Annotated in this window: 66 protein-coding genes (2 of these 66 running past the window's edge); 43 read left to right on the forward strand and 23 right to left on the reverse strand. The window is 65.4% G+C overall.

The features are described 5' to 3' along the window. The 30 genes from rplC to C566_RS0107365 all read left to right on the forward strand — a co-directional run. Positions 1-414, forward strand: the 3' portion of a protein-coding gene (rplC, locus tag C566_RS0107220) for a 50S ribosomal protein L3 (RefSeq protein ID WP_003803812.1). The gene continues 237 nt to the left of window position 1, outside the view; only the last 414 of its 651 coding nucleotides appear in the window; its start codon lies beyond the left edge, outside the window; the stop codon is at positions 412-414. A 4-nt stretch (positions 415-418) separates the two neighbouring features. Then, positions 419-1,039, forward strand: coding sequence for a 50S ribosomal protein L4 (gene rplD, locus C566_RS0107225; RefSeq protein WP_018773663.1), 621 nt, complete (start codon positions 419-421; stop codon positions 1,037-1,039). Then, the gene (gene rplW / locus C566_RS0107230; RefSeq protein WP_018773664.1) at positions 1,036-1,341 is read left to right on the forward strand and encodes a 50S ribosomal protein L23; all 306 of its coding nucleotides are present in this window, start codon (positions 1,036-1,038) and stop codon (positions 1,339-1,341) included. The genes rplD and rplW overlap by 4 nt, the downstream gene beginning before the upstream one ends. Positions 1,342-1,370: 29 nt before the next feature. Continuing rightward, positions 1,371-2,210: a 50S ribosomal protein L2 gene (gene rplB, locus C566_RS0107235; protein WP_026266473.1), complete on the forward strand. Its 840-nt coding sequence runs from the start codon at positions 1,371-1,373 to the stop codon at positions 2,208-2,210. 12 nt (positions 2,211-2,222) lie between these two features. Next, entirely contained in the window at positions 2,223-2,504 is a 282-nt protein-coding gene (gene rpsS, locus C566_RS0107240; protein WP_018773666.1) for a 30S ribosomal protein S19, read from the forward strand. Between the two features lie 38 nt (positions 2,505-2,542). Beyond that, positions 2,543-2,908: a 50S ribosomal protein L22 gene (gene rplV, locus C566_RS0107245; protein WP_003803798.1), complete on the forward strand. Its 366-nt coding sequence runs from the start codon at positions 2,543-2,545 to the stop codon at positions 2,906-2,908. Further along, positions 2,909-3,742: a 30S ribosomal protein S3 gene (rpsC, locus tag C566_RS0107250; protein ID WP_018773667.1), complete on the forward strand. Its 834-nt coding sequence runs from the start codon at positions 2,909-2,911 to the stop codon at positions 3,740-3,742. Then, the gene (gene rplP / locus C566_RS0107255) at positions 3,743-4,159 is read left to right on the forward strand and encodes a 50S ribosomal protein L16 (RefSeq protein ID WP_018773668.1); all 417 of its coding nucleotides are present in this window, start codon (positions 3,743-3,745) and stop codon (positions 4,157-4,159) included. Between the two features lie 2 nt (positions 4,160-4,161). After that, positions 4,162-4,491 carry a 50S ribosomal protein L29 gene (gene rpmC / locus C566_RS23315; RefSeq protein ID WP_018773669.1) on the forward strand — a complete coding sequence of 110 codons (330 nt, stop codon included), beginning with the start codon at positions 4,162-4,164 and terminating at the stop codon, positions 4,489-4,491. Further along, a complete protein-coding gene (gene rpsQ, locus C566_RS0107265; RefSeq protein ID WP_018773670.1) occupies positions 4,488-4,796 on the forward strand; it encodes a 30S ribosomal protein S17 in 309 nt (102 codons plus the stop codon). The genes rpmC and rpsQ overlap by 4 nt, the downstream gene beginning before the upstream one ends. A gap of 489 nt (positions 4,797-5,285) precedes the next feature. Continuing rightward, positions 5,286-5,654 (forward strand): 50S ribosomal protein L14, encoded by a 369-nt coding sequence (gene rplN, locus C566_RS0107270; RefSeq protein WP_003803789.1) that lies wholly within the window; start codon positions 5,286-5,288, stop codon positions 5,652-5,654. Between the two features lie 3 nt (positions 5,655-5,657). Further along, a complete protein-coding gene (rplX, locus tag C566_RS0107275; protein WP_018773671.1) occupies positions 5,658-6,017 on the forward strand; it encodes a 50S ribosomal protein L24 in 360 nt (119 codons plus the stop codon). Next, positions 6,017-6,598 carry a 50S ribosomal protein L5 gene (gene rplE, locus C566_RS0107280; RefSeq protein WP_018773672.1) on the forward strand — a complete coding sequence of 194 codons (582 nt, stop codon included), beginning with the start codon at positions 6,017-6,019 and terminating at the stop codon, positions 6,596-6,598. The genes rplX and rplE overlap by 1 nt, the downstream gene beginning before the upstream one ends. 96 nt (positions 6,599-6,694) lie before the next feature. Continuing rightward, the gene (rpsH, locus tag C566_RS0107285; protein WP_018773673.1) at positions 6,695-7,093 is read left to right on the forward strand and encodes a 30S ribosomal protein S8; all 399 of its coding nucleotides are present in this window, start codon (positions 6,695-6,697) and stop codon (positions 7,091-7,093) included. Positions 7,094-7,111: 18 nt separating this feature from the next. Next, entirely contained in the window at positions 7,112-7,648 is a 537-nt protein-coding gene (gene rplF / locus C566_RS0107290; protein ID WP_011692797.1) for a 50S ribosomal protein L6, read from the forward strand. A gap of 2 nt (positions 7,649-7,650) precedes the next feature. Beyond that, the gene (gene rplR / locus C566_RS0107295; protein WP_018773674.1) at positions 7,651-8,034 is read left to right on the forward strand and encodes a 50S ribosomal protein L18; all 384 of its coding nucleotides are present in this window, start codon (positions 7,651-7,653) and stop codon (positions 8,032-8,034) included. A gap of 26 nt (positions 8,035-8,060) precedes the next feature. Then, positions 8,061-8,741 carry a 30S ribosomal protein S5 gene (gene rpsE / locus C566_RS0107300; protein ID WP_173403037.1) on the forward strand — a complete coding sequence of 227 codons (681 nt, stop codon included), beginning with the start codon at positions 8,061-8,063 and terminating at the stop codon, positions 8,739-8,741. Positions 8,742-8,744: 3 nt separating this feature from the next. Continuing rightward, positions 8,745-8,951 (forward strand): 50S ribosomal protein L30, encoded by a 207-nt coding sequence (rpmD, locus tag C566_RS0107305; RefSeq protein ID WP_018773676.1) that lies wholly within the window; start codon positions 8,745-8,747, stop codon positions 8,949-8,951. Next, positions 8,952-9,443, forward strand: coding sequence for a 50S ribosomal protein L15 (gene rplO, locus C566_RS0107310; protein ID WP_018773677.1), 492 nt, complete (start codon positions 8,952-8,954; stop codon positions 9,441-9,443). 187 nt (positions 9,444-9,630) lie between these two features. After that, complete coding sequence (gene secY, locus C566_RS0107315) at positions 9,631-10,941, forward strand: preprotein translocase subunit SecY (protein ID WP_026266474.1); 1,311 nt, start codon at positions 9,631-9,633, stop codon at positions 10,939-10,941. Positions 10,942-10,946: 5 nt separating this feature from the next. Next, positions 10,947-11,516, forward strand: coding sequence for an adenylate kinase (locus tag C566_RS0107320; protein ID WP_018773679.1), 570 nt, complete (start codon positions 10,947-10,949; stop codon positions 11,514-11,516). Between the two features lie 230 nt (positions 11,517-11,746). Beyond that, a complete protein-coding gene (map, locus tag C566_RS0107325) occupies positions 11,747-12,574 on the forward strand; it encodes a type I methionyl aminopeptidase (protein ID WP_018773680.1) in 828 nt (275 codons plus the stop codon). Positions 12,575-12,696: 122 nt separating this feature from the next. Continuing rightward, positions 12,697-13,650, forward strand: coding sequence for a P1 family peptidase (locus tag C566_RS0107330; protein WP_018773681.1), 954 nt, complete (start codon positions 12,697-12,699; stop codon positions 13,648-13,650). A 188-nt stretch (positions 13,651-13,838) separates the two neighbouring features. After that, positions 13,839-14,060, forward strand: a complete 222-nt coding sequence (gene infA, locus C566_RS0107335; protein ID WP_009358723.1) for a translation initiation factor IF-1 — start codon at positions 13,839-13,841, stop codon at positions 14,058-14,060. A gap of 69 nt (positions 14,061-14,129) precedes the next feature. Further along, a complete protein-coding gene (rpmJ, locus tag C566_RS0107340; protein ID WP_009358722.1) occupies positions 14,130-14,243 on the forward strand; it encodes a 50S ribosomal protein L36 in 114 nt (37 codons plus the stop codon). 174 nt (positions 14,244-14,417) lie between these two features. Continuing rightward, positions 14,418-14,792 carry a 30S ribosomal protein S13 gene (gene rpsM / locus C566_RS0107345; RefSeq protein WP_003803743.1) on the forward strand — a complete coding sequence of 125 codons (375 nt, stop codon included), beginning with the start codon at positions 14,418-14,420 and terminating at the stop codon, positions 14,790-14,792. 98 nt (positions 14,793-14,890) lie between these two features. Further along, positions 14,891-15,292, forward strand: a complete 402-nt coding sequence (gene rpsK, locus C566_RS0107350) for a 30S ribosomal protein S11 (RefSeq protein WP_018773682.1) — start codon at positions 14,891-14,893, stop codon at positions 15,290-15,292. Between the two features lie 133 nt (positions 15,293-15,425). After that, a complete protein-coding gene (locus tag C566_RS0107355; RefSeq protein ID WP_018773683.1) occupies positions 15,426-16,436 on the forward strand; it encodes a DNA-directed RNA polymerase subunit alpha in 1,011 nt (336 codons plus the stop codon). A gap of 77 nt (positions 16,437-16,513) precedes the next feature. Next, positions 16,514-17,101 (forward strand): 50S ribosomal protein L17, encoded by a 588-nt coding sequence (gene rplQ / locus C566_RS0107360; RefSeq protein WP_026266476.1) that lies wholly within the window; start codon positions 16,514-16,516, stop codon positions 17,099-17,101. 31 nt (positions 17,102-17,132) lie between these two features. Beyond that, on the forward strand, positions 17,133-18,023 hold the full coding sequence (locus C566_RS0107365; RefSeq protein ID WP_018773685.1) for a tRNA pseudouridine synthase A: 891 nt from the start codon (positions 17,133-17,135) through the stop codon (positions 18,021-18,023). A gap of 1 nt (position 18,024) precedes the next feature. On the opposite strand, the gene C566_RS0107370 is transcribed toward C566_RS0107365, so the two are convergent. Next, positions 18,025-19,701 carry a sensor histidine kinase gene (locus tag C566_RS0107370; RefSeq protein ID WP_051082266.1) on the reverse strand — a complete coding sequence of 559 codons (1,677 nt, stop codon included), beginning with the start codon at positions 19,699-19,701 and terminating at the stop codon, positions 18,025-18,027. 208 nt (positions 19,702-19,909) lie between these two features. Here C566_RS0107370 and C566_RS0107375 point away from each other — a divergent pair, with 208 nt between their 5' ends. Next, entirely contained in the window at positions 19,910-20,677 is a 768-nt protein-coding gene (locus tag C566_RS0107375; protein WP_018773687.1) for a response regulator transcription factor, read from the forward strand. Between the two features lie 65 nt (positions 20,678-20,742). Here C566_RS0107375 and C566_RS0107380 read toward each other — a convergent pair whose 3' ends face one another. From C566_RS0107380 to C566_RS0107470, 19 genes are all read right to left on the reverse strand, one after another. After that, entirely contained in the window at positions 20,743-21,159 is a 417-nt protein-coding gene (locus C566_RS0107380) for an Hpt domain-containing protein (protein WP_018773688.1), read from the reverse strand. A 205-nt stretch (positions 21,160-21,364) separates the two neighbouring features. After that, complete coding sequence (locus C566_RS0107385) at positions 21,365-22,246, reverse strand: glycosyltransferase family 87 protein (RefSeq protein WP_081627274.1); 882 nt, start codon at positions 22,244-22,246, stop codon at positions 21,365-21,367. A gap of 91 nt (positions 22,247-22,337) precedes the next feature. Continuing rightward, complete coding sequence (locus tag C566_RS0107390) at positions 22,338-23,222, reverse strand: type II secretion system F family protein (protein WP_026266478.1); 885 nt, start codon at positions 23,220-23,222, stop codon at positions 22,338-22,340. A gap of 7 nt (positions 23,223-23,229) precedes the next feature. Further along, positions 23,230-24,165, reverse strand: coding sequence for a type II secretion system F family protein (locus C566_RS0107395; RefSeq protein ID WP_018773691.1), 936 nt, complete (start codon positions 24,163-24,165; stop codon positions 23,230-23,232). Positions 24,166-24,172: 7 nt separating this feature from the next. Beyond that, positions 24,173-25,681: a CpaF family protein gene (locus tag C566_RS0107400; RefSeq protein ID WP_018773692.1), complete on the reverse strand. Its 1,509-nt coding sequence runs from the start codon at positions 25,679-25,681 to the stop codon at positions 24,173-24,175. Beyond that, positions 25,682-26,872: an AAA family ATPase gene (locus C566_RS0107405; protein WP_018773693.1), complete on the reverse strand. Its 1,191-nt coding sequence runs from the start codon at positions 26,870-26,872 to the stop codon at positions 25,682-25,684. Beyond that, positions 26,869-27,600, reverse strand: coding sequence for a Flp pilus assembly protein CpaB (cpaB, locus tag C566_RS0107410; RefSeq protein WP_018773694.1), 732 nt, complete (start codon positions 27,598-27,600; stop codon positions 26,869-26,871). The genes C566_RS0107405 and cpaB (C566_RS0107410) overlap by 4 nt, the downstream gene beginning before the upstream one ends. 81 nt (positions 27,601-27,681) lie before the next feature. Further along, positions 27,682-28,707, reverse strand: coding sequence for a Tad domain-containing protein (locus C566_RS0107415; protein WP_018773695.1), 1,026 nt, complete (start codon positions 28,705-28,707; stop codon positions 27,682-27,684). Next, the gene (locus tag C566_RS0107420; RefSeq protein ID WP_018773696.1) at positions 28,695-29,069 is read right to left on the reverse strand and encodes a TadE/TadG family type IV pilus assembly protein; all 375 of its coding nucleotides are present in this window, start codon (positions 29,067-29,069) and stop codon (positions 28,695-28,697) included. Before C566_RS0107420 ends, C566_RS0107415 begins: the two co-directional genes overlap by 13 nt. 104 nt (positions 29,070-29,173) lie before the next feature. After that, the gene (locus C566_RS0107425; RefSeq protein ID WP_018773697.1) at positions 29,174-29,407 is read right to left on the reverse strand and encodes a Flp family type IVb pilin; all 234 of its coding nucleotides are present in this window, start codon (positions 29,405-29,407) and stop codon (positions 29,174-29,176) included. A 246-nt stretch (positions 29,408-29,653) separates the two neighbouring features. Continuing rightward, positions 29,654-30,535 carry a type II secretion system F family protein gene (locus C566_RS0107430; RefSeq protein ID WP_018773698.1) on the reverse strand — a complete coding sequence of 294 codons (882 nt, stop codon included), beginning with the start codon at positions 30,533-30,535 and terminating at the stop codon, positions 29,654-29,656. An 18-nt stretch (positions 30,536-30,553) separates the two neighbouring features. Then, a complete protein-coding gene (locus C566_RS0107435) occupies positions 30,554-31,504 on the reverse strand; it encodes a type II secretion system F family protein (RefSeq protein WP_018773699.1) in 951 nt (316 codons plus the stop codon). Between the two features lie 2 nt (positions 31,505-31,506). Then, positions 31,507-32,976: a CpaF family protein gene (locus C566_RS0107440; RefSeq protein ID WP_026266480.1), complete on the reverse strand. Its 1,470-nt coding sequence runs from the start codon at positions 32,974-32,976 to the stop codon at positions 31,507-31,509. Next, positions 32,973-34,178 carry an AAA family ATPase gene (locus C566_RS0107445; RefSeq protein WP_018773701.1) on the reverse strand — a complete coding sequence of 402 codons (1,206 nt, stop codon included), beginning with the start codon at positions 34,176-34,178 and terminating at the stop codon, positions 32,973-32,975. The genes C566_RS0107440 and C566_RS0107445 overlap by 4 nt, the downstream gene beginning before the upstream one ends. Then, on the reverse strand, positions 34,175-34,954 hold the full coding sequence (gene cpaB / locus C566_RS0107450) for a Flp pilus assembly protein CpaB (protein WP_026266481.1): 780 nt from the start codon (positions 34,952-34,954) through the stop codon (positions 34,175-34,177). Before cpaB (C566_RS0107450) ends, C566_RS0107445 begins: the two co-directional genes overlap by 4 nt. Before the next feature lie 20 nt (positions 34,955-34,974). Continuing rightward, positions 34,975-35,991 (reverse strand): pilus assembly protein TadG-related protein, encoded by a 1,017-nt coding sequence (locus C566_RS0107455; RefSeq protein ID WP_018773703.1) that lies wholly within the window; start codon positions 35,989-35,991, stop codon positions 34,975-34,977. Beyond that, on the reverse strand, positions 35,979-36,380 hold the full coding sequence (locus tag C566_RS0107460; RefSeq protein WP_018773704.1) for a TadE/TadG family type IV pilus assembly protein: 402 nt from the start codon (positions 36,378-36,380) through the stop codon (positions 35,979-35,981). The genes C566_RS0107455 and C566_RS0107460 overlap by 13 nt, the downstream gene beginning before the upstream one ends. Before the next feature lie 118 nt (positions 36,381-36,498). Further along, on the reverse strand, positions 36,499-36,705 hold the full coding sequence (locus C566_RS0107465) for a Flp family type IVb pilin (protein WP_043466379.1): 207 nt from the start codon (positions 36,703-36,705) through the stop codon (positions 36,499-36,501). A gap of 269 nt (positions 36,706-36,974) precedes the next feature. After that, a complete protein-coding gene (locus tag C566_RS0107470) occupies positions 36,975-37,700 on the reverse strand; it encodes a prepilin peptidase (RefSeq protein ID WP_018773706.1) in 726 nt (241 codons plus the stop codon). Positions 37,701-38,017: 317 nt separating this feature from the next. Between C566_RS0107470 and rplM the strand changes: the two genes are divergently transcribed. The 3 genes from rplM (at position 38,018) to glmM (ending at position 40,491) form a co-directional block, all read left to right on the forward strand. Further along, a complete protein-coding gene (gene rplM, locus C566_RS0107475) occupies positions 38,018-38,461 on the forward strand; it encodes a 50S ribosomal protein L13 (protein ID WP_015937805.1) in 444 nt (147 codons plus the stop codon). Positions 38,462-38,497: 36 nt separating this feature from the next. Then, positions 38,498-39,007, forward strand: coding sequence for a 30S ribosomal protein S9 (gene rpsI, locus C566_RS0107480; protein WP_018773707.1), 510 nt, complete (start codon positions 38,498-38,500; stop codon positions 39,005-39,007). Between the two features lie 113 nt (positions 39,008-39,120). Continuing rightward, positions 39,121-40,491, forward strand: coding sequence for a phosphoglucosamine mutase (gene glmM, locus C566_RS0107485; protein ID WP_026266483.1), 1,371 nt, complete (start codon positions 39,121-39,123; stop codon positions 40,489-40,491). Positions 40,492-40,659: 168 nt separating this feature from the next. Here the strand turns inward: glmM and C566_RS23435 are convergent, their stop codons facing one another. Then, positions 40,660-41,229 (reverse strand): M15 family metallopeptidase, encoded by a 570-nt coding sequence (locus C566_RS23435; RefSeq protein WP_018773709.1) that lies wholly within the window; start codon positions 41,227-41,229, stop codon positions 40,660-40,662. Between C566_RS23435 and C566_RS23440 the strand changes: the two genes are divergently transcribed. Beyond that, positions 41,219-41,623 carry a hypothetical protein gene (locus C566_RS23440; RefSeq protein WP_442852617.1) on the forward strand — a complete coding sequence of 135 codons (405 nt, stop codon included), beginning with the start codon at positions 41,219-41,221 and terminating at the stop codon, positions 41,621-41,623. The genes C566_RS23435 and C566_RS23440 overlap by 11 nt on opposite strands. A gap of 10 nt (positions 41,624-41,633) precedes the next feature. Here C566_RS23440 and coaA read toward each other — a convergent pair whose 3' ends face one another. After that, positions 41,634-42,599, reverse strand: coding sequence for a type I pantothenate kinase (gene coaA / locus C566_RS0107500; RefSeq protein WP_026266484.1), 966 nt, complete (start codon positions 42,597-42,599; stop codon positions 41,634-41,636). A 145-nt stretch (positions 42,600-42,744) separates the two neighbouring features. Here coaA and glmS point away from each other — a divergent pair, with 145 nt between their 5' ends. The 8 genes from glmS to C566_RS0107540 all read left to right on the forward strand — a co-directional run bounded on the left by glmS (position 42,745) and on the right by C566_RS0107540 (position 55,556). Beyond that, positions 42,745-44,637: a glutamine--fructose-6-phosphate transaminase (isomerizing) gene (gene glmS, locus C566_RS0107505; protein WP_026266485.1), complete on the forward strand. Its 1,893-nt coding sequence runs from the start codon at positions 42,745-42,747 to the stop codon at positions 44,635-44,637. A 4-nt stretch (positions 44,638-44,641) separates the two neighbouring features. Then, complete coding sequence (locus C566_RS0107510; RefSeq protein ID WP_018773713.1) at positions 44,642-44,989, forward strand: holo-ACP synthase; 348 nt, start codon at positions 44,642-44,644, stop codon at positions 44,987-44,989. 68 nt (positions 44,990-45,057) lie between these two features. Further along, positions 45,058-46,596 (forward strand): NAD(P)H-hydrate epimerase, encoded by a 1,539-nt coding sequence (locus tag C566_RS0107515; protein WP_018773714.1) that lies wholly within the window; start codon positions 45,058-45,060, stop codon positions 46,594-46,596. A gap of 91 nt (positions 46,597-46,687) precedes the next feature. Next, on the forward strand, positions 46,688-49,063 hold the full coding sequence (gene glgX, locus C566_RS0107520) for a glycogen debranching protein GlgX (protein WP_018773715.1): 2,376 nt from the start codon (positions 46,688-46,690) through the stop codon (positions 49,061-49,063). Then, positions 49,060-51,372 (forward strand): malto-oligosyltrehalose synthase, encoded by a 2,313-nt coding sequence (gene treY / locus C566_RS0107525; protein ID WP_018773716.1) that lies wholly within the window; start codon positions 49,060-49,062, stop codon positions 51,370-51,372. The genes glgX and treY overlap by 4 nt, the downstream gene beginning before the upstream one ends. Before the next feature lie 50 nt (positions 51,373-51,422). Beyond that, positions 51,423-53,240 carry a malto-oligosyltrehalose trehalohydrolase gene (gene treZ / locus C566_RS0107530; RefSeq protein ID WP_018773717.1) on the forward strand — a complete coding sequence of 606 codons (1,818 nt, stop codon included), beginning with the start codon at positions 51,423-51,425 and terminating at the stop codon, positions 53,238-53,240. A 15-nt stretch (positions 53,241-53,255) separates the two neighbouring features. Further along, positions 53,256-54,293 carry an L-glyceraldehyde 3-phosphate reductase gene (mgrA, locus tag C566_RS0107535; protein WP_018773718.1) on the forward strand — a complete coding sequence of 346 codons (1,038 nt, stop codon included), beginning with the start codon at positions 53,256-53,258 and terminating at the stop codon, positions 54,291-54,293. A 177-nt stretch (positions 54,294-54,470) separates the two neighbouring features. Next, entirely contained in the window at positions 54,471-55,556 is a 1,086-nt protein-coding gene (locus tag C566_RS0107540; RefSeq protein ID WP_018773719.1) for an inositol-3-phosphate synthase, read from the forward strand. Between the two features lie 85 nt (positions 55,557-55,641). Here the strand turns inward: C566_RS0107540 and C566_RS0107545 are convergent, their stop codons facing one another. Further along, a protein-coding gene (locus tag C566_RS0107545; protein ID WP_018773720.1) for a DUF559 domain-containing protein crosses the window boundary here: on the reverse strand, positions 55,642-55,902 show its end. The gene runs 657 nt beyond the window's last position; 261 of the gene's 918 nt are visible here — the last part of the coding sequence; its start codon lies off the right edge, out of view; the stop codon is at positions 55,642-55,644.

Genomic DNA, 55,902 nt, shown 5'->3' on the forward strand with positions numbered 1-55,902 from the left:
ACGCCTCGCCGCCACGTCGTAGAACTGCGCACTGCAGATGCTGACTCTTACGAGCTGGGCCAGGAGCTCTCCGTAGAGCTCTTCGAAGCCGGCCAGAAGATCGACGTCGTTGGCACCACCAAGGGTAAGGGCTTCGCCGGTGTTATGAAGCGTCACGGCTTCCACGGCGTTGGAGCTTCCCACGGTGCCCACAAGAACCACCGTAAGCCCGGTTCAATCGGTGGCGCATCCACCCCGAGCCGCGTCTTCAAGGGCATGAAAATGGCCGGCCGCATGGGCGCCGTTCGTCACACCACGCTGAACCTCACGGTCCACGCGGTTGACGTCGAGAAGTCGCTGCTCCTGATCAAGGGCGCCGTCCCCGGCGCCCGCGGCCAGGTCGTACTCGTACGCACCGCCGTGAAGGGAGCCTAGTTCAATGACTAGCACTGTCAAGGTTGACCTGCCTGCAGAGATCTTCGACGTACAGACCAACGTGCCGCTGCTGCACCAGGTCGTCGTTGCCCAGCTCGCTGCTGCTCGCCAGGGTACCCACAAGACCAAGACCCGCGCCGAGGTTTCCGGTGCAGGTCGCAAGCCGTTCAAGCAGAAGGGCACCGGCCGCGCCCGTCAGGGTTCCATCCGTGCTCCTCACATGACCGGTGGTGGCGTTGTCCACGGCCCCACGCCGCGTGACTACAGCCAGCGCACCCCCAAGAAGATGATTGCTGCTGCACTGCGCGGCGCACTCTCGGACCGCGCCCGCAACGGCCGCGTCCACGTCGTTGCTGACCTGGTTGCCGGCTCCAAGCCGTCCTCCAAGGAAGCACTGGCAACCCTGCGCGGAGTTTCCGAGCGCAAGAACCTGCTCGTTGTCATTGAGCGCGCCAACGATGTTGCTGCACTGTCCGTGCGCAACCTCGAGGAAGTTCACGTTCTGTACGCAGACCAGTTGAACACCTACGACGTTCTCGTTTCCGACGACGTAGTCTTCACCAAGGCTGCCTACGAAGCATTCGTTGCTGACAAGGCTGCAAAGAACGAGGAGGATGCCAAGTGAGTGCAGCCACCATCAAAGACCCGCGCGACGTCGTGCTTGCACCCGTCGTCTCGGAAAAGAGCTACGGCCTGATCGATGAGGGCAAGTACACCTTCCTGGTGGACCCCCGCTCGAACAAGACCGAGATCAAGCTGGCCGTGGAGAAGATTTTCTCCGTCAAGGTCGAATCGATCAACACCATCAACCGTGCCGGTAAGCGCAAGCGCACCAAATTCGGCTGGGGTACCCGCAAGAACACCAAGCGTGCCATTGTGAGCCTCAAAGAAGGCACTATCGACATCTTCGGCGGTCCGCTTTCATAGCGGAGACCACTTTAACGAGGAAATAAATTATGGGAATCCGTAAATACAAGCCGACTACCCCGGGCCGTCGTGGCTCGAGCGTAGCGGACTTCACTGAAATCACGCGGTCGACGCCGGAAAAGTCGTTGGTACGTCCCCTCCCGAAAAAGGGTGGCCGTAACAACTCCGGTAAGATCACGACCCGTCACAAGGGTGGTGGACACAAGCGCCAGTACCGTCTGATCGACTTCCGTCGCCACGACAAGGACGGCGTCAACGCCCGCGTTGCCGAAATCGAGTACGACCCGAACCGCACGGCTCGGATCGCCCTCCTGCACTACGTTGATGGCACCAAGCGTTACATCATCGCCCCGAACAAGCTGTCCCAGGGCGACTTCGTAGAGGCCGGCGCCGACGCTGACATCAAGCCCGGCAACAACCTTCCGCTGCGCAACATCCCGGTCGGTACCGTAATCCACGCAGTCGAACTGCGTCCGGGTGGCGGCGCCAAGATGGGCCGCTCCGCCGGCGCATCGATCCAGCTCGTTGCTAAGGAAGGCCGTTTCGCCCAGCTGCGTCTGCCTTCCGGCGAAATCCGCAACGTTGACGTGCGCTGCCGCGCAACCGTCGGCGAGGTCGGCAACGCCGAGCAGTCGAACATCAACTGGGGCAAGGCCGGCCGTATGCGGTGGAAGGGCGTTCGCCCGACCGTCCGTGGTGTCGCCATGAACCCGGTTGACCACCCCCACGGTGGTGGCGAGGGTAAGACGTCCGGTGGACGTCACCCCGTCAACCCGAACGGTAAGCGCGAAGGCCGCACCCGCCGTCCCAACAAAGAGAGCGACAAGCTTATTGTTCGTCGCCGTCGTACTGGCAAGAACAAGCGATAGGAGCCTGGACACATGCCACGCAGCCTGAAAAAAGGTCCTTTCGTTGACCAGCACCTCTTTGTAAAGGTAGCCAGGGAAAACGAAAAGGGCACCAAGAACGTCATCAAGACCTGGTCCCGCCGTTCGATGATCGTCCCCGACATGCTCGGCCACACGATCGCCGTACACGACGGACGCAAGCACATCCCCGTGTTTGTCACTGAGTCGATGGTCGGGCACAAGCTCGGCGAATTCGCTCCCACGCGGACATTCCGCGGCCATGTCAAGGACGACCGTAAGGGCAAGCGCCGCTAGGCGCCTGCACTTACGTCAAAGACGAGAGAAGGAAAGCAATGGAAGCCAAGGCAATTGCGCGTCACATCCGCGTAACGCCTATGAAGGCCCGGCGCGTCGTCAACCTTGTTCGTGGTAAGCAAGCGAATGAGGCTCTGGCAATTCTGAAGTTTGCCCCCCAGGCAGCTTCGGAGCCGGTATTCAAGGTAGTTCAGTCGGCAATCTCCAACGCCCGGGTCCTCGCGGACCGCGACGGCGTGGCGTTTGACGAAGGTGACCTCATCATCAGCGAAGCGTTTGTTGATGAAGGCCCGACCATGAAGCGGTTCCAGCCGCGAGCCCAGGGTCGTGCATTTCAGATCAAGAAGCGCACGAGCCACATCACCGTGGTAGTCGCTACCCCGGAGAAAGAGGAGGCTCGCTAAGTGGGACAGAAAGTTAACCCGCACGGGTTCCGACTCGGCATCACCACCGATCACGTATCGCACTGGTTTGCTGACAGCACCAAGGCCGGCCAGCGGTACAAGGACTTCGTTCGCGAAGACATCCGTATCCGCCAGCTCATGTCCACGGGCATGGAGCGCGCCGGTATCGCCAAGGTCGAAATCGAGCGCACCCGCGACCGTGTCCGTGTGGATATCCACACGGCACGTCCGGGCATCGTCATCGGCCGCCGCGGCGCTGAAGCAGACCGCATCCGCGGCGAGCTTGAGAAGCTCACGGGCAAGCAGGTACAGCTGAACATCCTCGAGGTCAAGAACCCCGAGATGGAAGCCCAGCTTGTTGCCCAGGGCGTTGCTGAGCAGCTGACTTCCCGCGTGGCTTTCCGCCGTGCGATGAAGAAGGCCATGCAGTCCGCACAGCGTGCCGGTGCCAAGGGCATCCGGATCGCTTGCTCGGGTCGACTGGGCGGCGCAGAAATGTCCCGCTCGGAGTTCTACCGCGAAGGCCGTGTGCCCCTGCACACCCTGCGTGCGAACATCGACTACGGCTTCTACGAGGCCAAGACCACCTTCGGCCGCATCGGCGTGAAGGTCTGGATCTACAAGGGCGACGTCACTGCCAAGGAACTGGCTCAGCAGGCAGCTGCTGCTCCGTCCCGTGGCCGTGCCGGCGACCGCCCGGGCCGCCCGGGTGGCGCCGACCGTGGTGACCGCCGCCGTCGTCCCGACCGCCCCGCAGCTGAGGCAGCACCTGCCGCCGAAGCTCCGGCTGTCGAAGCAGCAGCTGCACCGGCAGTAGAAGGAGGACAGGCTTAAATGCTTATCCCACGTCGAGTCAAGCACCGTAAGCAGCACCACCCGGGTCGTTCCGGCGCTGCTACGGGCGGCACCCAGGTCTCCTTCGGTGAGTGGGGCATCCAGGCGCTGAGCCCGGCCTACGTCACGAACCGTCAGATCGAATCTGCCCGTATCGCGATGACCCGCCACATCAAGCGTGGCGGAAAGGTCTGGATCAACATTTACCCGGACCGTCCGCTGACGAAGAAGCCGGCCGAAACCCGCATGGGTTCCGGTAAGGGTTCTCCGGAATGGTGGGTCTCAAACGTCAAGCCGGGCCGGGTTCTCTTCGAACTCTCCGGTGTCAGTGAAGAGGTAGCTCGCGAGGCCCTGCGCCTGGCAATCCACAAGCTGCCGTTGAAGGCACGCATTGTGCGTCGCGAAGGTGGTGAGTAGAAATGGCAGTAGGATCCAAGGAACTTGCATCCGCACAGCTGGACGGTTTCGACAACGAGCGTCTCGTTGAAGAACTCCGCAAGGCCAAGGAAGAGCTGTTCAACCTGCGTTTCCAGTCCGCCACCGGTCAGCTGGAGAACCACGGTCGTCTGCGCGCGGTAAAGAAGGACATCGCCCGCATCTACACCGTTCTCCGTGAGCGCGAGCTCGGCATTCGTGCCGAGGTTGCCGCACCGGTTGTGGAAGCCAAGGAAGAGAAGAAGTCCAAGAAGGCTGCAACCAAGAAGGCCGAAAAGGCTGAAACGGTTGAATCCGAGGAGGATGCCAAGTGAGTGAAAAGGACGAGAACGTGACGGAAACTGTTTCCGACGCAGCCAAGGCTGACGAGCGCGGTTACCGTAAGACGAAGCGCGGCTACGTCGTCTCGGACAAGATGGAAAAGACCATCACTGTCCAGGTCGAAGACCGCGTGAAGCACGCCCTCTACGGCAAGGTCATCCGCCGCAACGCCAAGATCAAGGCTCACGACGAAGAGAACAGCGCCGGCATCGGCGACCTCGTGCTCCTCGCCGAGACCCGCCCGCTCTCCGCTACCAAGCGGTGGCGTCTGGTCGAGATCCTCGAGAAGGCCAAGTAACACCTGCACCTGGTGCCTGGTGATACAGCAGAAGCCCTCGTTCCCCTTTGGGGGAGCGGGGGCTTCCGCGTTGCCGGCAGCAGCCGCAGCCGGCCGCCTGCGCCCCGGCCGCAGCCGTTTGCGGGGCGCGTCACGCGGAGCAGCCTTTGGGAGGCTTACGACGGCGGCGGCTGTTGCGCGGGCCGAGGGTGTGCAGGCGCCATGGCTGTGATATGGGGATACGCCCAAAACGTGCTAAGATTTTGAGTTTGTATGGCGCCTTTTGCGCGCCGTCATCAACCTCGTAAACAATCGTGCCACGGCATAGTGCCCCCTTGCGCCCCGACTCGTCGGGAACCGCCTGGGAAGCAAATGTTTTTGGCACGGGCGTTTAGGCCTGGTCTGGCAAAATCCAGGCAGGTCAAGAGACACCCCGATCAACCGTTCCGCAAGGCTCATTCCGTAGGAAGATTTTCGGTCTGAGAACCAGCGCGACGCAAGGAGTAAATAGTGATTCAGCAGGAGTCGCGACTCAAGGTCGCCGACAACACGGGTGCTAAGGAAATCCTTACCATTCGCGTTCTCGGTGGATCTGGCCGTCGCTACGCAGGCATTGGCGACGTAATCGTCGCTACCGTCAAGGACGCAATTCCGGGCGGCAACGTAAAGAAGGGCGACGTCGTCAAGGCTGTCATCGTCCGTACCAAGAAGGAACGCCGCCGTGCGGATGGTTCCTACATCAAGTTTGACGAGAACGCAGCCGTCATCCTGAAGAACGACGGTGACCCCCGCGGTACCCGTATCTTCGGACCGGTTGGTCGTGAACTTCGCGACAAGAAGTTCATGAAGATCGTTTCTCTGGCTCCGGAGGTGCTCTAGTCCATGGCTAAGATCAAAAAGGGTGACCTCGTTCAGGTCATCACTGGCGCCAAGGCTGAGCGCGGCGGCGACAAGGGTAAGCAGGGCAAGGTTCTGCGCGTTTACCCGGAGACCAACCGCGTGTTGGTTGAAGGCATTAACCGCGTAACCAAGCACACCAAGGTCGGTCAGTCGCAGCGCGGCACCAAGACCGGTGGCATCGAGGTCGTCGAGGCTTCGATCCACATCTCCAACGTGGCTCTGGTTGACCCGTCCACCAAGAAGCCCACCCGCGTCGGTTTCCGCACCGAGACCGTTGAGCGCGATGGCGTGAAGCGTGAAGTGCGCGTCCGCGTGGCCAAGAGCTCAGGGAAGGACATCTAATGACTGAGACTCTCGAGACTCCGGCAAGCAAGATCGTTCCTCGTCTGAAGACCAAGTACGCCGATTCCATCAAGAACACGCTGACTGAGGAATTCAAGTACCAGAACGTCAACCAGGTTCCCCGCCTGGTGAAGGTCGTTGTGAACATGGGTGTTGGAGATGCCGCCAAGGACTCCAAGCTGATCGACGGCGCTGTCCGCGATCTGACCCTGATCACCGGCCAGAAGCCGCAGGTAACCAAGGCCCGCAAGTCGATCGCACAGTTCAAGCTGCGCGAAGGCATGCCGATCGGTGCACACGCAACTCTGCGTGGGGACCGCATGTGGGAATTCCTGGACCGTCTGGTCACGCTGGCCCTGCCGCGTATCCGCGACTTCCGTGGCCTCAGCGGCAAGCAGTTCGATGGCAACGGCAACTACACCTTCGGTCTGACCGAGCAGGTTATGTTCCACGAGATCGACCAGGATTCCATTGACCGCGTTCGCGGTATGGACATCACCGTCGTGACCACTGCCAAGACCGACGACGAAGGCCGCGCGCTGCTGAAGGCGCTTGGCTTCCCGTTCAAGACCGAAGACTAATCTAGCTACGTAAAAGGTCCGCCCGCGCTCTATTCCGAATTCTGTTCGGGACAATCGGCACGGCGGAAACCGTTATGAGGAAGGGCAAGAGCCCACATGACAATGACAGATCCCGTCGCAGACATGCTTACGCGTCTGCGCAACGCTAACTCGGCATACCACGACTCCGTGACCATGCCGTACAGCAAGCTCAAGGCACGCGTTGCCGACATCCTGAAGGCTGAAGGTTACATCGCCTCCTGGAAAGAAGAAGACGCTGAGGTTGGCAAGAAGCTGACCCTCGAGCTCAAGTTCGGTCCGAACCGCGAGCGTTCAATCGCTGGCGTTCGTCGTATTTCCAAGCCGGGACTGCGCGTTTACGCAAAGTCCACCAACCTGCCGCACGTGCTCGGTGGCCTGGGTGTCGCAATCCTGTCCACCTCTTCCGGCCTCTTGACTGACAAGCAGGCCGGCAAGAAGGGCGTGGGCGGCGAAGTCCTCGCTTACGTCTGGTAACGGGAAAGGAAGAGAATAATGTCACGTATTGGACGTCTCCCCATCACCGTTCCTGCCGGCGTTGAGGTCAAGGTTGACGGCTCTGTCGTCAGCGTCAAGGGTTCCAAAGGCGAGCTGAGCCACACTGTGGCCAGCCCGATCGAGGTTTCCCTGGAAGATGGCACCCTGACTGTCGCCCGCCCGAACGACGAGCGCGCCTCACGTTCGCTGCACGGCCTGACCCGCACCCTGATCGCCAACATGATCCAGGGTGTCACCGCAGGCTACGAGAAGAAGCTTGAGATTGTCGGTACCGGTTACCGCGTCCAGGCCAAGGGTTCTGACCTTGAGTTCGCTCTGGGCTACAGCCACCCGGTTAACGTCTCGGCACCGAACGGCATCACCTTTGCAGTTGAGACCCCGACCAAGCTCTCTGTTTCAGGTATCTCCAAGCAGCAGGTCGGCGAGGTTGCTGCCAACATTCGCAAGCTGCGGAAGCCGGACCCCTACAAGGGCAAGGGCATCCGTTACGCAGGCGAAGTCATCCGCCGCAAGGTCGGAAAGGCTGGTAAGTAACCATGGCGATCGCAATTAACAAGAAGCGTACGAACAAGAGCAAGTCTGCCCAGCGCAGCCGCCGCCAGCTTCGTATCCGCAAGCGCATCTCCGGTACGGCTGTACGCCCGCGTCTGGTCGTCAACCGTTCCGCACGTCACGTATTCGTCCAGGTTGTCGATGACACCAAGGGCCTGACCGTGGCAAGCGCCTCCACACTGGAAGCCGACCTTCGTGCATTCGACGGTGACAAGACCGCCAAGGCCAAGCGCGTTGGCGAACTGGTCGCCGAGCGTGCCAAGGCTGCCGGTATCGAAGCAGTTGTCTTCGACCGCGGTGGTAACAAGTACCACGGCCGGATCGCCGCCGTCGCTGACGGCGCACGTGAAGGTGGGCTGGCACTGTGACCGAAAATAACGAAAAGGACATTCAGGTGACTGAAGCTGTAGCTGCTCCGGCAACTGAGACCGCTGCGCCTGCTACCACTGACGACCGCCGTGGTGGCGCTCGTCGTGGCGAGCGTGGCGACCGCGGCCAGGGCCGTGGCGACCGTGGCGGCCGTGGTGGCCGTGACGGCGGCCGCGAGGCCGAGAAGAGCCAGTTCGTAGAGCGCGTCGTAACCATCAACCGCGTTTCCAAGGTCGTCAAGGGTGGTCGTCGCTTCAGCTTCACCGCCCTCGTCGTCGTCGGTGACGGCAACGGCATGGTCGGCGTTGGCTACGGCAAGGCAAAGGAAGTTCCTGCCGCTATCGCGAAGGGCGTTGAAGAGGCCAAGAAGTCCTTCTTCCGCGTTCCCCGCATCGGCAGCACCATCCCGCACCGCGTTCAGGGTGAGGCCGCCGCAGGCGTCGTCATGCTGCGCCCGGCTTCCGCCGGTACCGGTGTTATCGCCGGTGGCCCGGTCCGTGCAGTACTGGAGTGCGTGGGCATCCACGACATCCTCTCCAAGTCGCTCGGTTCTTCCAACGCCATCAACATCGTTCACGCGACCGTTGACGCGCTGAAGCGCCTCGAAGAGCCGGCAGCAGTGGCAGCACGCCGCGGCCTCCCGCTCGACGAGATCGCCCCGCCGGCAATGGTCAAGGCGCTCCTGAACCAGAAGGCAGGTGTCTGAGTCATGGCTAAGAACGTGCTTGTCTCCGACGCAAAGTTGGAGATCACTCAGATCAAGTCCGCCATTGGCGGCAAGCAGAACCAGCGCGACACCCTGCGGTCCCTCGGCCTGAAGCGGATCGGACACACCGTTGTCCGCACCGCCGACGCCGTGACCGTCGGGATGCTCAACACGGTTCCGCACCTGGTAAAGGTAGAGGAGGCGAAGTAAATGGCAGAGAAGAACACCGCCGAAAAGGCACAGGGCGCCGCTGAGAAGCAGAACGCACTGAAGGTTCACCACCTGCGTCCCGCCCCGGGTGCCAAGACCGCCAAGACCCGTGTTGGTCGTGGTGAAGGTTCCAAGGGTAAGACCGCCGGTCGCGGTACCAAGGGTACGAAGGCCCGTTACCAGATCAAGGCTGGCTTTGCCGGCGGCCAGCTGCCGCTGCACATGCGCCTGCCGAAGCTGCGCGGCTTCAAGAACCCGTTCCGGGTTGAGTACCAGGTTGTAAACCTGGACAAGCTCAACGAGCTGTTCCCGGAAGGTGGCGCTGTCACCGTGGAGAACCTGGTCGAAAAGGGTGCCGTTCGCAAGAACCAGCCCGTCAAGGTGCTGGGCACCGGCGACATCACCGTCAAGGTTGACGTCACCGTCCACGCATTCTCGGCCAGCGCTGCTGACAAGATTGCTGCAGCAGGCGGAAGCACCACCGCCCTCTAACGAGGCGGCGGGGCAATTGCCCGTTGTTGAAACTCCCGGTACCAGGGGCTCACGCCCTCGGTGCCGGGAGTTTTTTTCATTTTCCCGGCCCCGCCGATTGTTCGCCGGGCGCATCCACCCGTTAGACTCGGTTGTTGGGTTTATTTGACCTGTCTCACACGACTTTACTTATTACTCAGGAGGACGCTTGCTTAGCGCATTTGGCCGGGCCTTTCGCACGCCTGATCTGCGACGCAAGTTGTTGTTCACGCTGGGAATCATCACAATCTTCCGCTTGGGTGCCTTCATCCCCTCGCCTGGTGTGAGCTACCAGAATGTCCAGCAATGCTTGCAGAACGGTCAGACCTCGGGCGGGATCTACCAGCTCGTCAACCTGTTCAGCGGCGGTGCATTGCTGCAGGTGTCCATCTTTGCCCTCGGCATCATGCCGTACATCACCGCCAGTATCATCGTCCAGCTGCTCCGGGTGGTCATTCCCCGCTTCCAGCAGCTCTACGAAGAGGGCGCCTCGGGCCAGTCCAAGCTGACCCAGTACACCCGTTACCTCACGATCGCCCTCGGCCTGCTCAATGCCACGACGCTGGTGTCGCTGGCACGGTCCGGCCAGTTGCTGCCTAACTGCCAGCTGCCCATCATCCCGGACAGCTCGATCGTCACCACGGTCCTGATCATCATCACGCTCACGGCCGGCACCGGCCTGATCATGTGGATGGGTGAGCTCGTGACGGAGAAGGGCGTCGGCAACGGCATGTCCCTGCTCATCTTCACGTCCATCGCCGCGGGCTTCCCCGGCTCGCTCGGTGCGATCTGGAAGGCCCAGGGCCCCGGCACGTTCTTCCTGGTCCTGATCATCGGCCTGCTCACCGTGGCCCTCGTGGTCTTCGTGGAGCAGTCCCAGCGCCGGATCCCGGTGCAGTACGCCAAGCGGATGATCGGCCGCCGCACGGTCGGCGGAACCAGCACCTACATCCCCATCAAGGTGAACATGGCCGGCGTCGTGCCCGTCATCTTCGCCTCGTCCATGCTGTACCTGCCGGGGCTGATCTCACAGTTCAACCAGCCCAAGGCCGGCGAGCCGGTGCAGCCCTGGGTTGAGTGGATCAACAACAACCTGACCAAGGGCGACCACCCGATCTATATGGCACTGTATTTCGCCATGATTGTGTTTTTCACCTACTTCTATGTTGCGATTACTTTCAACCCTGAAGAGGTCTCGGACAACATGAAGAAGTACGGCGGCTTCATTCCGGGCATCCGCGCCGGCAAACCGACCGCGGACTATCTTCAGTACGTCCTATCCCGGATCACCCTGCCCGGCGCCTTCTACCTTGGCTTCGTGGCACTGATCCCGCTGGTTGCACTGGTCCTGATCAACGCGAACCAGAACTTCCCGTTCGGCGGCACCTCGATCCTGATCATGGTGGGCGTCGGTCTGGAGACCGTGAAGCAGATTGATGCGCAACTACAGCAACGTCACTACGAAGGGCTTTTGCGATGACGAGAATGTTGATTATCGGACCTCCCGGGTCCGGCAAGGGAACGCAGGCGGAACGCATTTCCGAACGCCTCGGCGTCGTTGCGATCTCCACCGGAGACATCTTCCGCGCCAACGTCAAGGGTGAGACTCCGCTCGGTGTCGAAGCCAAGAAGTACATGGACGCCGGCGACTTCGTCCCGGACAGCGTCACCAACAAAATGGTGCGCGACCGCCTCAGCGAGGACGACGTGGAGGCAGGCTTCCTGCTCGACGGGTACCCGCGCACGACCGCGCAGGTGGACTACCTCGAAGACATCCTCGCCGGCGCCGACCAGAAGCTCGACGTCGTGCTGCAGCTCACCGCTGACGACGAGGAACTGGTCACCCGCCTCCTGGGCCGTGCCAAGGAAACTGGCCGCAGCGACGACAACGAAGGCGTTATCCGTCACCGGCTGGACCTGTACCACGAGCAGACCGAGCCCGTGGTGGCCAAGTATGCCGAGCGCGGCATCCTGACCCAGGTGGACGGCATCGGCGGCATCGACGAAGTCACCGAGCGCGTCATGGAAGCGATCAAGTCGGCCCAGGCCGCCTGATCCACACCCACTGATCCACGCTTGCAGTGCCACTTGCGCACTCCCGAAGGGCGCGTTCCGTACCATCGTGTACGGGACGCGCCCTTCGACGTGGGCGGCCCCGCAGCGGGCCCGTTCCGAACCGTTGAGCCGGTGCGGGAGAATAGAGCTTGAAGACTTGGGTTGATGACCCATGGTGGAGGCCCGGGTTCTAGCGCGCCCGGACCGCGAGAGAAAACACTGAGGTAGCGATGGCATTCGGCCAGGCACGCATTGAATACAAGACCAACGCCCAGATGCGCACGATGCACGAGGCCGGGCTGGTCCTGAGCCGGGCACTGGATGCGGCAGTGGCCGCCGCGGCCCCCGGCGTGACCACGGCCCGGCTGGACGAGGTCTTCGCCGCCGTGCTCCAGGACGCCGGCGCCAAGTCAAACTTCCTCGGCTACCACGGGTTCCCGGCCACGATCTGCACCTCGGTGAACGAAGAGGTGGTGCACGGCATCCCCGGCGGCCGGGTGCTCCAGGACGGCGACATCATCTCGATCGACGGCGGCGCGATCGTGGACGGCTGGCACTCCGATTCGGCGCGGACCGTGGTTGTCGGCACCGCCGATCCCGAGGACGTTCGCCTCTCCGAGGTCACCGAGGAAGCCATGTGGCGTGGCATCGCAGCCCTGGCCACCGGAAAATTCGTTGGCGATATCGGCAACGCGGTGGACGACTACGTCTCCTCCGTGCCCGGCAAACCGCTGGGCATCCTGGAGGACTATGTGGGCCACGGAATCGGCTCCGAGATGCACATGGCGCCGGACGTGCTGAACTACCGCACCGGCCATCGCGGGCCGAAGATCCGCCCGGGACTGTGCCTCGCAATCGAGCCCATGCTGGTCCGCGGCAGCATCGACACCGCAATCCTCGACGACGACTGGACCGTTGTCACCACGGACGGCAAGCGCTCCTGCCAGTGGGAGCACTCGGTCGCCGTGCACGAGAAGGGGATCTGGGTCCTCTCGGCACCGGACGGGGGAGCGGCGAAACTGGCGCCGCTCGGCGTCGTGCCCGTCCCGATCCCCTAAGCCCGAAGCACCCGGCGACTCGCAAGGTTTCTGGTGACGCGCAAAATCCTTGGCGACACCGGAATACCGGTAACGCCAGGGATTTTGCGTGTCGCAGGACAGCTGGGGCGCACAATGGAGCCATGGGAGCAACGGGAGCCATCACCGACGTCGCCGGGATCCGGGTAGGCCATGTCCAGAAGTCCGGCGACGGCTGGCTGAGCGGGGTGACGGTGGTCCTCCCGCCGCCTGGGACGGTGGGCTCGGTCGACGTCCGGGGCGGCGGTCCCGCGACGCACGAGACTGACGCGCTGGATCCCACCACGCTGTCCCAAACCGTGGACGCCGTGGTCCTGACCGGGGGGAGCGCCTTTGGCCTCGCCGCGGCGCACGGCGCCCAGCGCTGGTGCGAGGAGAACGGCCGCGGCTTCCCGGTCCCCGGCGGGCTTGTGCCGATCGTGCCGGCGGCCGCGATCTTTGACCTGGGCCGCGGCGGCGATTTCTCCGCCCGCCCCGGCGAGGCGATGGGCTATGCGGCGACGGCCGCCGCCGCCGGGCAGCCGGAAGGGCATGAGGTCGAGCGCGGCAACGTCGGCGCCGGCACAGGAGCAGCAATCGGCCGAGGCACGTACAAAGGGGGAGTGGGCACAGCCTCCCTCACCCTGGACAATGGGGTCGTTGTAGCGGCGCTAGCGGTAGTCAACGCGCTGGGACTTCCATTTGGCACATGGCCGCAGCAGGCGGAACCCGGCAGCGCTCCGCCGTCGCAGCCCCCGCCCCCCAACACCACACTCGTCGTCGTCGCCACCGACGCCGTCCTGGACAAGGCGGACTGCAAACGGACGGCCTCCGCGGCCCACGCCGGACTGGCCCGGGCTCTGAATCCAAGCCACACCCTCGCCGACGGCGACACCATGTTCGCCCTGGCGACGGGCGCCGTCGCGCTCGACCGCAGCACCCCGACGGCCCGGCAGATCAGCCTCATTACCCTGCAGAGCGCGGCCGCCGACGTCGTCCGGCTGGCCATCCTCGACGGGATCTCGCAGGCGGAGGCAGTGACGACGGCGGCCGGGACGCTAGGTGCGTACGGACGCTGAGTGCGCTACGATAGGCGGATTTAACTTTGGATTTAACAATCGGGCCGTGATGGCGTAGTGTTGTCTGTTGGTTGTCTGCCCCGTTGTGCCCTTTTGGGGTCGGGTGGCACCAACCAATCAATCAAAAACGTCCGCGGTCATGACCGGTGCAAACCGGGAGGCTGCGGCAACAACAGTTAGCGGAGGGTATGGCCAAGAAGGACGGGGTCATTGAGATCGAGGGCGTTGTGACCGAGGCGCTGCCCAACGCGATGTTTCGCGTTGAGCTCACCAACAAGCACATCGTTCTGGCACACATCTCTGGAAAGATGCGCCAGCACTACATCAGGATCCTCCCCGAGGACCGCGTAGTGGTGGAGCTGAGCCCTTACGACCTGACACGTGGTCGTATCGTCTACCGCTACAAGTAAACACTGGGCGGCCAGGGCGACAGCCGAGGGCCGGTCCAGCTGACCAACTGCAACACGCAAAGGAACGCCATGAAGGTCAAGCCGAGCGTCAAGCAGATCTGCGAAAAGTGCAAAGTGATCCGCCGTAATGGCCGGGTCATGGTGATCTGCGAGAACCCGCGCCACAAGCAGCGCCAGGGCTAATTTCCTTCACGGGAAACCCTGGGTTGCTAACCCACGCAAGTAAATAAAGGCAGCACAAGCTGAACTGGGACGTATTGAGCCCGGACAGCTAACCCCCGGTCGGAGGCTGGGGCCGCACTGTAAGTGCGGGTGTACTGCCTACGACCTCCGGTTTATACAAGGAGTACTGCCAATATGGCTCGTCTCGCTGGCGTAGACATTCCCCGCGAAAAGCGGCTGGAAATTGCGCTTACTTACATCTACGGCGTGGGCAAGACCCGTGCACACGAAACCCTGGCTGCTACCGGCATCAGCGCTGACGTTCGGGTCAAGGACCTGACGGACGCACAGCTGGTTGAGCTGCGTGACTACATTGAAGGCAACTACAAGGTTGAGGGTGACCTTCGCCGCGAAGTGGCCGCTGATATCCGCCGCAAGGTTGAAATCGGCAGCTACGAAGGCCTGCGTCACCGCAAGGGCCTGCCCGTACGCGGTCAGCGTACGAAGACCAACGCCCGTACCCGCAAGGGTCCGAAGCGTACCGTCGCCGGCAAGAAGAAGGCCCGTTAAGCCTCATTTGTCCCCTAAAATCGCTGGCGCGATTTCAGGGAATCCGGCAAATGAGGGAACAACGGAGCTTCCCCCGATAACTTTCTGTAGGAGAAAAAATGCCCCCGAAGACTCGTGGCGCGGTTCGCAAGCCGCGTAAGAAGGACAAGAAGAATATCGCGCTTGGCCAGGCGCACATCAAGAGCACCTTTAACAACACCATCGTGTCCATCACGGACCCGAACGGTGCTGTCATCTCCTGGGCTTCGTCCGGTGAGGTTGGCTTCAAGGGCTCGCGTAAGTCCACCCCGTTCGCTGCCCAGATGGCCGCCGAAGCCGCCGCAAAGCGTGCACAGGAGCACGGCATGCGCAAGGTTGACGTGTTCGTCAAGGGACCGGGTTCCGGACGCGAAACCGCCATCCGCTCGCTGCAGGCCGCTGGCCTCGAGGTTGGCTCCATCCAGGACGTCACCCCCAGCGCCCACAACGGCTGCCGTCCGCCGAAGCGCCGCCGCGTCTAAGGCTTTCCAGCGCCCAGGAGCTTGCCCGGACCCTCACCGGTCCGGGCAGGCCCGGCCGCGTTAAGTCTTCAGACCGATCTTTCCACCACCTGTGTTGCGTCATATAGCGGATGCTCGCCGAAAGGAAACCTAAGTGCTCATTGCACAGCGCCCCACCCTCTCCGAAGAGGTCGTCTCCGAAAACCGCTCACGGTTCATCATCGAACCGCTGGAGCCGGGCTTTGGTTACACCCTCGGAAACTCCCTCCGCCGTACCCTGCTCTCCTCCATCCCCGGTGCCTCTGTAACGAGCATCCGGATCGATGGCGTGCTGCACGAGTTCACCACGGTTCCGGGTGTCAAGGAAGATGTCACCGAGATCATCCTGAACATCAAGAACCTGTCGGTTTCCTCCGAGCACGACGAGCCGGTTGTTGCTTACCTGCGCAAGCAGGGCCCGGGAGTCGTCACCGCCGCGGACATCGCTCCGCCGGCCGGCGTCGAATTCCACAACCCGGATCTGCACATTGCCACGCTGAACTCGAAGGGCAAGTTCGAACTCGAACTGACCATCGAGCGCGGTCGCGGCTACGTTTCGGCAGCTCAGAACAAGTCCGGCGACTCCGAGATCGGCCGCATCCCGGTCGACTCGATCTACTCGCCGGTCCTGAAGGTTACTTTCCGCGTGGAAGCTACCCGTGTTGAGCAGCGCACTGACTTCGACAAGCTCATTGTCGACGTCGAGACCAAGCAGGCAATCGCCCCGCGCGACGCCGTTGCTTCGGCAGGTACCACCCTGGTGGAACTGTTCGGTCTGGCCCGCGAGCTGAACACCGCAGCTGAAGGTATCGAGATCGGTCCGTCGCCGACGGACGCTGCCCTGGCAGCCGACATGGCACTGCCGATCGAGGATCTGGACCTGACGGTCCGTTCCTACAACTGCCTCAAGCGTGAGGGCATCCACACCGTGGGTGAACTCGTTGCCCGCTCCGAGGCTGACCTCATGGACATCCGCAACTTCGGTGCGAAGTCCATCGATGAGGTCAAGGCCAAGCTGGTCGAACTGGGCCTGTCCCTCAAGGACTCCCCTCCCGGTTTCGATCTCGCAGCGCGTGCCGCAGCCATCGAAGAGGACGACGCCGCGTTCAGCGACGACGAGCTCTAACCAACAGAACTTGGCCGGCTGGCTGGACGCACCCTGGCGTGCGCAGCCCAACGGCTTCCATATGAGGAGAAACTATAATGCCTACCCCCGCTAAGGGTCCGCGCCTCGGAGGCGGAGCGGCTCACGAGCGTCTTATGCTCGCGAACCTGTCCGCCGCACTTTTCGAGCACAAGCGGATCACCACCACGGTGACCAAGGCCAAGCGCCTGAAGCCGTACGCCGAACGCCTGGTGACTTTCGCCAAGCGTGGCGACCTCGCTTCCCGCCGTCGTGTACTCGGCCTGATCAGCAACAAGGGCGTCGTCCACGAGCTGTTCACCGACATTGCACAGGCAGTGGAGAACCGCGATGGCGGCTACACCCGCATCACCAAGATCGGCAACCGCAAGGGCGACAACGCTCCCATGGCTGTCATCGAACTGGTTCTCGAGCCGGTTTCCGCGAAGCAGGCCGTTGTAGCCGAGGCTACCTCCGCTGCCCAGCGTGACGCTGACAAGAAGGATGCTGACAAGAAGGACGCCGAGAAGGCCGAAGCAGCTCCGGTTGCCGAGACCGAAGAGGCTGCTGAGACCGAAGAGGCTCCGGCCGCTGAGACCGAAGCCGCTGCCGAAGAGGCTCCGGCCGCTGAGGAAGCAGCCGCTGAGTCCGAGAAGGACGCGAAGTAATTCGCTAAATCTTTCTTATAGACTTAAGTCTATGAACGAGCTCAAACCCGCTGCCCCCGTCATGGGGGGCGGCGGGTTTTTGCGTATCAGGCTGGATGTGGCGTACGACGGCGGCCCGTTCAGCGGGTGGGCCGTGCAGCCGGGACTGCGCACCGTCCAGGGCGTCCTGGAGGAGGCCCTCGCGCTGCTGATCCGCCGCCCCGTCCGGGTCACGGTCGCGGGCCGCACCGACGCCGGGGTGCACGCCCGCGGCCAGGTGGTCCACCTGGACCTCAGCGAAGCGGAGTGGCAGGGCCTGAATCGGGGCGCCGAACTGGACCCCGCCGTCGCCCTGCTCCGCCGCATCCGCGGTGCCCTGAGCCGGGGCCTGGGCGACCTCAGCGGGGCCATCGAGGTGCACCGGGTGAGTGTGGCGCCCGAGGGCTTCGATGCCCGGTTCTCCGCCCTCTGGCGCCGCTATTCCTACCGGATCGCGGACGGCCCCGCGCTGTGGGACCCGCTGGGACGCGCCTCGACCCTGTGGCACAAGGTTCCGCTGGACGTCGGGCTGCTCAACGAGGGCGCCGCGCCGCTGCTGGGACTGCAGGACTTCCGCTCATACTGCAAGCCCCGCGAGGGCGCCACGACCATCCGGGAGCTGCAGCGCTTCGAATTCGCGCGCGGCACCGACGGGGTCATTGTTGCCACCGTCCAGGCCGACGCGTTCTGCCACAACATGGTCCGCTCCCTGGTGGGCTCGGCGCTGTACGTGGGGGAGGGCGAAGAGGCCCCGGGATGGCTTTACGAGCGGCTCCTCGCCCGGCAGCGCGACGCCCGCTCCGTGCTGGCAGCCCCGCACCCGCTGGTGCTCGAGGAAGTGGCCTACCCGACTGACGGCGGCATGCTGGCCCGCGCCGAACTGACCCGGGCCCTGCGGGCGTAAACTACGCGGGCAGCTCGAGGGTGAAGGTGCTGCCGTGTCCCGGACTGGTGCGGCACGAGATGGAGCCGCCGTGCCCCTCCACGATGGCCTTGGTAATGGACAGCCCCAGGCCGGCGCCCGGAATGGATCCGTCCCGGACGGCAGGGCTGCGGAAGAAACGGGTGAAGACCCGCCCGGCGTCGGCGGCGGTCATGCCCATCCCGGTGTCCGCGACGTGCAGGCGGACCAGGCCGTCGCCGGCGCTGGCGGATACCCGCACCGAGCCGCCGTCGGGTGAGTACTTGATCGCGTTGGAAACGAGGTTGTCCAGGGCCTGGCTGATCCGGAGCGGGTCCACGTGTGCCCAGAGCGGTCCCTGGACGTCCATGGCGAGGCAGACACGGGACGCCTGGGCGTGGGCCTGGGCTGAGCCCAGGCTCGCCTCCACGAGCCCGGCCAGGTCGGTCCGGCGGGGATGGAGATGGACGGCGGCGCTGGCGGACATGAGAAGGTCCGAGACCAGGGCCAGCAGCCGCTCCGCGTTGCGCTGCGCCACTTCGACGCGGCGGACCACCGGGCTGTCCAGGCCCTCGGTGTCGGCGAGCACCAGGTCCAGGTTGCCGATGATGGACGTCAGCGGCGTGCGGAATTCGTGGGAGACGGTGGAAACGACCTCGTCCTTCGCGGCCAGGGCGTCCACCAGGCCGGTGACCTCGTTGAAGACCACGACGGCGCCGCGGAAGTCGCCGGCGTCGTCCTTCAGGGGCCGGGCTCCCGTAGAGACCACGCGGCTGGCCGCCGCCTCACCGAAGCAGACAAGGTAGTCGGCAAAGGACTCGCCGGCCAGCGCCCGCCGGATGGGACGCCGCTCCAGCGGCAGCGGGGTGCTCCGGTCCTGCCCGGTCAGCAGGAGCTGGCCCTCTTCCTCCGGCCGTACTTGCCCCGCCGGTTCGGCCGTCAGCCGGGGTGCCGCGGCCGCGGATTCCTCCAGTTCGGCCTGCCACGTGTTCGTCAGCAGCCGGCGGCCGTTGGCATCCACTGCCACGATCCCGACGTCGACGGTGTCAAGAATGGTGTTCAGGAGCCGTTCGCGCTCCCTGCTGTCCGCGAGCAGGACCTCCAGCTCGGCCTCCTTGGACTTGATCCGCCACTGCTCGTGCCGCAGGCGCGCCCGCGCAAAACGCATGGCCAGGGAGACCGCGAACATCATCAGGGGCACCAGCAAGGCTTCGGCCGTGCGCGCCGCAAGCGGTGCCGACCGGTCCGCCAGGAGCCAAGGCAGGGCGGCCAGGAGGGGCACCGAGAAGCTCAGTGACAGGCTCGCGGGGGCTGAGAGCCTGGACGCCGAGATCCATACCACGGGCAGGACGGAGAGCACACCGGGATCCGGCAGCCCGGCGGTGGTGCCGTCCCGCAGCAGCCCTATCGCGACCAGGTCCAGGACGGGGATGACGAGCGGCGCCAACGGCCCAAAACGCTGCCAGGGGACCAGGACGCAGGCCGCAAGGAGCGCGGCCTGCAGGCCAAAGGCGTACCGGCACAGGATGCTGTCCGGAAGGCCGGGCCAGGCGGCCGGGGCGGCAAGGACGATTCCGACCAGCATCACGGCCAGCGGCAACTGGCACACGAGGACCCGCCCGCGCGGCCGCAAAGCCTTGCCGTATCGATCCACACCGCGGATCAGCCGCTGTCTAAGCAAAGACGCCGTGCCCCCTTCCCGTTGCTCCAGTTTTACACCTTGTGTCACGCAAATTTGACATAAATCGAAGTTTTGGCATTTCTGTTACCGGGCCGCCGCGAATTTGCCCCTTAGGGTGGGTATTCTGACATTGCCGGTGGGGGCCGGCGGGATCATTGCTGCCGCCGCATCCGCGAACGGCAGCGTAGCGTGACACATGAGGGGGGCCATGACCGACCTGGGAGTCGCCGTCGTAGTAGAAGACGACGAAGATGTTCGGAACCTTGTCGAAGCCGTATTGAGCCAGGCAGGGTTCGAAGTCCATTCGGCGGCCGGCGGGCGTGAAGGGGTCGACGTCGTCAGGGCGCGGGAGGCAAGCGTGGTCACCCTGGATGTCGGGCTTCCCGATATCGACGGGTTCGAGGTGCTGCGCCGGATCCGGCAGTTCAGCGACGCGTACGTGGTCATGCTGACGGCGCGGACCGACGAACTGGACACGCTGACGGCGTTTCATACCGGTGCTGATGATTTCCTGGCGAAGCCTTTCCGGCCCCGGGAGTTGCGCGCCCGTGTGGGCGCCATGATGCGCCGGCCCCGGCAGGACCTCCGCGCCGCGGAAATATCCGGGACGGATCCCGGGGACGCTGCCGCCCCGGCAGCCTCCCAGAGTCCGGTGCTGCACCACAACGGCCTGGACCTGAACCCCGAGACCCGGTCCGTGAGTGTCGACGGCGTGGCGGTCAGCCTGACCCGCAGCGAGTTCGACCTCCTGCAGGCGCTCCTGAAGGGCGCCGGCGCCGTGCGGTCCAAGACCGAGCTGGTGCGCGTGGTCCGGGGCGATTACTACCGGGCGGACGCATACATCAGCGAATCCGACGAACGCGCCGTCGAGGTGCATATCGGCAACCTCCGGAGGAAACTCGGCGAGGACCCCGTGCAGCCGCGCTGGCTGCAGACCGTCCGCGGCGTGGGCTACCGGCTGTCGCCGGCGCGGTAGCCCCCGGAGAGGCGTCCGGCTCCCGGCACCCGGGACACTCGTAGGGGGCAGCGGTCCCGCCGGCCCTAGCTGTCCCACAGGACATAGCTGAACTGGAGTTCGTCCACGGTTTCCCCGCCGCGCGCGGCAACGTCGCGCAGGAGCGACAGGGCACGACCAATGTCGCCGGCCCTGAGGGCGTTCTCCAGTTCGCCGGCGAGCTGGGCCAGGCGCAGGCCTCCGACCATGGCCGAGGACGTCTTCAGGCTCAGCACAGCGTCCATCGAGCCCGCGAGATCCCCGCGTTCGAGGGCAGAGGCCAGCGTGCGGTAGCGCTGGTCCCACATCCGGGTGTAGTCCCTGGCAAATCCCTTCGCCACGGCCGGATTGTCGAGCTGGGCACCCAGGTCCTGAAGCGCGGCAGGGTCCACGAGCGGGGCCGGCGGCAGGTCCTCGGGGATGACTTCCTGGAGTGCCTCCGGGAGCACCTCCGGGAGGGTCACAGGCGCACTGGATGCCGTGAGGGCAGGCGCCGGCAGTCCCGGAGAGGTTGTGGGAGCGAGGGCAATGCTCGCTTCTCCGTCGTCGGGGCAAGCGCTTGGAAGGGACATGTGACCACGCTACTTGCTGACGCGGCCGATGCCGTGCAGCCCGCTCTATCCTGCGGAAACCCTGAGGCTTTCCCGAGGGAACCAGTCACGTCCGCAGCTATTGCCGCGTCCCGTGGTTACTTCCCTCCATGAGAAGCCGCGGTACGGCAATGAGGATCGTCCACGGAACGACCGAGACGAGGACCGGCGAGGCCAGCACCATCGCCGGAGCGACGAGAAAGGGCCAGTGCTTCCGGGCACCGATGACGACCAGGGCCACAGCGATGAGGCACCGCACGACGAAGCTGACCCGGCTGTCAGGCGTTCCCTCCCTGTTCTCGAACAGGAACCGTATCCAGTCGCTCCACGCTGTCGGGTCGGCTGCATAAGACACGGCGACGATGAGCACCGTTGCGCCAACTCCTTGAAGCAGCCTCTTCCATTCGCCACGAGTGGCGAACCAGAGGAGGCCGACGCCGGTGGTGACCTTCGTGAGGACGGCGAAAGACCAGGCGGCAGGCCTTCGCATGCCGACTACGGCGGCCGCGGCGAGCAAGATGTAGATGTTTCCGACGACGAGTTCGGGGAGGCACAGCAGGGACACCGGAATGGCCCACCGCGCCCGGAGGGGTCTCACCAGCCACGCCACTGCTGCTGCCTCGATCGCAAACCACGCCGCACAGAACAGGGGCCAGGGAAGCAACGCCAACGGCCAGATCGCCGCTGCAAACGCGGGCGAATACAAATACGCGTCCGGCTGTCCGGGACTTGCGCCGTAGGAAAGCCCGCCCTGCGCCGCGAGCCAGTAGGCGTGCGAGTCGTACCCGATTGCGTTGCCGGTGACGACGTGCCGGACCGACACAATCACGGCCACAACGGCCAAAGGCCACAGCAGGAAGGGCCCCGAACGGGCCAGCAGCGGAAACTTCCTTGCGAAGACACTCCCCTGGCCCATTTCGGAGCGTGAAGGGGGCGTGTCCTCACGTGTGGTGTCGTTCATGGTCCAGATGTTGCCACAGAACCCGGCCAGATCCCGGAAACTGCGCTCCGATCAAACGGCACGTTCCGGTGTGTTCTCGCGGTGGCGGCTGCTACTGGCCGCTGAACGTGTCGATGGCGTTGATGACGGCGGGGCCCAGGATGGCGATGAACAGCACAGGGAAGATGAAGAACAGCAGGGGGAACAAGATGGTGACGGGCAGCTTCATGGCCTTCTCCTCGGCCCGTTGCCGGCGTTTGACCCGCATGACCTTCGCCTGCACCCGCAGCACCCGGCTGATGGCAATGCCGTAGGTGTCGGCCTGGACCACGGCCTGGACGAAGCTGCGCAGCTCGGGCACGTTGGTCCGTGCCGCCAGTGCCAGGTAGGACTCGCGCCGGCTGCGTCCTACCTGCATGTCCTGCAGGGTTCGGATCAGTTCCTCCGCCAGCGGGCCCTTGCCGTTCTCGCCGGCCCGGGCCATGGCGCCTTCGAAGCCCAGGCCCGCTTCCACGGAGATCAGCATCTGGTCCAGCGTGTTGGCCAGTTCCAGCTGCATGGTCTTCTGCCGCTCCTGCCCTTTGCTGTACAGCAGGAGATCGGGGATGAAGTAGCCCAGCAGGAACACAAAGATTCCCACGAGCTTGAGGATCGGCGTCGGGCTGTTGGCGCTGATCCAGGAGCCCAAGAGGGCGCCCAGCAGCCCCAGGAGCGGCTTGGCCGCGAGCACGCGGCCCAAAGGCAGCGACGCGGGACGCCCGGCGAGGGACAGCAGCCGGTCCAGTTTGCGGACGTACGCTGCGGGAGTCAGCCGGTGGCCGGCCCGTTCCAGCAGGCTGCTGCGCTCCCGCTGGGTGAGTTCGGCAGGGTCCGTGCCCAGCGCGAGAATCTCCCGCATAGCGCGCTGTGACCTCCGGTCAACGGAGAGCAGCGACCACGCAAGATAGCCCAGCGGCAACGCCACCAGCAGCGTGGCAAGAAGTACAGCAGGTGCCATGGCCGCCTCAGAACTTCAGGTCGATGATTTTGCGCATCCACAGGCCACCAATGGTCATGAGGATGACGGAAGCGGCCATCATGCCCCAGCCCAGCGGGTGCGTGAACATGGCGTTCATGTAGCCGGGATTGACCAGCATCAGCATCACCACGATCCCGATTGGCATGGCCATGAGGATGTAGGCGGAGAACTTTCCCTCGGCGGCGAGGGACTTGATGTGCCCTTTGATCTCGCTGCGCTCGCGGATGGTCTCGTTGACCTGGTCCAGGACTTCGGCCAGGTTCCCGCCCACTTCACGGTTGATCTGGATGGCCTGGGCGATCCAGACGAAGTCCTCGTTCCGCATCCGGTCCGCGGTGTCGGTCAGGGAGTCCAGGAGGTCCCGGCCCAGGCTGGTCTCCGTAACCACGCGGCGCATCTCTTCCGACGTCGGGCTTTGCGATTCGGACGCGGCGGCGTCAATGGCGCGCATGATGCTGTGCCCTGCCCGGAGGCCGCCGGAGAGCAGCTGCAGGGTGTCGCCGAGCTGCTGGTCGAACTTGGTGCGGCGCTTGCCGGTCAGGATGCCGATCACGAGGTGGCCCACGACCGGCGCCAGCAGCACCAGCAGGACTGCCAGCAACGGCCCCGCGACGACGAACCCGGCAAAGCCCCCCGCAACAGCTCCGGCCAGGAGCAGGACGTAGAAGTCGGCCTGGCTCAGGCGCAGGCCGGCCTGTTCCAGCGACTCGCGGTTGAAGAGCCGGATCTTGCGGCCGGAGAAGAATCCGTCGACCAGGTGGACGGCCGAGCCGGCGAACCGGGTCAGCTGCGAGTCGGACTGGCCCTGGACGGGCCTGCGCCGGTCCAGTGGGAGACTCGCCCCGCCGGGTGCGAGCAGCACGATCCCGAGGACCAGCACAGCGCTGAAGAGCAGGCCGACGCCGATGGGCAGCAGGGTCATGGACAGATCACGCCCTTCCGGCCGGCGTCAGCGGCGCGGCAAACACGGCGGGGGAGACATAGATGCCCAGGTCCTCGAAACGGTCGATGAAGCGAGGGCGGATGCCGGTGGGGACCGGTTTTCCGAGGAACCGGCCGTGGGCGTCGACGCCGGCGGCGTAGTCGAACACGAAAGCGTCCTGGAGCGTGACGATGTCACCCTCCATGCCTTGGACCTCGGTGACGTGGGTGATCCGCCGGGTGCCGTCCCGCAGCCGGGAGATCTGGATAATCAGGTTGACGGCCGAGGCGATCTGTTCCCGGATGGCCCGCAGCGGCAGGTCCATGCCGGCCATGAGCACGAGGGTCTCCAGGCGGGCCACGGCATCCCGGGGCGAGTTGGAGTGCACGGTCGAGAGCGAACCGTCATGGCCGGTGTTCATGGCCTGGAGCATGTCCAGTGATTCGCCGCCGCGAACCTCGCCCACCACGATCCGGTCCGGGCGCATGCGCAGGGAGTTCCGCAGCAGTTCGCGGATGGTCACCTCGCCCTTGCCCTCGGTGTTCGACGGCCGGCTTTCCAGACGCACCACGTGTTCCTGCTGGATCTGGAGCTCGACGGCGTCCTCGATCGTCACGATCCGCTCGTCGTGGGGCAGGAACGAGGAAAGGACATTCAGCAGTGTCGTCTTTCCCGTGCCGGTGCCGCCGGAGACGATGATGTTGAGCTTGGCCTTCACGCAGGCGTTCAGCAGTTCCGCCATTTCCGGCGTCAGCGTGCCGAACTCGATGAGATTCCGGACAGTCAGCGGCACCTTGCTGAACTTACGGATGGTCAGCGACGAACCGCCGACGGCGAGCGGCGGAATGACGGCGTTGACGCGGGACCCGTCCTCGAGCCGCGCGTCCACGAGGGGGGAGGACTCATCGATGCGCCGGCCCACCTTGGACACGATGCGCTCGATCACCTTGCGGAGGTGGTCCTCGGAGCTGAACCGCGATTCCGTCAGGGTCAGTTTGCCGTTGCGTTCCACGTAGATCTGGTCCATCCGGTTGACCATGATTTCCGTGACGGCGGGATCGTCCAGGAGGCGCTGCAACGGGCCGTAGCCCAGGACGTCGTCGGCCACGTCGCGGACCAGCCGGGAGCGCTCCTCGGCGGACAGGGGGACCTGCTCGGCGTCGATGATGCGCGTCAGCTCCTCCCTCGCGGAGGTGCGGAGGTCATCTTCCGTGGTTGCCGAATCGTTGAAGCGGGTTCCCATGCGTTCGAACAACGCGGTGGCGGCCCGCTGCTTGAGGGCCGCGAAGGCGTCGACGGGCTGCTGGCCCCGGGCGCGGGAGTCCTGGTGCTCCGGGAAGCCCGGCGCTGGTGGGCGGCTGCTTTTCTGGAGCACGACGGCGGCCGGCGGGGCCGCCGTCGTCCCACTTCCTCCGGTGGCGGACAGGGCCACTGGAGCTGCAGCCTGAGGCGAGACGGCCTGCGGGGCAACTGCAGCCGTTCCCTCGGCTGAGCGGAGCCGTTCGGAAAGCTTCATCTAGACCACCACCCGGCGGTGCAGTTTCTTCTGGGCGGTGGCGCGCCAGGCAGGATCGAACCGGTGGACGAGCTGTTTCAGTCCTTTGATGGCCGGATCCTTGCGTCCGTCCTGAAGGACGGGGACGCCGCGGTTGGTGGAGAACGCCACTGCCTTGGACCGGGGGATGCTGACGTCCACGGGCGCGCCGATGGTGGCTTCGACGTCCTGGACGCTCAGCCCCGACTTGGAATCCGCCATGTTCAGCACCACGTGGCGCGTCTCGGGAAGCAGGTCCAGGCGCCGGAGGATTTCCAGGCCGGAACGCAGCCCGCGAATACTCGGCACGTCCATGGCGGTCACCCAGACGGCGTCGGTGCATTGTTCGAGGGCGGCCAACCCGACCTCCGGGAGCCCGGGCGCGGTGTCGACCACGACGTACTGGAACTGTTCGGCCAGTTGTTCGAGCAGGCGCGTGACCTGCTGCGGTGTGATGTCGTCAGCTTCCTCGGGCGTCCGGGGGGCGCAGAGGGCGTAGATGCTCCCGGGGTGGACGGTGAGGAAGGCCTTGAGGACGAGGGAATCCTGGCTGGCCGCGGACGAGACGGCGTCGGTCACCGTGTGCTCCGGATTCAGGTACAGGCCCGAGGCCACGTCCCCGAACTGCAGATCCAGGTCTACGATCACCACGCCCATGGGCGCCACTTGGCCGAGTCCGATGGCGATGTTGGTGGCGATCGTGGTTTTGCCGACTCCGCCCTTGGGGGAGAAGACGCCGATCACCAATCCCTTGGGGCTGTCCGGCTGGCTGGCCGCGCTGGTCCGGTTGCGCGTGGCGAACGACTGGCAGGCCCGCTCCAGCAGCACCCGGATCTGGGCCGGGTCCGCCGCCGGGCTGAGGATGTCGCGGATGCCGGCCCGCATGGCCAGCAGGACGAAGTTCGGATCTGGCTCGCCGACCAGGATGACGCTGAGCTCGGGAAGCTGGACGTCGAACACCGTCGCCAGGCGCAGGGCGTCCTCCACCGGCACGTCGGGTCCCAGGATCAGGACCTCGGGCCGTTCCTGGTTGAGGCTGGCGAAGAGCTCCGCCGGGTTCGCCGGATTGACGAACGCGAAGGTCTGCAGGCCACCCGGAAGGCCGCCGGCCAGTGCCTGCCGCACGCGGGCATCGAAGTCCGTGTTCGGCGAAATCAGGACAAAGCGGCTCATTTGTACACCTTGCTACCTTCCATCACGGTTGGCCCGCTGTCTTTGGCGTTGAGGGGCTCCTTGCTCAGCCACAGGCTGGCGAACTCAGAGGCATAAATGATTTTCGAGGCATTGACGTCATCCACGGCCACGGTCAGAAGCAGAGAGCCCGTGGGGAGCGAGGTGTCCTCCGCTGGAGCCGTGCTCCCAGTGCCGGAAGCCGTCTTCGCCGCCTCGCTCGCGACGGGCGCGCGCTGCACCGCCGTGAGGAGGACCTTGTGAATGGACAGCTGCGTTGATTCCTTGTCCGGCTTCGCCGCGTCGCCTCCGCTCTTGAGCGAAATGAAGATGCCGACGTGATCCCCCGGTGCCAACCGGCCGCCCACCACGCGCTGCGGTTCCAGCTGGAAGGACACCTCCTGCAGCCCCTCGGGAATGTCGACCGCCCCGCTGGTTTGCAGCTCATCGGGTGCGATCAGTCGCTCCGCGACGAGCTGCTCGCCGGGGAGCAGGTCGACGGCGGTGACCTTGCCGGCCATCCCGTCCAGGTTCTGGAGCGCGGATTTGGCGATGGCCGTGCCTGGAAGTTTTTCCGTCGCGAGAAATGGCTTGAGGGCCTCGGTGGTGGTGCCTGCCGGTACGGCCTTCGCCACCACTAAAATGTCCTGCGGCTCCAGTCCCTGCATTGCCCGCGCGTCGGCCCCCTGCGCGTAGCTGACTACCAGGATGGCCCCGACGACGGCCAGCACTAGGGCCGCGATCCCTGCCAATAGGCGTGACTTCAAAAACTGCTCCTGAACTGGTTGGTGGACGGTGTGGCGACGCATGTCCTATTGCGTGAGCTTGACGACGCCGGCGCCGAAGTCGGGCGCAGGCCCGAGGATGTAGGCGTTGTCCAGGGAAACGTAATGGACGAAGTTGCCGATGATGCCGGTGCAGCTGCCGTCGCAGGTCAACGCGGCATCGACGAAGGGAGGCTTGTTGTGAAACGTAATGGGGAACTTGTTGCCGTTGAAGCTCCAGCCCTTTACGACGAAGGCCGCAAACGAGATGAGTTTGTAGGTGGTGCTGGAACCGGTACCGGCCACCTCATCAAAGATCGGGAGCAGGACTGTGACATCCTTTCCGGCCGTGATGTCTGCGGCCCAGGCCCGCAACTGGTCATCGCACACACCGGGATAGCTGTTTCCGGGATCGCTGGGGGACCAACTCGTGGCGTTGACGATTCCTGCACAGGTACCGGAGGGGCGATTGAGCCAGCCGAATCCACCCGGAACGACGGCTCCCGACGGCCCGTAATTGCAGGTCGCTTCGCCCTTGCTGCCGTGGCTCACCAGCAGTTGCAGACCGCCATCGACGTGAGTCTTCACCTGGCATATGGAGAAGGCGATGGGGAACGCCGTCGGACCAGCCACCGGCCGGCCCCACCGGACGGTGGCACCGGCGGTAACCGTGGCGTCGTTGAAGCCGAGGACGCGGGCGAAGAAGAGCGAGACCCGGTTCGGCGCCTTGCCGGCTTCCTGCGCCCCCGCGGTCACTTTCACTGTGCCGGCCGCTTTATCCAGAACGAGGTCCGCAATGTTGCTTTTCCCGTCGCCAGCATTGCTATTGGCGAGGCCCCGGGCAAGGGCGGAGGTGGTGGAGCAGTCGGCGTCGTTGATATTCCGGGAGCACTTCTGAGCAATGGCGAGGGCTGCGGAGTCGGCTCCGTTACGCAGCTGGGTCCGCTCGGCGTACAGCATGCCGACATCCACGGCCAGAGCGGTGAAGCCGAGCAAAGTCACCATGAGGATGGCGACCAGGACGCTGATGGCCCCGCGCTCGCCGCCGGCGGTTGTGGTTCCTACCCTCCGCACAGCATGACTCCTTTGCCTTCCATGGTGAACGGGCCCGCAATGCCGGTCATCGTGGAGAGCGAATAGGTGATCTTGAGCGTCACTTGGGTACCGGCGGTGCAGGTGGCTGGGCTGATGGTGATGTTGGTGTCGGCCAGCGCCGGTTTCAGCGCCGTGGCCGCGTTCTTGGCCGCCGTTCGCGCAGCGCTGGGGCTGCTGCCGATGGCCATGACCCGGACGCCTTCGCGGGCGGCGCTGGAGAGTGTGACTTGCGCGTTGTACGCCCGGCCGAATTCCGTGATACCGAGCAGCAACATGACCAGGACAGGCGCGAGAAGTGCGAATTCCACGGCGACGGCGCCCCGTTCAGATGTCTTGGACATGGGACCGCCTTCCCGCATTGGTTGCCTGAGACGACTATGTGGTGGCGGCTTGATGCCGCCACCACACTGTCATTCGCCGAAGTGCCGTGCCTGGGACGCGGTGCTTACGGTGCGCAGGAACCCGTGCCTGCTGCCCCGGCGGCTGCGGGTGTGAAGGTGCCGCCGCTGACGGAGCACTGGACCTGGGTGAAGGTGTCGGTCAAAGTGCCCCCGAGGAGGGTTACGGCGACGATGATCACGACGGCGATGAGGGAGACCATGATGCCGTATTCGACGGCGGTGGCGCCGCGCTGGTCGCGGCAAAGACGGGTTGCGAAAGCGGAGATGAAGGAACGCATTGGAGACTCCTGAGCGAGTTGGGAGGCTGGCCCTGCACCAGCACTGAGAGGAACATAGCAACGGACGACACGCCGACGATTCGCCTTTGACGCATCCTGTGCTAAGGCTTCCCAAACTGCACGTTTCCTGTACATTCCCTGCGCCCATCCTGCGCCTGGCACACAGGAGGACCCCCTTGGCTCTGGGTCCAAGGGGGTCCGGTCTGTGGAGCTGCCCGCGGAACGGGCAGCGGCGCGTTCGCCTGCCTAGCGGCCGGTGAAGACGTCCATGATGCTGAGGACGGTGGGTCCGAGCACCACGATAAACAGGGCTGGAAGGATGGAGACAATCAGCGGGAAAAGCATCTTCACGGGCATCTTCATCGCGTGCTCCTCAGCCCGCTGCCGACGCTTGACTCGCATAACTGTCGCCTGGGACTTGAGGACATTGGCGATCGCGATACCGTAGCTGTCCGCCTGGACGACCGCCCGGACGAAGGACCGCAAGTCAGGGACATCCACGCGTTGGGCCATGGCCAGGTAGGCCTCTTTGCGGGAGCGTCCCACTTGCATGTCCTGCAGGGTCCGGACGAGTTCATCGGCCAATGGTCCCTTCCCGGTCTCGCCGACGCGGGCCATGGCGGTTTCGAAACCCAGGCCTGCCTGGACGGAAATGAGCATCTGATCCAGGGCGTTTGGCAGTTCCATCTTGATTGCGGTCCGACGCTTCTCCGCGTAGTTGCGGAGAAGGATGTCGGGGACGAAGTAACAGAGCGCGGTGACTCCCAAGGCGATGCCAAGCTTCATGGGCTTGGGATCAGCGGTGTAGAGCAGGATGCCCAGCACGGCTCCGGCCAAGGCCAGCAGGGGCTTGACCATGACGACACGGGCCAGCGGCCAGGCCTTTGGCCGGCCTGCGCCGGCCAATTGCTTGTCCAGCCATGCTGCGTAACCTTTCGGCATGGCCTTCCTCGCCAGCGACGCTAGCTGCTCGTTGGCACCGGCCGCCCCCGTCCCCGTCTTCGGCCGCTTGCCAAGGTTGGATTGGATGTTTCTGAGTCCGGCACGGTCGCCTGTCAGAACCAGCCACGTCATGACCGACAGCGGGGCGATGATCGCCAGGATGGCGGCATAAGCGATGGTTTGCACTGTTCTCTCCCTGCTTCCCTAGAACTTCGGTTTGATGAGCCGGCTGAGCCAGAAGCTGCCGATCCCGAGGAGGACCACCACGCCGGCGATCATGAGATAGCCGGGCAGCGTACTCGTGAACACCCTGGAGTAGAGGGGGTTGAACAGGGTCAGGCCAATGAACATCACGATCGGGAGGGCTATGAGGACCAAAGCAGAGATTCGGCCTTCAGCGCTAAGCGCCCTGACTTGGCCTCGGATCTGGTTCCGGTCGCGGATAGTTTCGCCAACATGGTCCAGGACCTCGGCCAAGTCTCCGCCAACTTCCCGGTGGATCTCGACCGCCCGGGCGATCCAGCCGAAGTCCTCGTTGTCTGTCCGGCGCGCCACTTCGTCGAGGGACTCGCCGAGATCCCGGCCGATCCTGGTCTCATTGACCACTCTGTTCAGTTCCTCGGCCATGGGCGCTTCATTTTCCTGTGCGGCGGCGTCAATGGCGCGGAGCAAGCTGTGTCCGGCCCTGAGACCGCCGGAAAACATTTGTAGGGTGTCCGGCACCTGGTCGTCGAATTTCTTTCTCCGCCGGGAAACCTTGATGTTCAGGAATGTCACTAGGGCTACAGGGGTGAGCACCAGCAGCAGAACCGCGAAGAACGCCCCGCCCGTCAGGAACCCGATCACCACTGCGACGAAGGTCAAAGCGCCGCCCATCAGCAGGTAATCGCCGGGGCCCTTCTTGAGACCGGCGGCGTCGAGCTTGTCCCTGTTGAGTATGCCGGTGCGGCCGCGGCGCACGCCCTTGTTGAGGGCGTCGACCGCCTGGTTGGTCAGTCTGCTGAACGAGGAGGTCTGCGGCCCCATTTCCGGCCTGCGCCGGGATAGCGGTACCGCCGACCGGGACTTGAAGACGAACGTGAAGACGATCGCCAGCGCTGCATAGACCAGCAGCAGGCCGCCCACGAAGGCGAGGGGGGAAAGCTCCGGGAGCATGGTTACCGCCCCCTTGTCGGCTGCACGCCGAAGACTGCCGGGGAGATGGTAATCCCGAGATCGGCAAAGCGGTCAGTGAACCGTGGCCGGACGCCGGTGGGCACCGGTTTGCCCAGGAACCGGCCGCTGCTGTCCACACCGGCCGAGTAGTCGAAGACGAACGCGTCCTGGAGCGTGACGATGTCGCCTTCCATGCCCTGGACCTCGGTGATATGCGTGACGCGGCGCGAGCCGTCACGGAGCCGGGAGATGTGCACGATCAGGTTGACGGCCGAGGCCACCTGCTCGCGGACGGCCCGCAAGGGCAGGTCCATGCCGGCCATGAGAACCAGGGTTTCGAGCCTGGCGATGGCGTCCCGGGGGGAGTTGGCGTGGACTGTGGAGATGGAGCCGTCGTGGCCGGTGTTCATGGCCTGGAGCATGTCCAGGCATTCCCCGCCGCGGACTTCGCCGACGACGATCCGGTCCGGCCGCATGCGCAGGGAGTTACGAACGAGGTCCCGAATGGAGATCTCGCCCTTGCCCTCAATGTTCTGCGGCCTGCTTTCCAGCCGGACCACGTGGTCCTGCTGCAACTGCAGTTCCACCGCGTCCTCGATCGTGACGATTCGGTCCGACGCCGGAATGAACGAAGACAGCACATTCAGCAGCGTCGTCTTGCCCGTGCCGGTGCCGCCGGACACGATGATGTTCATGCGTGCCAGAACACAGGCCTGGAGCAGTTCGGCCATCTCGGGGGACAGGCTGCCCATCGAGATCAGATTATTGACTGTCAGCGGGTCGCGCCCGAATTTCCGGATTGTGAGAGCCGGTCCATTGACCGCCAACGGCGGAATAATGGCGTTGACTCGTGATCCGTCGGCGAGGCGGGCGTCCACCAAGGGTGACGACTCGTCGATCCGCCGGCCCACGTTTGACACGATCCGCTCGATGACTCGCCGAAGCGCTTCATCTGAGGTGAATTTCGTTTCCGTCAGGTGCAGCTGCCCGCCGCGCTCCACGTAGATCTGGTCAAAGCGGTTGACCATGACTTCGGTGACGGCGGGGTCGTCCAGGAATCTCTGGATGGGACCGTGCCCCAACACATCATCGATAATCTCGCGGATCAGCCGCTGGCGTTCCTGGCCGGAGAGCGGAATCTGTTCCTCGTCGACGACGGCCTTGAGTTCGTCTTTGACCGATTGGTGGAGCTCAGCCTCGCCAATTGAGGAATCGGTAATCCTGGACCCGAGCCGTTCAAACAGGGCCTGGCTGGCCCGCTCCTTGAGCGTGTTGAGCGCCTCACTGGCAATGGAAGCGGTCTGCTGGACTTCAACGACGTCGCTGCGCGATTCCGCAGCGGTCTTGGCCTCATGGATGCGGCCCAGCGTCGATGGGGCCTGGAAGACATCCACCGGGGCAGGTTGCGCTTCAGGCGACTTCCTGGCAGGGGCATCCCCGCGCAGTTGTGCGAATCGGTCGGTGAGGCTCACTGGAATACCGCCCTTCTGTGCAGCTGTTTGTGAGGTCTTGCTTCCCACCCGGGTTTGAAGCGATCCACGAGCTGTCGCAATCCCTTGGACGCGGGATCCCTGCTGCCCTCCTGGAGGACGGGGACTCCCTTGTTGGTGGAGTAGGGAAGGTTCTTGGAACGCGGCAGCACCACATCCACGGGGACACCGACAGTAGCTTCGACGTCCTTCAAGGTCAGGCCCGCCCGCCGGTCCGCCATGTTCAGGACGATGTGACGGCGTTCGGGTGTCAGGTTGAGTTCATCCAGAATCTGGAAGCCGGTGCGCATGCCGCGGATGCTGGGAACGTCCATTCCGCAGATCCAGACGGCATCCGTGGCCTGTTCGAGCGTCGCCAGGACGTGCTCTCCCAGCCCTGGGGCCGTATCCACCACGATGTATTGGAATTCCTGCCGCAGCTGTTCGAGCAGGTGGGAGACATGGGCAGCCGTGATCTTGTCCATGTCGATCGGACTGAGCGGGGCGCACAAGGCGTAGATACCGGCCGGGTGAACGGTCAGGTACGTCTTGAGGACCATCGAATCCTGGCTTGCGGCTCCCATCACGGCATCTGTGATGGTGAACTCCGGCTCCAGCAGCAGGCCGCTGGCCACATCGCCGAACTGAAGGTCGAGATCGACGATCACCACGCTCATCGGGGAGGTCTTGCCAAGCCCGACGGCGAGGTTGGTTGCCACCGTCGTCTTGCCGACGCCGCCCTTGGGTGACATCACCGCGATGACTCGGCCGTTGCCGCCGTGGTCTGCGTGCTCCGACGCCTGCGGGGCGAGCCCGCGCCGCCGGCCCGCAGCTGCAAGACTGGCCCGCTCCAGCATGACGCGAATGGTGTCCGCGTCGGCCGCCGGGTCGAGAAAGTCCCGGACGCCCGCCCGCATAGCCTGCAGCACGCTCTCCGGAGTCGCCGTGGCGGCGAGCACCACGCTGATTTCCGGGTACTGGAGGTCCATCACGGACGCGAGCTTGAGGGAACCCTCCACTGGCAGGCCGGGTCCGAGGATCAGGACCTCCGGAGGTTCTCCCTGCATCTGGCGCAGGATATCTGCGGGGCCTTCCGGCAGGTAGTCTGCCTGGAAGACATGCAGCGCACCGTGCATTCCGGTCACGGCAAGCCGGACCAGGCGCTCGAAGTCACTGTTCGGGGTGATGAGAACGTAGCGGCTCATCGGAACAGTCCCGCCGTGTCAACGACGCCGTTGCTCTTCTCGAGCGCGTCGCCAGGTTCCTTAGACAGGTAGATCTTGCCGAACTCCGCGGCAAACACGATGCGTTCGGCGTCGGCGGAGTTCCGGGCGAGCGTCACGAGATACGTGTCGTCCGTCTGCTCGTTGCTGCTGGACGTCGACGACGCCTGTGCCGTTCCCGCTGTGGCGTCCGAGCCCCCCGTCTGGGTGGCCGTGCCGTTGCTGAATTGCGCCGCCGTCACGAGGACCTTGTGGAAGGTCAGCTGGGTCCTGGCTTTGCTACCGGCCTGGGTGGCACCCGCGTCTTCCAGCGAGAGGAAGACACCCACGGTGTCCCCGGCCTTGAGGACGCCACCCGCGACACGTTCGATAGGAAGCTTGAGCGTGAGTTCCTGGAGTCCGGTGGGGATCTGAACCCGGGACGGACCGAGAAAAGCGTTTTGCTCCACCATCCGCGAGGACAACAGCTGCTCGCCCGGCATGAGGGCTACGGCCGAGACCTTGGCGCCGAGGGACCCGAGGTCCGTCACGCTGTTTTGGGCGATGGCGAGCTTAGGCACTGACTTCCTGGCCACAGAATCGGCGATCGTCTCGGCGGAGGCGCCGGCGGGAATGGTTTTCTGGACGATGTAGATGTTTTCAGTTTCGGTACTGGCCAGCGCGCGTTTATCAGCATTTTGAACGTACGTCACCAGCAATACGGTTCCTATAATTGCCACAAGTAATGCGGCGATGCCCCCCAGCAGGCGTGTTTTCATGATATCCCCTTAGAAATTGTCTATTTGATTAGCTTGATATCCGCCGTTCCAAGATTTGCTCCTGTGCCACCACCTGCCCCCGTCCAGGAGTCGATGGATTCGAACTTGATGAATTGGCCGATAAGGCAGCGGTCGTTGCCGTCTTTGCATGCGAGGTCGGCCGTCATTCCGGGATCGTTCTTTGTGTTGCGAAATTCGTACTCGTGGTTGTTGCCGAACTTCCAGCCCCAGATCTTGAAGGTGGCGTAGCCGATGATGTGGAAGGAGCCGTTCTGACCCTTGTTGGTGGCGTCGTCGAAGACAGGGAACGCGACATGGACTTCGCCGCCGCCGGTGATTGTGTCGGCCCAGCCCTCGAGAATTTTGGAGCATCCAGAGGGCGGGTTGTTGCCCGGATCGGATCCGACCAGATTGCTGCCAAGTTCCGTGATCGCAACGCAGGGGGAGTCCTGGTCCAGCCAGCCCCAGCCGCCCGGGATCTGTGTTCCGGAAGGACCCGTGCAGGTTCCGCCAGGCTTGTAGGAGATCTTCTGCACCTGGCCGGTGTCTGCGGTCGAGAGGTTGTAGCAGTTGTTCGAAATTGCCAACGGGAAACTGGAGCCACCTGAGGGTGGTGCCATGGAGGCTGTCGCATGCGCCCCTACCGTGACGGGCGGCGCATTGAGCGCGCTGGCAAACATTTTGGTGAGAAAGGCGTTCGAGCCGCTGCGGGTGGTGGTGACTACCGTGACCTGGCTGTTCGCCAGATCCACCTTCACAGACTCGATATCGGTGGCACCATCGTTGGAATTGCCGCCTGTGAGCTCCTTCGCCCAGAGGAGTGCATTTGCAGAGCATGCGGCAGGAGTGCGATGACACTGCTGGGCGACGGCGAGTGCCCCCGCGTCCGCGGCGTTCTGCAGTTGAGCCCGTTCGGCGTAGATCTGGCCCACGTCCACGGCCATCGCGCCGGCACCGAGAAGGACCACCATCATGACGGCAACGAAGACGGCGGTGGCGCCGCGCTCCTGGTCGTCTCGCGCGATTAGCCTCCGCATCGCATTGCTCCTACGCCGGTGAGGGTGTAGAGGTCACCGAACATGCCGGTCATGCCGCCGGCCTTGTAAGTGACAGTCACGGTTGCGTTCAAATCCTTCGCGCAGGCGCCGGAGAAGGCGAACCCGAAGTTTCCTGCCGTCAATCCAGGAGCGCCGGCAATTGCGGCGGCTTTTGCAAGACCCACGTCGTTCTTGATCGCCATGGTCCGTGCCGCCTCGCGGGCGGCCTGCGTGACGGAAATCTGAAGGTTGTAGATGTACGAAAATTCGATGATCCCGCCGACCAGGGCGAGCAGGATGGGTAGAACGAGGGCGAACTCGACGGCTGCCGCGCCGCGCTGCCGGCCCTGCGCCCGAGACCGGGGCGACGGTGGACTGCTGCGCTTCATGGGATCCCCCCAGGGATAGATGCAGCTGGATGATTAAGAAAAATGTGCCGCGTCCGCGAGACACGGACGCGGCACATTGGGTGTTGCTGAGACCTGTTGTTGTGCTTTGACGCCGTGTCTAGTTCTTCCAGCCCTTCACGGTGGTGCCGAGGTCGTTGAACCAGGTGTTCAGTTCGTTTCCGAAGGCTGTGACACCCAGGATGATGCCGAAGGCGATAAAGGCCACGAGCAGCGAGTATTCCGTCGCGGTCGCACCCTTTTCGGAGGTGAGCTTTTCCTTGACGCCGGCAACAAAAGCGAGCATTGAGACCATGAGACCAGTCATTTTAGTTTTTCCTTTTCCAGAGATTGAGTAGTGAACGAATCTCCAGCAAATCCCCGATTGCCTATTTGCTGGAGCTTCGTTGGGACAACATTTGCACGGGCGCAATCGGCGCGGCAATGATGTTCGATACTCGACTTTTTAGAAGGAAAATATGGGTACCACTCGCCCGCAAAGGGGGTGTACTCAGTTTTCAAGTAGGGCTGGGTCCCGATTACTTGGTTTGATAAGCCGGCTTACTTAAAGCCCGCACGTGTGGGGCCTGCTGCTACTTAGGGGAGCAGCAGGATGATTGCCAGGCCGGCGGCCAGCATTGAGGGCCCGTAGGGCACTTCCTTCGGCTTGTTTCCGCGGTTTTTGAGGACCAGAAGCGCGGAGGCAACGCCGCCGGCGACGAATCCCAAGGCCCCGCCGTAGAACAAGTGGGACCAGCCTAGGTAACCCAAGTACAAGCCAAGTGGTGCTGCGAGCTTCACATCGCCCATTCCGAGACCGTTTCGGCTGGTCAGGGCAAGAAAAAGGTACAAAACGAACAAAATTAGGGCCCCGGCCACCCCTCGCAGGAGGTTTCCGGCCTCGCCGGAAGCCACAGAGGCTATCCCGAGCAGCACAATTCCGGCCCCCAATAGGGGCAGGACCATCCGGTTGGGCAAAAGGTGGTGCTGCAAGTCGATCCGGGCCAGCTGGACGCCGGCCACAGCCAGCAGGACGTAGGCCGGAAGCTCAGGGGAGATGCCGAGCCGCCAGGCCAGCAGTGCGGACAGAGTAAAGGTGGCCGCCGCCGTCGTAAGTCTCATGCGTACCGTCACGCGTCCGCCCAGGCGGGGGAGCGTGCGCCGGATGAGGAGCTCGGCCAACAGGGACAAGCATGCGCCGGTGAGAGCGACGCCGGCTATGAACAGGACCCCGGTGAGCGCTCCGGTCGGCTGTGCAAATGGCTGTGCCAACGGCTGGGCAAGCAGCAGTGAGACGGAGCCGGCGGCGGCGGGATCGGACACGGTTCCTCCAGGGATGCGACGGGCCGGCACGGGGCAGTCTGCGAAAAAGAGCAGACGGGATGCATCCGGACACCCTATTTTGACCCAAGAGGCCGCCGTCGGCTATTCTTGGTAGTCGTTGTGCGTGTCCTATCTCGATGGTGCGTGCCCGCTTGAGAATCCGGTTGCAGGATAGCTACTCAACGTGCACATTCGAGACCTCAGGATGACTGGTTACATGGAGCCCTCACCTCTGTTCCGGTAGCGCATAGATAGTAGGTGCACCGTAAGAGTGACGCCTAAAACAAGAACGCCAGAACAAGAACGAGGCAAACACCGTGCGTACGTACACCCCGAAGCCCGGCGATATCAACCGCCAGTGGCACGTCATTGACGCCACCGACGTTGTCCTTGGTCGTCTCGCGAGCCAGACCGCAATCCTGCTGCGCGGCAAGCACAAGGCCACCTTTGCGTCCCACATGGACATGGGCGACTTCGTCATCATCATCAACGCTGAAAAGGTTGCCCTCACCGGCGCCAAGCTGGAGCAGAAGCGCGCATACCGCCACTCCGGCTACCCGGGCGGCCTGACCTCCGTCAACTACGCGGAGCTGCTTGAGTCCAACCCGGTTCGCGCCGTGGAGAAGGCCATCAAGGGCATGCTCCCGAAGAACTCCCTCGCTGCACAGCAGCTGGGCAAGCTGAAGGTGTACCGCGGTGCAGAGCACCCCCACGCCGCCCAGCAGCCCAAGACTTTCGAAATCACCCAGGTCGCCCAGTAGTCCTGGCCACCAACCAACTTTTTATCAAGGAGAATCGTGGCTCAGAACGAAGAACTGACCACCGAAGCCGTCGAGGCTGAGGAAAACCTGACCAGCTACACCTCGGAGAGCGGTGCTGCGGAAGCAGCTGCGCCGAAGAAGGAACGCCCGGCGCTGACCGTTGCCGGCGCTGCAGTTGGCCGTCGTAAGGAAGCCGTTGCACGCGTTCGCGTTGTGCCGGGCTCCGGCAAGTGGACCATCAACGGCCGCGAGCTGGCGAACTACTTCCCGAACAAGCTGCACCAGCAGGACGTCAACGAGCCCTTCAAGATCCTCGATCTTGACGGCGCCTACGACGTCATCGCCCGCATCCACGGTGGCGGCATCTCCGGCCAGGCCGGTGCCCTGCGCCTCGGCATCGCCCGTTCGCTGAACGAGATCGACACCGAGAACAACCGCGCCACCCTGAAGAAGGCCGGTTACCTGCGCCGCGACGCTCGCGTCATCGAGCGCAAGAAGGCCGGTCTCAAGAAGGCCCGCAAGGCTCAGCAGTACTCGAAGCGTTAATTTAGCTTCCGGGCGCCCAAAGCGCCTCTTCAAAGGCCCGTCCCGCCACTTGGCGGGGCGGGCCTTCGCCGTTTAAGCCGGACTTGCCCCGGCCATCGACTAAACTTGGTCCGATGTCTAGATTATTTGGAACCGATGGAGTCCGGGGCCTGGCGAACGGGTTGCTGACCGCCGAGCTCGCGTTGCAGCTGGCCCAGGCCGCCGCCGTCGTACTTGGCCATGACCGCAACACGACCGGGAAGCGGCCACGCGCCGTGGTGGCACGGGACCCACGGGCCAGCGGCGAGTTCCTCGCGGCCGCCGTGGAAGCGGGGCTCTCCAGCTCCGGAATCGACGTCTACGACGCCGGCGTGCTGCCCACCCCGGCCGCCGCCTACCTCGTGGCGGACCTCAACGCCGACTTCGGCGTCATGATCTCCGCCTCCCACAACCCCGCGCCGGACAACGGCATCAAATTCTTCGCCCGCGGCGGCCAGAAGCTGCCCGACGACGTCGAGGATGCCATCGAAGTGCAGCTCGCCAAGGAGCCTTTCCGGCCCGTCGGCGGTGAGGTGGGACGAATCCAGCGCTTCTCCGACGCCGAGGACCGCTACATCGTGCACCTGCTCGGCACGCTTCCGCACCGCCTGGACGGCCTGAAGGTCGTCCTCGACTGCGCCCACGGCGCGGCCAGCGGCTGTTCCCCGCAGGTGTTCAAGGACGCCGGCGCCAACGTGATCGTCATTGGCGCCGAACCGGACGGGCTCAACATCAACGAAGGGGTCGGCTCCACGCACCTCGGCCCGCTCAAGCGCGCCGTCCTGGACCACGGGGCGGACCTCGGCGTCGCGCACGACGGCGACGCCGACCGCTGCCTCGCCGTGGACCACGAAGGCAACGAGGTGGACGGCGACCAGATCATGGCCATCCTGGCCGTGGCCCTCAAGGACGCCGGAAAGCTCAAGGACGATGTCCTCGTGGCCACCGTCATGAGCAACCTCGGCCTGAAGCTCGCCCTGCGCGACGCCGGGATCAGCCTGCGCGAAACCGGCGTGGGGGACCGCTACGTCCTCGAGGAAATGCGCAACGGCAGCTACAGCCTGGGCGGCGAGCAGTCGGGGCACGTAATCTTTGCCGACTACGCCACCACCGGCGACGGCGTCCTGACCGGCCTGCAGATTGCAGCCCAGGTGGCCCTCACCGGGCGCCCGCTCAAGGAACTGTCTACGGTAATGACCAAGCTGCCCCAGGTCCTCATCAACGTCAAGGGCGTCGACCGTACCCGGGTCAAGGGCGACGCGGTGGTGGCGCAGGCGGTGTCCGTTGCCGAAGCCGAACTCGGCGACACCGGACGCGTCCTGCTGCGTCCCTCCGGCACCGAGCCGGTGGTGCGCGTGATGGTGGAGGCCGCAGACCACGAGACCGCCCAGGGCGTCGCGGAGCGCCTGGCGCAGGTGGTCCGGACCGAACTGGCTTTGGAGCTCGTCCCCGAGTCGTCCGGCTAAGCGGCTCCCTCAGCGGTTCGCTGTGCCCGGCGCCGCCGAATTTCCCCACCTACGCCCGCGTCCGACGGCGTGTCCGCCGATTGCGTCGGCGTGTCCCGGCGTCGTGGTGGCAAAGATGGGGAAATTCCGACCGGACCGACGCCGCCTTACAGGTTGGCCGGCCCCGCGCTACAAGTAGGCCGGGGCGGCTTCCAGGCCGAAGTACTGCTCGAGCGTGCCGATGCCGCGGGCACGCATGTCCGCGGCCGCCTCTTTCCCGACGAAGCGCAGATGCCACGGCTCGTAGAAATAGCCGGTGATTTCGTGCAGCATCCACGGGTAGCGGACCACGAAGCCGAAGCGGTGGGCGTTCGCCTTGGCCCAGATCGCCGCCGGACGGTCCTTGAACTGGGGCGTGAACGCGTCCGCCCCGCTGCCGTCGCCGATGTCGAACGCCCACCCCGTCTGGTGCTCTGAGTAGCCGGGTCGGGCCGAGGCGGTGTCGGCCTCCGCCTGGCCGCGGGAATTCACGTAGCTGCCGTAGGTGGCCCTCTGCGTCGTGAACGAACGGTATCCGCTGGCCAGGGTGATGATGACGCCGTCGGCGGCCGCGGCCGCGAACATCTTTTCGGCCGCGGCCGCCGTCGTGCTGTTCAGCAGCGCCGCCTCGCCAGAGGTGGCTAACCGGACGGCCGGCCGGACCAGGTCCGGCGGCACAAACGTGGCGGGGGAGAGCGGCCGGTGCTTGTTGACGATCACCCACGGGCTGGTGGGGTCCGAGAGGGAATGCTGCGGCCCCGGCGCCGTGGCCGATGGAGGGAGTGCCGCGGCCGAAGGAGGGTGTGCCCTGGCCGACGGCGGGATGGCCGACGCCGTTGACGGCGCCTGCGTCACCGAAGGGGTGCTATCTGCGCCGGGCGCCGGGGCCGCGCTTGTCGGAGGCGAGGTCGCCGCGGCGGCGGCGGTCGGCGTCGCGCTGCCCGAGCCCGGCGTCGGACCCGGCGTGCCGGACGGTGTGAAGGACTGGGCCGGGGTGCAGGCGGACAGCGCCGCGAGACCGGTGCCCGCCAGCAGGAGGCGGCTGAAGGCCCGCCGGCTCGGCGAATCCCGGCCGGCCTCCTGCCGCCCCGCCGTCCCGTCAGCGTCGTCGTAGCACATCTGTGCTAGACCTTCCTCAGCAGCATCCGGCGGATGGAGTGGTCGGCGTCCTTGGTCAGGACCAGTTGCGCGCGGCCCCGGGTCGGGAGGACGTTTTCCTCGAGGTTGGGCTCGTTGATGCGCTTCCAGATCTCGCGGGCGGTCTCTTCGGCCTCGGCATCGGAGAGTGTTGCGTAGCGGTGGAAGTACGATTCCGGCTGGGCGAAGGCCGTGCTCCGCAGTTTGCGGAACCGGTCCACGTACCACTCCTCGATATACGAGGTCTTCGCGTCGACGTAGATGGAGAAATCGAAGAAGTCGCTCAGGGCCAGGCCCTGCCTGCCGTCCTGCCGCGGCCGGGCCGGAGCCAGGACGTTCAGTCCCTCGACAATCAGCACGTCCGGGCGGCGCACCACCACTTCCTTGCCGGGGACGATGTCATAGGTGACGTGGGAATACCAAGGGGCACGGACCTCCTCGGCCCCGCCCTTGATCTCGCTCACGAAGCGCAGCAGAGCGCGGCGGTCGTAGGACTCCGGAAAACCCTTGCGCTCGAGCAGTTGCCGGCGCTTGAGCTCGGCGAGCGGGTAGAGGAATCCATCCGTGGTGATGAGCTCCACATTGGGAGTGCCGGGCCAGCGCCGGAGCATTTCGCGCAGGACGCGGGCGATGGTGGACTTGCCCACGGCCACCGAACCGGCCACGCCGATCACGAACGGCGTCCGCTGGGTGCTTTCGCCGAGGAAGGTGGTGGTGGCCGCGTGAAGCTGGCCCGCGGCTTCCACATAAAGGTGCAGGAGCCGGGACAGCGGCAGGTAGACCTCGCGCACTTCCTTGATGTCGAGGGGGTCCCCGAGGCCGCGAAGGCGGAACACATCCTCTTCATTAAGGGGCTGCTCCATCTGGGCAGCGAGCCGGGACCAGGTCTGCCGGTCCAGCTCCACGAAAGGGGAGACACCTTCCCCGTTCGCTTCATTGCGTTGCAAAGTCACCCTAGAGATTCTGCCCTTCACAACGCCGAGAGCGAAATGGACTGGCCGGTGGGAGCCGGGGCCGGCCCTCCGCAGCCCCGCGCAGGGCGCTTCACGCCCCGCCGTCCCACGTCCTCCCACCCGGAAACCCGCTAGGCTTATGACCATGTGTGGAATCGTTGGATATGTGGGCCACTCAGATGGCCGGGTAAATACTGGACACAATGCCTTGGACGTTGTCCTTGAAGGATTGCGGCGCCTGGAGTACCGCGGCTACGACTCCGCGGGTATTGCAGTAGTGGCCGACGGCACCATTTCTTCCCGGAAGAAGTCGGGCAAACTGAGCAACCTCATTGCGGAGCTGGACACCCGCCCGCTGCCGGAATCCCTCACGGGAATCGGCCACACGCGCTGGGCGACGCACGGCGGCCCGACGGACCAGAACGCGCACCCGCACCTGTCCGACGGCGGCAAGCTGGCCCTGATCCACAACGGCATCATCGAGAACTTCGCCGAGCTCAAGCTCGAACTCCAGCGCAAGGGCGTCACCTTCGAGTCCGAGACCGACACGGAAGTGGCGGCTGCCCTGCTCGGGGACATCTACCGTAACCAGCTCGGCGGTGACGCAGGCAACGGCGGCCTCACCCGGGCCATGCAGCTTGCCTGCCAGCGGCTCGAAGGCGCGTTCACGCTCCTCGCCGTCCACGCCGACCAGCCCGACGTGGTGGTCGCTGCCCGTCGGAACTCCCCGCTCGTCGTCGGCCTCGGCGAAGGCGAGAACTTCCTCGGCTCCGACGTCTCCGGCTTCATCGACTACACCCGGCGCGCCGTGGAACTCGGCCAGGACCAGATCGTCACAATCACCGCGGACTCCGTGGAAATCACGGACTTCTACGGCGCCCCCGCCGAGGGCAAGGAATACCACGTCAACTGGGACCCTGCCTCAGCCGAAAAGGGCGGCTTCCCGTCCTTCATGGAAAAGGAAATCCATGACCAGCCGGATGCCGTGCTCCAGACGTTGCTGGGCCGCTCCGACATCCACGGCAAGCTGACGCTTGATGAGCTCCGTGTTGATCCGCAGCTGCTCAAGAACGTCAACAAGATCATCGTCCTCGCGTGCGGCACCTCCGCCTACGCCGGCCAGGTGGCGAAATACGCGATTGAGCACTGGTGCCGGATTCCCACCGAGGTCGAACTCTCGCACGAATTCCGCTACCGGGATCCGATCGTGGACGAGAACACGCTGATTGTCTCCATCTCCCAGTCCGGCGAGACCATGGACACCCTCATGGCGGTCCGCTACGCCAAGGAACAGGGCGCCAAGACGGTCTCCATCTGCAACACCAACGGGTCCACCATCCCGCGCGAATCGGACGCTGTGCTCTACACGCACGCCGGACCCGAGATCGCCGTGGCCTCGACCAAGGCGTTCCTGGCACAGATCACGGCCGCCTACCTGCTAGGCCTTTATTTGGCACAGCTGCGCGGCAACAAGTTCCAGGGCGAGATCAAGGACATTCTGGCCGACCTGGGCAAGATCCCGGCCAAGATCCAGCGCATCCTCGACAACGAGGCCCAGATCAAGGAACTCGGCCAGTCCATGGCGGACGCCAAGTCCGTGCTGTTCCTGGGCCGCCACGTCGGTTTCCCCGTTGCGATGGAGGGCGCGCTGAAGCTCAAGGAGCTCGCGTACATCCACGCCGAAGGCTTCGCCGCCGGAGAGCTCAAGCACGGCCCGATCGCGCTGATCGAGGAAGGCCAGCCCGTCTTCGTGGTGGTCCCGTCCCCGCGCGGCCGCGACTCGCTGCACTCCAAGGTGGTCTCCAACATCCAGGAAGTCCGTGCCCGCGGCGCCAAGACGATCGTGATCGCCGAAGAAGGCGACGAGGCCGTCAAGGCGTACGCCGAGCACGTCTTCTACATCCCGGAGACCCCCACGCTCCTGGCACCGCTGCTCGCAACGGTTCCGCTGCAGATCTTCGCCCTCGCACTCGCCTCGGCCAAGGGTTACGACGTGGACCAGCCACGCAACCTGGCCAAGAGCGTGACCGTAGAATAACGCCATGATTGTTGGCATAGGCGTAGACGTCGTAGACATTGAGCGGTTCGGGCGCCAGCTCGAGCGCACCCCCGGGCTGCGCGACAGGCTGTTCGTCCCCGCCGAGCGGGAACTGAACACGCGGTCCCTCGCCGCGCGGTTTGCCGCGAAGGAGGCCGTGGCCAAGGTATTGGGGGCGCCGGCCGGCATGAACTGGCAGGACTGCTGGATCGGGCTGGACCAGAACGGCCCCACCGTCCAGGTCAAAGGCACCGTGCTGGCCGTGGCGGAGTCCAAGGGCGTCAAGCGCTGGCACTTGTCCATGAGCCACGACGGCGGGATCGCCACCGCGACGGTTGTCGCCGAAGGCTGAGACGGCCGTCCAGGCAGGACCGGCCCCAGCGCCAGGCATTCCCCAGCGACCGCGAATGGACTGAAACCATGATCAGCGCCTACACCGGAACCCAAGTGCGAGAGGCCGAAAAGCCATTTCTCGACGACACCCTGGGCTCCGGTGCGGGCGCTGTTCTCATGCAGCGGGCCGCGTACGGCCTCGCCAACGCCGTGATCCGCGAACTGCGGAGCCGCGGGCAACGGCTGTACGGCTCCAGCGTGGCCGTGCTGGCGGGCAAGGGCAACAACGGCGGAGACGGGCTCTTCGCCGCCGCGCTGCTGGCCCGCCGCGGCATGCGCACGACGGCGGTGCTCACCGCCGGCGCCGCCCACGACGCCGGGCTGGCGGCGTTCCGGAAGGCCGGCGGCCATGCAGTGGCCCTCACCGGGGACAACGTGGCCGGACTCGCCGCGCTGGCCGGCGGCGCCGACGTCGTGATCGACGCAGTCCTCGGGACCGGAGCCCAGGGCGGGTTGCGGGGACCGGCCGCCGAGCTGGTCGCGGCCCTGGGGCGCTCCCGGCCGGGCTCCCGTTCCCCCTTGGTGGTGGCCTGCGACATCCCCAGCGGCGTCGACGCGGACACGGGGGAGTCGCACGCGCCGGTGCTGGCGGCCGACATGACGGTGACCTTCGGAGCCGCCAAGGCCGGCCTGCTTGCGGACCCGGGCGCGGACTTCGCGGGCACCATCCGAGTAGTCCCGATCGGAATCGAGCAGGCGCTGCCATGGCCGTCCCTGCGGCGGCTGGAGGCCCGGGACCTGTCCGCCCTCCTGCCACGCCCGCAGCGGCGGGCGCACAAGTACTCCAGGGGGGTGCTTGGGGTGGTCGCAGGTTCCGGCGCTTATCCCGGCGCCGCGGTGCTGGCCTGCCAGGGCGCCCTGGCTGCCGGCGCCGGAATGGTGCGTTATCTTGGGCCGCCGGACGTCGCCGACCTGGTCCGCCGGTCCTGTCCCGAGGTGGTGTGCAGCGCCGGCGCCGTGGCCGACACGCACGTTCAGGCCTGGCTCGTTGGCTCCGGACTCGACGACTCCGATGAGCAGCAGTTGCAGCGCGCCCGTGACGCCGCGGATTCGGGCCTGCCGATGGTCGCCGACGCCGGCGCGTTGCCGGCCCTGCCGGACGTTCTGGCCCCGCAAGTGATCCTGACACCCCACGCTGGCGAGCTGTCGGCATTGCTTCAGCGCCTCGGGGCTCCAATGGACCGTTCCGCCGTCGAGGCATCCACGCTTAGCGCCGTGCGGCGGGCTGCGGGCCTGACCGAAGCCACCGTCCTGCTCAAGGGCGCCACGACCCTTGTGGCCTCGCCCTTCCAGGACTTCTACAGCCAGGCCGAGGGCACGCCCTGGATCGCCACGGCAGGCAGCGGTGACGTCTTGGCCGGAGTTATCGGGGCGCTGGCGGCCCAGCTGGGCGCCGACGTCGGGCGCTTCGGCGAACATGACATCGACCCCGACGCCAGATGGGCGGCGATCGCGGCGATGGCAGCCAGTATCCACGGTCTCGCCGGGGTCCGGGCTTCCCGCGGGGGCCCGGTGACCGCAACGGCCATTGCCCGTGCCGTTCCGGAGGTGATGCGGGAGCTGTAACAAACAGGGGCGCTCCGAGCGCCCGAACAATTACTAACCCTACTTACAAGTAGTCTGTCTAGAGAATATTCGTTCCGCACGAGGAGTACACATGGAAGTCTGGCCCGGATCGGCTTACCCGCTGGGAGCCACCTTTGACGGCACTGGCACCAACTTTGCCCTGTTCAGCGAGCGCGCCGAGCGGGTGGAACTGTGCCTCCTTGCTGACGACCTGACCGAGACCCGGATCGAACTGACCGAGGTGGACGGCTACGTGTGGCACTGTTACCTGCCGCAGGTCCAGCCCGGACAGAAGTACGGTTACCGGGTCCACGGCCCGTACGAACCGGAGAACGGCAACCGCTTCAACCCCAACAAGCTGCTGATGGACCCCTACGCCAAGGCCGTCCAGGGCCAGATCGACTGGGACCCGGCGCTCTTCACCTACGAATTCGGCGACCCCGACTCGCGCAATGACAGCGACTCGGCGCCGCACACCATGCACGGCGTGGTCATCAACCCGTTCTTCGAGTGGGACGGCGACCGCCAGCTGCGGATCCCCTACCACCAGTCGGTCATCTACGAGGCCCACGTCAAGGGCCTGACCGAGCTCCACCCGGAAATTCCCGAAGAGCAGCGCGGCACCTATGCCGGCGTGTCGCACCCGGCCGTGATTGAGCACCTGAAGAAGCTCGGCGTCACCGCGATCGAGCTCATGCCCGTCCACCAGTTCGTCAACGACGGCACGCTCGAGGAGAAGGGCCTCAACAACTACTGGGGCTACAACACGATCGGCTTCTTCGCGCCGCAAAACACCTACAGCTCCTCCGGCGACGTCGGACACCAGGTGCAGGAATTCAAGGCCATGGTCCGCGAGCTGCACAAGGCCGGCATCGAAGTGATCCTGGACGTGGTGTACAACCACACCGCTGAAGGCAACCACCTCGGCCCCACGCTGTCCTTCAAGGGCATCGACAACCAGGCCTACTACCGGCTGGTGGACGATGACCTGAAGCACTACATGGACTACACCGGCACCGGCAACTCTCTCAATGTCCGGCACCCGCACTCCCTCCAGCTGCTGATGGACTCCCTGCGCTACTGGGTGACCGAAATGCACGTCGACGGCTTCCGCTTCGACCTCGCCTCCACCCTGGCCCGCGAGTTCTACGACGTGGACAAGCTGTCCACCTTCTTCGAACTCATCCAGCAGGACCCGATCGTCTCCCAGGTCAAACTGATCGCAGAGCCGTGGGACATCGGCCCGGGTGGCTACCAGGTGGGCAACTTCCCGCCCCAGTGGACCGAGTGGAACGGCAAATACCGCGACACGGTCCGCGACTTCTGGCGCGGCGAGCCCTCGACCCTGGGCGAATTCGCATCCCGCCTGACCGGCTCCGCGGACCTCTACGAAAGCTCCGCCCGGCGCCCGGTGGCCTCGATCAACTTCGTCACGGCGCACGACGGCTTCACCATGCGCGACCTCGTGTCCTATAACGAGAAGCACAACGACGCCAACGGCGAGGGCAACAACGACGGCGAATCCCACAACCGCTCCTGGAACTGCGGCGAGGAAGGGGACACGGACAACGACCACGTCCTGACCCTCCGCGCCCGCCAGCAGCGCAACTTCATCGCCACTCTGCTGCTCTCGCAGGGCGTCCCGATGCTCTTGCACGGTGACGAGCTCGGCCGCACCCAGCAGGGCAACAACAACACCTACTGCCAGGACTCCGAGCTGAGCTGGATCCACTGGGACGCGATGGACCAGCCGCTGGTGGAGTTCACCGCCGTCGTCAACAAGATCCGGCACGACCACCCGACCTTCCGGCGCAGCCGCTTCTTCGACGGCCGCCCGGTGCGCCGCGGCGAGGGCGAGAAGCTGCCGGACATCGTCTGGCTGAAAACGGACGGCACCGAAATGCTCCCGGAGGACTGGGGCAGCGGCTTCGGCCGGACCATCGGTGTGTTCTACAACGGCCACGGCATCCAGGAACAGGACTCCCGCGGACGCCGGATCACCGACGACAGTTTCCTGCTCGGCTTCAACGCCCACGACGACGACGTGGACTTCGCCTTGCCGGCCGAGGAATACTCACGGTTCTGGGACGTGCTGGTGGACACCGCGGACCAGGCGGACACTGAGGCGCCGCTGAAAGCCGGGTCCGTGCTGAAGCTGGCGGCAAAGTCGATGGTGGTACTCCGGGCCCACTCCGGCCCCGAGGTGGAAGTGGACTACTCCGCGGCCGCCTCCCTCGCCGCGATGGCCGAGCACGAGGATTCGGCGGGTGCCGATTCTGCGGTCCCGGCACCGGAAGCTAAGGCGGACCCCGCTCCGGAGGCTCCGGCGGACCCCGCTCCGGAGGCCCCGGGCGAGTCGGCTCCGGAGGCCCCGGCAACCGGCGCCTCCAAGGGCTCCGCGAAGGCCTCCGGTTCGAAGAAGACGGGGGCCGAGAAGCCGAAGACGCCGAAGGGCCGAGCTAAATGAGAACTCCCGTCTCCACGTACCGGCTGCAGATCCGGCCCGGGTTTACGCTGCAGGACGCCGCGCAGACCGTGCCGTACCTGAAGTCTCTGGGCGTGGATTGGATCTACCTCTCGCCGATCCTCACGGCGGAGCGTGGCTCGGACCACGGCTACGACGTCACCGATCCCTCCGCCATTGATCCAGACCGGGGCGGCGCGGACGGCCTGCTGGCGGCATCGGCGGCCGCGCGGGAGGCCGGCATGGGCGTGCTGGTCGACATTGTGCCCAACCACGTCGGCGTCGCGACCCCGGCCCAGAACCCGTGGTGGTGGTCCCTCCTGAAGGAGGGGCAGCAGTCCCGCTACGCGCAGGCGTTCGACGTCGACTGGGACTTCGGCGGCGGCCGGGTGCGGATCCCCGTATTGGGGGACGACTCCGACGTCGACGCGCTGGAAATCAAGGACGGGGAACTGCGCTACTACGATCACCGCTTTCCGCTCGCCGAGGGCACGTACACCGAAGGTGACGATCCCCGCGAGGTCCACGACCGGCAGCACTACGAACTGATCGGCTGGCGCCGGGCCGACACGGATCTGAACTACCGCCGGTTCTTTGCCGTCAACAGCCTGGCCGGGATCCGGGTGGAGCTCCCCGAGGTCTTCGATGAGGCCCACGCGGAGGTTGTGCGCTGGTTCCGGGAAGGTCTCGTCGACGGCCTGCGGATCGACCACCCGGACGGCCTGGCCGATCCGGAGGGATACCTGCGCCGGCTGCGGGAGGCCACGGGCGGCAGCTACCTGCTGATCGAGAAGATCCTGGAACCGGGCGAGGCCCTGCCGGCCGGCTTCGAGTGCGAGGGCACCACCGGGTACGACGCCCTCGCGGCTGTGGACCGGGTGTTCGTCGACGCCGCCGGCCAGGGCCCGCTTGACGCGCTCGACGCCGAACTGCGCGGCGGCGCTGCCGACTACGAGGACATGATCCGCGGCACCAAACGCCGGATCACGGACGGAATCCTGCACTCGGAGATGCTCCGGCTGGCCCGGCTGGTCCCTGCCGGGGCAGGGCTGGGCCAGGACGCGGCGGCGGACGCGCTGTCCGAGATCATCGCCGCGTTCCCGGTCTACCGCAGCTATCTTCCGGAGGGCGCGGACGTCCTGAAAGAGGCATGCGAACTCGCGGTCCGCCGCCGCCCCGAACTCGAAGGCGCCGTCGGCGTGCTGCTGCCGCTGCTGCTCGACGCGGAGGCCGAACTGGGCATGCGCTTCCAGCAGACGTCCGGGATGGTCATGGCCAAGGGCGTGGAAGACACCGCGTTCTTCCGCTACACCCGGCTGGGTACCCTGACCGAAGTCGGCGCCGACCCCACCGAGTTCGCCGTGACGCCGGAGGAATTCCACACCCGGATGACCCGGCGCCAGGCCGAGTTGCCGTTGTCCATGACCACGCTCAGCACCCACGACACGAAGCGCAGCGAGGACACCCGCGCCCGGATCTCGGTTCTTGCCGAGCTCGCACCGGAATGGCAGGCATCCCTTCAGCGGCTGCAGAAGCTGGCGCCGCTGCCGGACGGGCCGCTGGCCAACCTGCTGTGGCAGGCCATCGCGGGCGTCTGGCCCGCAGACCGCGACCGGTTGCAGTCCTACGCGCAAAAAGCCGCCCGGGAGGCCGGGAACTCGACCAACTGGATCGATCCGGACGAGGCCTTCGAGGCGGAACTTTCAGCCGCCGTCGACGCCGCCTTCGACACGCCGGAGGTGACCGCCGAGCTGGAGTCCCTCGTGGCCCTGCTGGAGCCGTACGGGGCCGCCAACTCCCTCGGCGCCAAGCTCGTGCAGCTCACCATGCCCGGGGTGCCGGACGTCTACCAGGGCACCGAGTTCTGGGACCGTTCGCTGACCGATCCAGACAACCGGCGGCCGTTCGACTTCGGCGCCCGCCGGCGCGCCCTCGCCGCGCTCGACGCCGGTGAGCGTCCGGGGTCGTTCCTGGACGAGGCGGCGAAACTCCTCGTCACCTCGCGGGCCCTGCGGCTGCGGCGGGACCGGCCGGAGCTGTTCACCGGGTACACCCCGGTCACAGCCACGGGCGCCGCCGCTGCGCACCTGCTCGCCTTTGACCGCGGGACTCCCGCAGCCCCGGGCGCGCTGACGCTCGCCACCCGGCTGCCCCGCGGCCTGGAGCAGCGCGGCGGATGGCAGGACACGACAATCGAGCTCGCCGCGGCCATGGCCGATGAACTGACCGGGTCCACGCACGGTCCGGGCACCGTGGCCGTGGGGGAGATCCTGCGGGACTACCCCGTGGCCCTCCTGGTGCCCACCGCCTAAGCAGAACCCGTAGCACGAAGAAGTACCGACATGGGGAACGGAAGAATGCCATGACCTTGCCTGCACACGGAAGCGACCGCTTCGATCTCTGGGCACCGGAAGCCCAGGCGGTCACGCTCCTCGCTGACGGCCGGAAGTACGACATGACCCGCCGCGGCGCGGAGGCGCCCGGCTGGTGGACCGCCGCCGGGGCGCCCGCCGCCGGGGACGTGGACTACGGCTACCTGGTGGACGGGGATCCCACCCCGCTGCCGGACCCGCGCTCCCGCCGCCAGCCCGCGGGCGTGCACGCGCTCTCCCGCACGTTCGACGCCGGACGCCACCAGTGGGCCGACGGCCAGTGGGCGGGCCGGGAGCTCAAGGGCGCTGTCATTTACGAACTCCATGTGGGCACCTTCACGCCGGAGGGAACACTCGACGCCGCGGCAGGGAAGCTGGCGTACCTGGCGGAGCTGGGCATCGACTTCGTGGAGCTGCTGCCGGTCAACGGGTTCAACGGCACCCACAACTGGGGCTACGACGGTGTCCTCTGGTACGCCGTGCACGAAGGCTACGGCGGACCCGCCGCGTACCAGCGCTTCGTGGACGCCGCCCACGCCGCCGGCCTCGGCGTCATCCAGGACGTGGTCTACAACCACCTCGGCCCCAGCGGGAACTATCTTCCCCGGTTCGGGCCCTACCTGAAATCGGGGGAGGGCAACACCTGGGGCGACTCGGTCAACCTGGACGGCCCGGAATCGGACGAGGTGCGCCGCTACATCCTGGACAACGCCGCGATGTGGCTGCGGGACTACCACGTGGACGGCCTGCGGCTGGACGCCGTGCACGCCTTCAAGGACGAGCGCGCCGTGCACCTGCTGGAGGACTTCGGCGCCCTCGCCGACCAAATAGCCGCCGAGACCGGACGCCCGGCCACGATGATCGCGGAATCGGACCTGAACAACCCGCGCCTGCTCTACCCGCGGGACACCAACGGGTACGGGCTGGCCGGGCAGTGGAGCGATGACTTCCACCACGCCGTCCACGTCAACGTCAGCGGCGAAACCACCGGCTACTATGCCGACTTCGACTCGCTCGGGGCGCTGGCCAAGGTCCTGAAGCGCGGCTTCTTCCACGACGGCAGCTACTCCAGCTTCCGCGCCCGCCACCACGGCCGGCCCATCGACCCGGCCCAGGTCCACCCGGCCGCGCTGGTGGTGTGCAGCCAGAACCACGACCAGATCGGCAACCGGGCCGCCGGGGACAGGCTGTCCCAGACCCTGGGCTACGGGCCGCTCGCGCTCGCCGCCGTCGCCACCCTGACCTCGCCGTTCACGCCCATGCTGTTCATGGGCGAGGAATACGGGGCCACCACCCCGTGGCAGTTCTTCACCTCCCACCCGGAACCGGAGCTGGGCAAGGCGACGGCCGAGGGCCGGATCAGGGAGTTCGAGCGCATGGGCTGGGACCCCGCCGTCGTTCCCGATCCGCAGGATCCGGAGACCTTCACCCGGTCCAAGCTGGACTGGGCCGAGGCTTCCGGAGGCGACCACGCCCGCCTCCTGGAGCTGTACCGGGCACTCATCGCGCTGCGCCGCACCACGCCGGACCTGACTGAACCAGGCTTCGAGGACACCTCCGTCGACATCAGCGAGGACGAGGGCTGGCTGCTGCTGCGCCGCGGCAGCACCGAGGTGGCGATGAACTTTTCCGCCGAGGCGCGGCGGCTCCCGGTCCGAGGCGCGGCCCTCGCCCTGGCAACCGACGACGGCGTCCGGCTGGACCCGGCTTCCGGCGCGTCTGGCGGCGCGGAGCCCGCTGCCGGCGGCCCGCCGCCGGCCACACCGCTGCATCTACCCGGCCACAGCGCCGCGATACTCACCCACTAAGGCAGGATCTGACGTATGACATATTTGGCAGCTGACACCCGCTACGACTCCATGCCCTACCGCCGCGTGGGGCGCAGCGGCCTGAAACTCCCGGCCATCTCACTGGGCCTGTGGCACAACTTCGGCGACGACAAGCCGTTCGAAGTCCAGCGCGCCATCCTGCGCCGCGCCTTCGACCTCGGCGTCACCCACTTCGACCTCGCCAACAACTACGGCCCGCCCTACGGCAGCGCCGAGACCAACTTTGGCCGCCACTTCCAGGACGACTTCAAGCCGTACCGCGACGAACTGATCATCTCCAGCAAGGCCGGCTACGACATGTGGCCGGGCCCGTACGGCAACTTTGGCTCCCGCAAGTACCTGCTGGCCAGCCTGGACCAGTCGCTGGGCCGGATGGGCCTGGACTACGTGGACATCTTCTACAGCCACCGCCCGGACCCCGAAACGCCCATGGAAGAGACCATGGGCGCCCTGGACCAGGCCGTCCGCTCCGGCAAGGCGCTCTACGCCGGCATCTCCTCCTACACCCCGGAACAGACTCTCGAGGCCGCGGGGATCCTGAAGGAACTCGGCACGCCGCTGCTGATCCACCAGCCCAGCTACTCCATGCTCAACCGCTGGACCGAGAACGGCAGCCCCAACCTCTTCGAGGCGCTGGAGCAGGTGGGCGCGGGGTCGATCGCCTTCTCGCCGCTGGCGCAGGGCATGCTGACCGACCGCTACCTGAAGGGCATTCCGGCCGACTCCCGCGCCGCCCAGGACAAGTCCCTGGACCAAGGCATGATCACCGAGGACAAGCTGGACCGGATACGCGGGCTCAACCGGATCGCCGAAAGCCGCGGGCAGTCCCTCGCGCAGATGGCCATCGCCTGGATCCTGCGCGAGCAGGGCAAGGGCACCTCGGTCACGTCGGCGCTGGTCGGCGCGTCCAGCGTCCGGCAGCTCGAGGACACCCTGTCTGCGATCAACAACCTGGGTTTCACCGCCGATGAGGTCGACGCGATCGATGAATTCGCCGTCGAATCCGACATCAACCTGTGGGCGCAGAAGTAGAAAGCACCCGCGGTTACACAAGCGCCGGGGCCGCCGGGGAACAACCGCGGCCCCGGTGGCGTTGACTAGACTACTAAGGGCGCCTTACGGCGCCGTGTCCGCCTGCCGCCCGCACAACTGATGCAGTACACCAGAGTGCGGCCGCGCCGGTCACCCTTGTTTCTCAAAAGGAGTTCCGTGTCTTCACATCCGATTCGTGTTGCAATCGTCGGCGTAGGTAACTGCGCCGCTTCGCTGGTCCAGGGCGTCCAGTACTACAAAGACGCCGACCCCAAGGCCACGATCCCGGGCCTGATGCACGTGGAGTTCGGCCAGTACCACGTCGGCGACGTCCAGTTCGTTGCCGCCTTCGACGTCGACGGCAAGAAGGTGGGGCAGGACCTGTCCGACGCCATCCTGGCCAGCGAAAACAACACCATCAAGATCGCCGACGTCCCGCCGACCGGTGTCACCGTCCAGCGCGGCCACACCCTGGACGGCCTGGGCAAGTACTACCTCGAGACCATCGAGCAGTCCCCGGAGGAGCCGGTCGACGTCGTCCAGGCCCTCAAGGACGCCCAGGTTGACGTCATGGTCTGCTACCTGCCGGTCGGGTCCCAGCAGGCCGCCGAGTTCTACGCCCAGTGCGCGATCGATGCCGGCGTGGCGTTCGTCAACGCCCTGCCGGTGTTCCTGGCCGGCACCAAGGAGTGGGCGGACAAGTTCACCGCCGCGGGCGTGCCGATCGTGGGCGATGACATCAAGAGCCAGATCGGTGCCACCATCACGCACCGCGTCATGGCCAAGCTGTTCGAGGACCGCGGCGTCACCCTGGACCGCACCTACCAGCTGAACGTCGGCGGCAACATGGACTTCAAGAACATGCTTGAGCGCGACCGCCTGGAGTCCAAGAAGATCTCCAAGACCCAGGCCGTCACCTCCAACGTCGAGGCCGAGCTCGCCGCCAAGGACGTCCACATCGGCCCGTCCGACTACGTCCAGTGGCTCGATGACCGCAAGTGGGCCTTCGTCCGCCTCGAGGGCCGCAACTTCGGCGACGCCCCGGTGTCCCTGGAATACAAGCTCGAAGTCTGGGACTCGCCCAACTCAGCCGGCGTGATCATCGACGCCATCCGTGCCGCCAAGATCGGCCTGGACCGCGGCATCGGCGGCCCGCTGGTCTCGGCGTCGAGCTACTTCATGAAGTCCCCGCCGGAGCAGTTCAACGACGACCTCGCCCGTGAAAAGGTCGAGGCCTTCATCCGCGGCGACCTGGAGCGCTAACCGCCTTCCCCACCCCCGGTTGCCCTATCACTTACGGCTCCCAAACCTCTGGTTTGGCCGCTGCAAGTGATAGGGCAACCGGCGTTTAACGGGGACGAAAGGCGGACCGGACTCTTTGGGCCGCGCCACGGAAGTCATCCGCAAGATCGTCGGCGTTGAACTTGAAATACCGCCAGCCGGCCGTGTTGAACGATTCGTCGCGCCTGTTGTCCAGGGACTGCTGTTCGCGTGTCAGGTGGTGCCCGCCGTCGTACTGGATGGCCACCCGCTGCCGGCGGTAGCCGAGGTCAGCGGCGGGGGAGTAGGGGTCTTCCGGCACAATCCGGAGCTGCAACTCCGGCTCGGG

The sequence above is a fragment of the Arthrobacter sp. 131MFCol6.1 genome, from assembly GCF_000374925.1.
In the GTDB taxonomy this organism is placed as follows: Bacteria; Actinomycetota; Actinomycetes; order Actinomycetales; family Micrococcaceae; genus Arthrobacter.

Coding starts and splice junctions, on each gene's coding strand:
- rplD (WP_018773663.1), top strand. CDS start 419: ATGACTAGCACTGTCAAGGTTGACCTGCCTGCAGAGATCTTCGACGTA.
- rplB (WP_026266473.1), top strand. CDS start 1,371: ATGGGAATCCGTAAATACAAGCCGACTACCCCGGGCCGTCGTGGCTCG.
- rpsS (WP_018773666.1), top strand. CDS start 2,223: ATGCCACGCAGCCTGAAAAAAGGTCCTTTCGTTGACCAGCACCTCTTT.
- rplV (WP_003803798.1), top strand. CDS start 2,543: ATGGAAGCCAAGGCAATTGCGCGTCACATCCGCGTAACGCCTATGAAG.
- rplP (WP_018773668.1), top strand. CDS start 3,743: ATGCTTATCCCACGTCGAGTCAAGCACCGTAAGCAGCACCACCCGGGT.
- rpmC (WP_018773669.1), top strand. CDS start 4,162: ATGGCAGTAGGATCCAAGGAACTTGCATCCGCACAGCTGGACGGTTTC.
- rplX (WP_018773671.1), top strand. CDS start 5,658: ATGGCTAAGATCAAAAAGGGTGACCTCGTTCAGGTCATCACTGGCGCC.
- rplE (WP_018773672.1), top strand. CDS start 6,017: ATGACTGAGACTCTCGAGACTCCGGCAAGCAAGATCGTTCCTCGTCTG.
- rpsH (WP_018773673.1), top strand. CDS start 6,695: ATGACAATGACAGATCCCGTCGCAGACATGCTTACGCGTCTGCGCAAC.
- rplF (WP_011692797.1), top strand. CDS start 7,112: ATGTCACGTATTGGACGTCTCCCCATCACCGTTCCTGCCGGCGTTGAG.
- rplR (WP_018773674.1), top strand. CDS start 7,651: ATGGCGATCGCAATTAACAAGAAGCGTACGAACAAGAGCAAGTCTGCC.
- rpmD (WP_018773676.1), top strand. CDS start 8,745: ATGGCTAAGAACGTGCTTGTCTCCGACGCAAAGTTGGAGATCACTCAG.
- rplO (WP_018773677.1), top strand. CDS start 8,952: ATGGCAGAGAAGAACACCGCCGAAAAGGCACAGGGCGCCGCTGAGAAG.
- C566_RS0107320 (WP_018773679.1), top strand. CDS start 10,947: ATGTTGATTATCGGACCTCCCGGGTCCGGCAAGGGAACGCAGGCGGAA.
- map (WP_018773680.1), top strand. CDS start 11,747: ATGGCATTCGGCCAGGCACGCATTGAATACAAGACCAACGCCCAGATG.
- C566_RS0107330 (WP_018773681.1), top strand. CDS start 12,697: ATGGGAGCAACGGGAGCCATCACCGACGTCGCCGGGATCCGGGTAGGC.
- infA (WP_009358723.1), top strand. CDS start 13,839: ATGGCCAAGAAGGACGGGGTCATTGAGATCGAGGGCGTTGTGACCGAG.
- rpmJ (WP_009358722.1), top strand. CDS start 14,130: ATGAAGGTCAAGCCGAGCGTCAAGCAGATCTGCGAAAAGTGCAAAGTG.
- rpsM (WP_003803743.1), top strand. CDS start 14,418: ATGGCTCGTCTCGCTGGCGTAGACATTCCCCGCGAAAAGCGGCTGGAA.
- rpsK (WP_018773682.1), top strand. CDS start 14,891: ATGCCCCCGAAGACTCGTGGCGCGGTTCGCAAGCCGCGTAAGAAGGAC.
- rplQ (WP_026266476.1), top strand. CDS start 16,514: ATGCCTACCCCCGCTAAGGGTCCGCGCCTCGGAGGCGGAGCGGCTCAC.
- C566_RS0107365 (WP_018773685.1), top strand. CDS start 17,133: ATGAACGAGCTCAAACCCGCTGCCCCCGTCATGGGGGGCGGCGGGTTT.
- C566_RS0107375 (WP_018773687.1), top strand. CDS start 19,910: ATGACCGACCTGGGAGTCGCCGTCGTAGTAGAAGACGACGAAGATGTT.
- C566_RS0107385 (WP_081627274.1), bottom strand. CDS start 22,246: ATGAACGACACCACACGTGAGGACACGCCCCCTTCACGCTCCGAAATG.
- C566_RS0107390 (WP_026266478.1), bottom strand. CDS start 23,222: ATGGCACCTGCTGTACTTCTTGCCACGCTGCTGGTGGCGTTGCCGCTG.
- C566_RS0107395 (WP_018773691.1), bottom strand. CDS start 24,165: ATGACCCTGCTGCCCATCGGCGTCGGCCTGCTCTTCAGCGCTGTGCTG.
- C566_RS0107400 (WP_018773692.1), bottom strand. CDS start 25,681: ATGAAGCTTTCCGAACGGCTCCGCTCAGCCGAGGGAACGGCTGCAGTT.
- C566_RS0107405 (WP_018773693.1), bottom strand. CDS start 26,872: ATGAGCCGCTTTGTCCTGATTTCGCCGAACACGGACTTCGATGCCCGC.
- C566_RS0107420 (WP_018773696.1), bottom strand. CDS start 29,069: ATGTCCAAGACATCTGAACGGGGCGCCGTCGCCGTGGAATTCGCACTT.
- C566_RS0107425 (WP_018773697.1), bottom strand. CDS start 29,407: ATGCGTTCCTTCATCTCCGCTTTCGCAACCCGTCTTTGCCGCGACCAG.
- C566_RS0107435 (WP_018773699.1), bottom strand. CDS start 31,504: ATGCTCCCGGAGCTTTCCCCCCTCGCCTTCGTGGGCGGCCTGCTGCTG.
- C566_RS0107445 (WP_018773701.1), bottom strand. CDS start 34,178: ATGAGCCGCTACGTTCTCATCACCCCGAACAGTGACTTCGAGCGCCTG.
- cpaB (WP_026266481.1), bottom strand. CDS start 34,954: ATGAAAACACGCCTGCTGGGGGGCATCGCCGCATTACTTGTGGCAATT.
- C566_RS0107455 (WP_018773703.1), bottom strand. CDS start 35,991: ATGCGGAGGCTAATCGCGCGAGACGACCAGGAGCGCGGCGCCACCGCC.
- C566_RS0107460 (WP_018773704.1), bottom strand. CDS start 36,380: ATGAAGCGCAGCAGTCCACCGTCGCCCCGGTCTCGGGCGCAGGGCCGG.
- C566_RS0107465 (WP_043466379.1), bottom strand. CDS start 36,705: ATGACTGGTCTCATGGTCTCAATGCTCGCTTTTGTTGCCGGCGTCAAG.
- glmM (WP_026266483.1), top strand. CDS start 39,121: ATGTCTAGATTATTTGGAACCGATGGAGTCCGGGGCCTGGCGAACGGG.
- glmS (WP_026266485.1), top strand. CDS start 42,745: ATGTGTGGAATCGTTGGATATGTGGGCCACTCAGATGGCCGGGTAAAT.
- C566_RS0107510 (WP_018773713.1), top strand. CDS start 44,642: ATGATTGTTGGCATAGGCGTAGACGTCGTAGACATTGAGCGGTTCGGG.
- C566_RS0107515 (WP_018773714.1), top strand. CDS start 45,058: ATGATCAGCGCCTACACCGGAACCCAAGTGCGAGAGGCCGAAAAGCCA.
- glgX (WP_018773715.1), top strand. CDS start 46,688: ATGGAAGTCTGGCCCGGATCGGCTTACCCGCTGGGAGCCACCTTTGAC.
- treY (WP_018773716.1), top strand. CDS start 49,060: ATGAGAACTCCCGTCTCCACGTACCGGCTGCAGATCCGGCCCGGGTTT.
- treZ (WP_018773717.1), top strand. CDS start 51,423: ATGACCTTGCCTGCACACGGAAGCGACCGCTTCGATCTCTGGGCACCG.
- mgrA (WP_018773718.1), top strand. CDS start 53,256: ATGACATATTTGGCAGCTGACACCCGCTACGACTCCATGCCCTACCGC.